Origin of the sequence: Sinorhizobium psoraleae, assembly GCF_013283645.1 — a bacterium.
GTDB classification, from domain to species: Bacteria; Pseudomonadota; Alphaproteobacteria; order Rhizobiales; family Rhizobiaceae; genus Sinorhizobium; species Sinorhizobium psoraleae.
On the sequence record NZ_JABEKV010000008.1, the window covers coordinates 112779 to 168354 of the forward strand.

Here is a 55576-nt window from a genome sequence, read left to right on the forward strand (position 1 = left end):
AGCAGAACAATCGCGCCGTGAACTCCAAGGGGATCCACCCGGCCGGCGGCAGCCATGGCAATACCGATCACCGCCAGGATCACCAACGTGGCCGCCGCCAGCTCCCGTTCTCTGGTCGTCAACTGCCCCATGAAGTCGCTCCGTCATCATCCACAGTGCAAGGGGAGCATCTATCTTCCTTAGATACATTTCAAGGCAATAACCGAGGCTTTGCGCTCTGAATAGGCAAACTCGCCTCCGATGATGCGGACAACCTGAAAGTTCTGCTGGATTCAGGAACGCCGGGGCAACGGCGTTCCAGTCGATACATTAGGCGATCTTTTGAGCAAGGAAGATACATTCTGTTTTCAAGTGTCACTCGAGGGCAAACGGAGGTATTGCGGCCACCGCCTCGCGCCTATAGGTTTTCGCCCATCGTCCATCGCTGAATTCTGGAGATCAAATCATGGCGAACGGCACAGTCAAATTCTTCAACAACGACAAGGGGTTCGGCTTCATCACGCCCGAAAATGGTGGAAGCGACGTATTCGTCCATATTTCCGCAGTGCAGGATGGCGCTCTGCGCGACGGCCAGCGCGTCAGCTACGACTTGGGTCAGGATCGCAAGACCGGCAAATCCAAGGCAGAAAACGTCCGCGTGCTTTAATACATTCTCCGAGCGCCTGGCACACCCTGGCGCTCGTACCTCCCTTATCACGCGGATCTAGCGTCCTAACTGACTTCAGCGCCGCGGTAGCTTTGGAAATCACGGTCTTGAAGGGTGTCGAACCGCGGACCCTGTTTGTCAGAGGCTGGCAGTCGTAAGCGAGATCGGCCAAATGCGTGCCGCGACGCCCGGCCGCGTCTGATTAAGCCGGCACCATCATCGTTCTCGACTAGAGCTCCACGGTAGATCGCACCGTGAAAAGCCCTGCGCGGACGGCGTGGACATCAAGGTCAGCAATCCGGCCGGCATCCCGGCCGACTTCGTCCCCTCCATCAAGGCATTGGTTTCGATACCAATTGCACAGTCACTTCATGCGACTGACGGAACCTTGAACGCCCCTTTTGCTGGACCGGACCCTGACACCTGTTAGCGCGATCAGGCGCCGCCGCCCGCGGGTCCTCTCATAGGCAAGCGCGTCCGCGGCTCCGCAATAGCCCGGTATAGGGGTCGGTGAAAAAAGTGTGGCCTGGCGGGACGGGTTGACGCATTGGTGTCCAAACAGCGCATCGCCCGATTTTTCGGCTGAAGTCCAACCGCCCACAATAAGACGTGTTTCCCGGACGACGAACCATGCTGAACTTCATCGCTTTCGCCCCTTTGCACTTCGAGCTGCGGGGAAACCGAAGGTCCGTAGGCTGCAGCTTCCCCTCGCGAATCTGAGGGGAACGAGGAACCCAGTCTAGAACGGCCGGTTTGCACTCAACTCTACTATTCACCGATAATGTGATGTCTTCGGCACGACCGCCATGTTACGAGGCCTCTGAACAACGCAATGAGATGCCCCAATGCTTCCCTGGATTCACCTTGATCGCGCGACCATTCCCGGTGATGTCGGCGAGCTGCGCCTGAAGCAGCGCGGCAGCGAATTTTCGATCATGCTCGGCTCGACGGAGCTCATGAACAGTAGGCTAAGCGGCTCGGAAGAGGCACTGGCAGCGCTTAGCTGCGAGCGGATTGCGGGCCGGAAAAACACCAGCATGCTCGTTGGCGGCCTCGGCATGGGGTTTACATTACGGGCCGCTCTGAGCGTTCTTCCTCAAGACGCCCATGTCGTTGTCGCCGAACTCGTTCCCGCTGTCGTCAAATGGGCGCGCGGACCTTTGGCAGATCTCCACGACGGCACACTCGACGATCCACGTGTCGATATCCATCTCGGTGACGTCGGCGTGCTCATCCGGTCGAAGAAGGCCGCATATGATGCGATTCTGCTTGATGTCGATAACGGCCCCGATGGGCTGACGCGCACCTCCAACGACAATTTATATAGCCATGACGGTCTTCGGGCCGCCAAAACTGCCCTCCGCTCGAACGGTGTGCTTGCCGTTTGGTCATCCGCGCCGGATCGCGCTTTCACGCGCCGATTGCGTGAGGTTGGCTTCGCCACCGACGAAGTGAGCATGCGCGCCAACAGTAAGAACGGTGGTGCCCGCCATGTATTGTGGATTGCGACCAGGCGCTAGCACCAGCTCCATAACATCATAGTCAGGACGACGACTTCAAGAACTCTAGAGACAACCAGCTTTCCGAAAGCCTACCATGCTTCACGGATATCCGACGAGCCAGCTCGAGCAGCACGTCAGGCGGAACGCGCATCGTGACGGCACATCGATAGAGTCGATAGTCGGACGTTATGGCGACGTCTGATACAGCCCCCTGTTCCGATGAGGGGGCGCTCGGTGGTTCGCTCATGATCTAGGCCCGGCACGGAGCCAGGTTTGGAAACGTGGCGACAAGTAGAACCAATGCACAATCGCGATAAGATGTTTCATCATTTCCGGTTCTTGAGATCCAATGTCTGAAGTCGATTGGCTAAGTCATCTCCTGCAAATCGTCACTGTAACCGGTCAGCTCGAGGTCCGCTGTGCGTATGGCGCGCCATGGCGCGTTGCCTGGGGCGAGGCCGCGGCGAACGAAATCCCCTATCACATCATAGTCAAGGGCCGCGCCATTATCGAGGATCCGGAGACGCGAACAGCGCGAGAGCTGGTGAGTGGAGATATCGTGCTCTTGCCTCACGGTGCTGCGCATGTGCTGCACGACGGTAGTGGGCAAACACCTATCCGTACCCGGCAACACCGGGGGTCTGGCGGATGGATGCTGAGCGAGAACGATAGCCAGGGCGAGCAACTCGATCTGTTGTGTGGTCGATTTTTCATCGCGCCGCCCCATGATCGACTGATCCGCAACTACATGCCCGAAAATCTGGTGACGCGGGCTCTGAACGGTGATGAAGAAGATGGATTGGGCTCCGCCTCCAACCAGTTGGCCAGCCTGGTGAGGCTGATGCGAATGGAGTCTTCCAGGGACAAAGCGGGAGGGCGTGCCATCCTCAACGCACTTTCTTCGGCCCTATTCACCCTGGTATTGCGCGCGGCAAGCGAAGCAGACAGCGCACCCGAAGGGTTGTTGGCCCTGGCCGGCCATCCGCGCCTGGCTCCGGCAATTGCGGCGATGTTCGCCGATCCAACGCGGTCTTGGAAACTTCCTGAATTGGCGGACCTGTGCAGCATGTCGCGCGCTACGTTTATGAGGCATTTTCAAGCCCGGCTAGGCTGCTCCGCCCTTGATCTGTTGACCGATCTGCGCATGAGTCTGGCCGCCAACGAATTGAAAAAGCCAGCGATCAGCACAGAGGCTGTGGCCGACATAGTTGGATATCAATCTGTTTCGGCATTCCGGCGTGTGTTTGCCGAAAGGATGGGGATGACGCCCGGGGAGTGGCGCCGACTGGCGCACAATCGCGCGTAGCGTCGGGCCCCTCCAGACTTATATGGTAATGCTTGATCCTTTCGAGCATCATATTGAGCTAATTCAGTCTCGAAATTTTCACCCTTGGTCGTAAATTCGGTTCCGTAATCACTTGATGAGGAGCCACCCAATGAACTGCATCAGCATCGCCCCTGCACCCCAGCCTTCCCATTCGCCCACGAGGCCGGTGGCGACGAACGCCGTCATCGACACAATCCTGAGCCGCAGCGCCGCCAAGTACTACGACCCAGCCGCCACCTTGAGCGACGATCAGATTCGCGACCTGGTGCAGATCGGCACGTCCGCGCCAACATCCTTCCACCTGCAGAACTGGCGGTTCATCGCAGTCCGCACAGCCGAGGCCAAGGCCCGGTTACGTCCGATCGCCTGGAATCAGCCCGCGATCACCGACGCCGCCGTTACCTTCATCATCATCGGCCAGTTGGCCGATGCGAGCACCGTCCCTGCGCGTCTGGCGCCGGTGGTGGAAGCCGGCATCATGCCGGCGCACCTGGTGCCGGAATGGGAAGCACCCGCTCGCGGCCTCTATGATGATCAGCCCCAGAGGCAGCACGACGAGGCCGTACGTTCTGCGACCTTTGGCGCCGCGGCGATTATCTATGCGGCCCGCTCACTCGGCTTGGGTTCGACGCCGATGATCGGGTTCGACGACGAAGCCGTGCACCGCGAGTTCGGCCTCGCCGACGACGAAATCCCGGTGATGCTGCTGACCGTAGGGCCAGAGCGCGCCGGCAACTGGCCGCAGAAGCCGCGCATGCCCGTGGCCGACGTGCTGGACTTCGCATAACTCTCAATCAATCCAGAAACTTATGGAGTTTAAGATGCCAAGAGCTGCTGCTCTGAGGCCGGAACAAGTGCCGGCTGCTTCTCAACCGACCCTCGATGCGTTCACCAGGAGCATCGGGTTCACCCCAAATATGATGGCGACCTTCGCGGCGAGCCCGATCGCGTTCAACGCATGGGCCGCACTGCTGGGCGCCCTGAGCAAGGCGCTCGACGTGAAAACGCGTGACAGCATCGGCCTCGCCGTTTCCGAAGTGAATGGCTGCGACTACTGCCTGACGGTTCACAGCTTCACGGCCGAGCATATGGCCAGGTTGCCGGCAGATGACATCATTCTCGCTCGCAAGGGCCATGCCCGCGATCCGAAGCGGGATGCCGCCGTCCAGTTTGCACGCAAAGTCATCGAGACCCGCGGCAAGGTCGCCGACGCCGATGTGAAAGCCGTCCGCGATGCGGGTTACACGGATGCGAACGTCATCGAGATTGTAGCGCTGGTCGCGATGTACTCCCTGACGAACTTTTTCAATAACGCGTTCGACCCGGAAAAGGACTTTCCCGCCGTAACGCCGGCCGGCTCGATCTGAGCTTTGTCCCGTCGCAACCTCTCGAAGTCATTGGGATCGATCATGAACATTCTCCATATTGATAGCAGTCCGCGTCGAGAATCGCATAGCCGAGAGCTTTCGGCTGCGATCGTCGAGAAGCTTCTCGAGGTTGCCGGGGCAAACATCAGCCGGCGTGATCTGGGGACCGAACCCTTGCCCACGCCGTGGCCGATTATGCGGTCGCGCTATCGACGCCGGCCACATTGGCGGCCCCTCCGAAGGTTTCTCTGGATGTTGCCGAAGCGCTTATCCGGGAAGTCGAAGCGGCCGATGTGATTGTCATCGGAACGCCCATGCACAATTTCACCATTCCCTCGGTCCTCGAGGCGTGGATCGACCAGACCCTGCGCGACGGTCGCACGATGAAGTCGACGCCGGCCGGGAAGGTGGGAATGCTCCGGGACCGCCCGGTTTTATCGGCGTCGCTTCCGGCGGCGTCTTTACCGGTGACCGAGCAAACTAACCCGATTTTCTTACGCCGTATCTGTAGCCGGCACTCAGCTCGGTCGGGCTGAAGACCCAGCCGCCATGCCCGCCTGCTGGGCGGAGTGTCGACTGGAACACTCTGAGGGCGCGCCGCAAGCTCTTGGCACGCCCGCATCTTAACCCTCCGACCTCCGCCGGACCGTGAACACGAGGCCTTCAGATGATTTTACCAACCATTACGCTTCCCCAAATCGGCGACAGGATCACCGACAAATCAGCGCCGCCCGATGACAGCGCCGTCCGCGAATGGATCAGAGCAGAGGCATTCGAGCATTGGGCCGAATTGCGGAGCTGGATCGACGAATTCTACCCTGGAGTATTCGCGCCGGACTGGCTCTACGGTGGCAAGAACCGCGGTTGGTCCTTGCGCTACAAGAAGACCAAGGCGTTCTGCACCCTGGTGCCGGGATACCGGCGCTTTTCGGCTGTCGTGGTCATGGGCAGAGCAGAACGAGAGAAGTTCGAGGAGCGGCGTTATGTCTGGCGTCCGCAATTGTTCAAGCTCTACGATGAAGCGAAAACCTACATTGACGGGAAATGGCTGACCGTTGCCATCTCATCGCCAGACGATCTGCATGATGTGACGGATCTTTTGACGATGAAGCGCCCGCCACCGTCGCGCGGTTGAATGTCACGGGGATCCTGGGTTCCGCAAAATCGGTGCGGTGGTCCCAGGAATCCGAGCAGATGTCTCGTCGGCATCACACAGCAATTCGACATCAAGGTCGTCGCGGAAAGGCGTCGAACCGATAGCTCGCTGCGCGAGAGATCGAAAAGGCTTTCCGCGCCTGCCATTTATCCTGAACCAACAAATGACTGAGGAGACATTTCCATGAAAGCGATAGTAGTAACGGACCAGGCTGCGGGAACTGCCGGAATGAAGCTGGTGGAGCGACCCGAGCCGCAGGCAGCAATAAATGACGTCGTAGTTCAGGTCCATGCGGCGGGGTTCGTCAACACCGAACTGGATTGGCCTTCGACCTGGACCGATCGGGCCTTCCGTGACCGGACGCCATCGATCCTCGGCCATGAGCTGGCCGGTGTGATCACTGCGCTGGGCTATGGCACCACGGGGCTGTCGATCGGTCAGCGGGTATTCGGCCTGTCGGATTGGTATCGCGACGGCACACTCGCTGAATACGTCGCCATGGAAGCCCGCAACCTCGCGCCATTGCCCGGCGACGTCGACTTCACTGTGGGCGCAAGCTTGCCAATATCCGGCCTGACCGCATGGCAGGGACTGTTTCAGCATGGCCGCCTTCAGGCGGGACAGAGCGTCCTCGCACACGGCGCGGCTGGCGCCGTCGGCTCGATCGTGACGCAGCTCGCGAGGGAAGCCGGCGCCTATGTCATCGGCACCGGACGCGCCGCTGACCGCCAGAAGGCTCTGGACTTCGGTGCAAATGAATTCGTCGATCTTGCAAACGACACCCTGGAAGACGTCGGCGGCGTCGATCTGGTATTCGACGTTATCGGCGGCGATGTCCAGAAGCGGTCCGCAGCGCTGATCCGGGCCGGAGGAACGCTTGTGACAGCCGTCGGACCGACGGATATTCGACCTGCTGATGACCTCACGGTCGACTTCGTCGTCGAGGCTGATCGTGCCCAGCTATCCGAGATCGTTCAGCGGGTCCGGGACGGAAGACTGCGGACGAACATCGGCAAGGTTTCAAGTCTGGACGATGCGGTCGCCACATTCAATTCGACGGAGCGGCGCGCGGGAAAGACGGTCATCCGCGTTCTCCCGTGAGGACTCGGCGAGAATGAGGACATTCGCGGGGCACTTGAAGCTGCCGCATCTTCCTGACGGATTGGCCTCCACGCGCACTCCTTGGAGGGGTTCCCCTAAGGAGTGTGCAGTGCACACAAGCTGCGCATTCCTAGCGCCTCACGTTCGCTTACCCGCTCGTAGGGCCTTAGTCGTTCAGCGTTTTGCAGAGGCTAGGGCATCTCTCACGCCCGATATTGCAAAGAGGCTACTGACCGTCCTCGGTGGCTTGGCCGACCTCGGCGACAGACACAGCGCAGTGCTGAAACAAACTGATGCTTGCAAGTGAGTGCAAGGCAGGGCTTAGCGTTGCGTCAACCACGACAAGATGGCCGACTGCTTTCCGCCGACGGCAACTCTCTCCAGTGAGCATGACCGCCATCAATAGAGGCGCCACCGACAGCCGGAACGCTAGGATGCCATCTGCGCGCGCAGGCGGGGGCCGATCCAGTCAAGGAAGCACCGCACCTTCAGCGGCATGGGATCGGCTGGTCCATGGATAACGTTCACCGGCAGCGGTTCCGGTGCGAATTCGGTCAGCAATTCCTGCAGCGCGCCGGAGCGCAACTGGTCGGAGATCTGGTAAGACAGCACGCGGATAATGCCGATACCGGCCAGTGCACCCTGAATGGCAGCCTCTGTCGTATTGACCGCGAGTTTGGAGGGCGGCTCGACGGCAAAGGCCGCACCGTCCCGGCGGTAGCGCCATTCCGGCGCGGTCGCGAAGCCCTGGAAACTTATGCCGTCGTGTTGGGCGAGGTCATCCGGACGACGCGGCACTCCTCGGCGGGCGAGATAGTCGGGGCTCGCGCAGATCACCCGGCGGACGGCGCCCACGCGCGTTGCGATAAGCGCGCTGTCCGCCAGATGCCCGATGCGCAGGGCCACATCGACGTGCTCATCCGCGAGACTTAACTGCCGATCGACCAGGGTCAGCCGCAGGTTGATATCGGGTTGCTCCTTCAGGAATTCCAGCGCAATTGGCAGCAGATGGCGCTCGCCGAAGACAATCGGTGCGGTCACGTGCAGCCCGCCACGCAACGCACCATGATCGCCGCTGGCCTGCCGCTCCGCCGCGTCCAGTTCCTCCAGAATGCGACGTGACGCGGCGACGAAGGCGCGCCCCTCCTCCGTCAGGACGAGGCCCCGGCGAGTGCGCAGGACCAAGCGCACACCGAGGTGCTTTTCGAGATCGGCGACCTTGCGGCTGACCGTGGCGAGCGGTGCATTCAGCAGCCGCGCCCCGGCAGAGAGGCTGCCGGCGTCGACCACCGCTAACAGCACCGACATTGCTTCAAACCGATCCATCGAATCCTTCCGGAAATTGAGAGGAAAGTTCCCGAATGGGCAGGATATCCCATTGGTTGTGGATATCATAGCTTTCGGGTCGTCCAGGGGCGCTGCCCGGCTCCCCGCATTGCCGATGATCAGGAGGAAGACCTCATGCCTCAACTTTCACGTCGTGCCTTTGCAGGCGCTCTTCCACTCGGCCTCCTCGGGGGAAGCCTGCTCGGGGGAGGACTGATCGGTGGCGCGCCCGCGCTTGCCGCGACGCAAGTTACCGCCAAGTCGCCTGTCAGCGTTACGCCGCTCGCGCAGATCCGCATCGGTCGCTTCACGGTGACGGCCTTGACCGATGGCTATGCCGATATGCCCTACGACTATTTTCCGGGACGCGCCGCGGCCGAGGTCGAGCAGGCGGCAATCGCGCAGTTCACCGCCCGGCCGAGTGGGGTGCGGTTCCTCTTCAACCAGTATCTCGTCGAGGATGGCGAGCGCCGCATCCTGATCGATGCCGGGCCAGCGGGCTCGATCGGGCAGACCGGCGAACTGCCGCAGGCGCTCGGCGCGCTCGGCCTGCAGCGCGACCAGATCGACGCGGTGATCGTGACGCATATGCATCAGGACCACATGGGCGGTCTGATCGTCGGAGGCAAGAACAACTACCCCAAGGCGGAGCTCTACATCGATCGTCGCGACGTCACCCATTGGACCGACCCGGCCAAGCGCAGCGGCGCGCCCGATTATCTGCAGACCAGCTTCAAGATGGCGGAAGACGTTGTTCGCCTTTATCCGAAACTGCAAGCAATTGACGGAGAGCGCGAAATTGTGCCGGGCGTCTCGATTGTCGACCTCACCGGCCATACGCCCGGCCATATCGGCGTCCGGGTCGAAGATGGCGGACAGAGCCTCATCATGGTTTCCGATATGATCTTTCCCGTCGTCCATCCGGGGGCGACCGATGTTTTCTTCCTGTTCGAGCAGGATCCTGCAGCGGCCAAAGCGATGCGCGACCGGTTTTTCCCTCGCGCCGCTTCGGAAGGCGCGCTCATCGCTGCCACGCACATGCCTTTCCCCGGGCTCGGCCGTGTCGTCGCCGATCGTGGGGAGGTGCGTTGGCAGGTCGCAGACTGGGCCTTGCAGGACTGATGTCCGCTCTCGGCGATCTTAAGGGGAGAAATTGCCAAGCAGTGATTTCGGCTAGCCAAAGACAGATCCGGACTCGCACCGTGAGACAAAGATGCGAGTCTGCCTGTTCCACGCACGGAGATTAGGCATGCCATATCATTTCCTGGAGGTTGCTGTGACGCGGAGCGTCAGAGCCGCTCAGGCGGACATGGGCGCGGACCAGATCTGGCTGGGCGCTGACAGCCGCCCTTCAGACACGTTCACAGAAGACGAGACCGCCTTCATCGCCTCACGTGACAGCTTCTATATGGCATCGGTCTCCGAGACAGGTTGGCCATACGTTCAACATCGTGGGGGAAAAGTCGGCTTCCTCAAGGTCGTCGATCAGCGAACACTGGCCTTCGCCGACTACCGAGGTAATCGTCAGTACATCAGCGCCGGCAATTTTGCGGCTAACGATCGGGCCTGCCTGTTCCTGATGGATTATGTGCGGCGGGCCCGGCTCAAAATCTATGCGCATGTGGAGCGACTGGCGTTTGATGCCGACCAGGAACTCACGGATCTGGTGTCCGACGTGAACTACAAAGGAAGGGCAGAACGGATCTTCAGGCTTCGGCTCGAGGCGTTCGATTGGAATTGCCCACAGCACATCATCCCGCGCTACACCGAGCAGCAGGTTGAACAAGCTGTCTCTCCCCTTCGTGAGCGACTGCAGCGATTAGAAACCGAGAACGCGACCTTGCGCGCGCGGTTGGAGAACGCTGAAAGATGACCGAAGCTCAACGACCACCCCTTCCCCCTTTTACGCTTGAAAGCGCAGTCGAGAAAGTCAGGCTTGCTGAGGACGGCTGGAACAGTCGCGACCCAGCGCGGGTCGCTTTGGCTTATACTGTAGATAGCCAGTGGCGTAACCGCGCTGAATTTATTACCGGGCGGGAAGCGATCATAGCGTTCCTTTCGACAAAATGGCGGCGAGAGCTGGATTACCGGTTGATCAAGGAACTCTGGGCCTTTGGCGGCAACCGGATTGCCGTTAGGTATGCATACGAGTGGCATGACGACAGTGGGAACTGGTTCAGATCGTTCGGGAACGAGAACTGGGAGTTCGACGACAGTGGCCTGATGCAAAAGCGCTATGCCTGCATCAACGACCTACCTGTCCGCGCCGAGGACCGCTGCTTCCACTGGCCGCTTGGTCGCAGGCCAGATGATCATCCCGGACTTAGTGAATTCGCATTTTAAGCGGTTCAGAGCCTCCAACCCATCCTAACTATCAAGGAGCCGAGGTGCGGTTTCTCGACACTGCCCAATTTGCGCTGGAAACGCATGTGCACGAAGTCTGCGTTGAGATCATTGCTCTTTTAAACGAGTAAGCGGTTTTATTATCCATTGGCCCTTGAAGGGGCGGCGGCTCAGGAGCCTCTCTTGAATTCTCACTTCTCACAACGCTCTTCCCCGACGAAGGAAGACGCCATTGAGGCCAAGGCCTTCGTGGATCTGCACAGGGTCTCACCCGAACATCTCCGGGTTGAGGAACAGTTCGAGTGCGTTTCCATCAACGGGGGATGCGCGATCTCGCTGCCAAGCGCACCTGCGATCGGGCTAAATCGGGTTCTGGGGCTAGGGTCCGTTGCGGATCTAGACAAAGCACACAACTGGATGGGTCGAAAGGCGGGGAACCGGTTCCTGCAATTGAATGTAGACACCGCCTCTGACGAGGTAAGAACCTGGATTCAATGTAAGGATCTGCTCGAACATGGTCCCGGCTGGGCAAAGCTCACCCGCAGCGCGCCCCTGGGCAGCCTCAAGCCGCCCGGCAATCTCCGTACCCGGAGGGTACAAATTGACGAAGCGCCGATCTTCGGATCGATGATGTGCAAAGGATTCGATTTTCCGCAAACCCTGGCCTCCCTTTGGTCATCCATTGTGGGCAAAGAGGGCTGGTCGTGCTTTTTCGCTTTGGATGGGGAAACCCCTATCGGAACTGGCGCCATGTACGCGTCCGGGACGTACGCGTGGTTAGGTGGTGGTACCACACTCCCCGAGTTCCGAAATCGTAGCGTTCAAAAAGCGCTCATCCAGACCCGCACCGAGCACGGGATCGCGCAAGGCGTCTCGACATTCGTTGTCGAAACAGAAGTGCCCTCGCATGGTAAACCCAATATTTCCTATGCAAACCTCAGGAAGATGGGTTTTCAGCACGCGTATGACCGCAGGAACTTCAAGCTGTGAAACATTGATGACTGTCTTTCCTTGGGCGATCTGGTGGGCGAGATGCGGACGACGATGGAGCCGGAATGGTCGAGGCAGTTTGATCTTGACCCGGCTCCGATCTTGCTGCCGCGCGGGGGCGCTGGCGAAGTCCTGCCAGCCTGGCTGACAACGTCGATGTCCCGACGCCGCGCTCAACGCGGTGCCACGCTCAGTCGTTCGAGGAATTCAATTGCGGCCTCGACACCCCGTTCCCTCGCTAAGGCCGTGCTCAGCTCCGCCGCGCGAGCCCGCATGGTAGCCGCGTCCATCGTTTTCAGCGCTTTTGCCAGCCCGGCAGCGCTGAGCGTCTTCCAGGCGAGTGGGGCGGGACCAGTGCCAAGCGTCGCTACCCGCCTGCCCCAGAAGGGCTGGTCGCCGAAGAAAGGGAAGATCTGCGTGGGCAGCCCTGCACGAAGGCACGCCGCGGTCGTTCCTGCTCCCCCGTTGGTGGATGGCCGCACTTGCCCGTGGCAACAACCCATCGTGTGGCGCGCTGGTCAGGAAGAACGCACGTGAGGTCGCATCCACTCTACCGATCGTGCCGCCCCCGCCGGCCAGCGGGGCCCGCTTGCCCGTGATTTCGAGGGCCTTCAGGATCATGTCCGTCATCGCCGAAGGGTCGATCCCCGGCATGCTCCCGAAACCGAAATAGACGGGTGGGGACCCAGCGCCTCGTCAGGTTGCCAATCGGGGCCGTCGAGGAACCAATATCCGGTGACCAGCACGTCCGGACCCCAGTCCGTCGGTTTCGGGAGTACTGCGGGGCTATAGGCGTAAAGTGTACCTGCCGCCGGCTTGCGAGTAGTCTTTCCAGATAGGCCGAGTGTGTTTGCGCGCCACGCCTGGACCTCATGTCCACGCGCCATCGGGCCCATAGCCAACGCAATGTGAGGCTGGACGTCACCGCGTGCCGAGGGTTTCAATTGCGATACGCATGGACCCTCAGTACACCATGCGTAGCGAATGTCCGGTCGTTGCGATGCTGACCCTATACCGGCCGGTCGGGTGTCGGCCCACCGCTGACAGCTTCGCGCCCCATACGGGTCATCGAGCCACCTGTCGCTGTTGCTGCAAAGGGACGCAGTGACAACGCGGGCCGTAGTTGCGCCCCCATTTCGGACGTTTGCACAATTGACCGCACGTCGCAAAAGCGGACGTCGCGTCGTTCCGACAAACTTGACGCGACGACGAGAATTCCTAGTCGACAAAAATGCATCCCGGTGCGATCGTTTGTTTGTAATCGCAGACCTATGGCGTGAAGCCTGGAATTGACCTCCCGCGACGACTTGGTATTCCTTACCTACACGTCGAAATTTGTCGGCAAGACAATCATGTCCCGGATCGTGACGTTTCGGGGGCGGGTCAGCATGAAGATAATGGCATCGGAGACCTCTGAGGGCTCGATCAGACTTCCATTAGCTTTTGCCTTCTCAAGGTTTTCCGCGGGCCAATCGGCAAGCAGAGCGGAAACGACCGGACCAGGCGAGACCTGGCTGACCCTGATGCCGTGGTTTTTCAATTGCCGGCGCATGATTTGGACGAAACTGGTAATCGCCCATTTGGAGCTGGAATAGACCGGCTCCCACTGAATCGGCGCGTGGCCCGCTACGGAGCAAGTGACCAAAATGTCCCCGGTTCCGCGCTCCATCATATGCGGAACGATGTCGCGGACGTTCTTCATGACGGCGTTTACGTTGAGATTCAGCATCCGATCCATCGTCGCGGTATCGGTATCGATAAGATTCCCGCCAATGTATGACCCTGCATTGCAGTGCAGTATGTCGACGTGATCGACCTTTGCCAGGATTTCCGGCACCATGGCCGCACAACTTGCGGCGTCCAGAAGATCGGTGACCTGTGTGACTACGGCGTCGCCGAACTCGGCAGCGTACGTTTCCAGCGCCTGTCTGTTGTAGTCCACCATCACGACCTTGGCGCCGGCATCGATCAGGGCGCGGGTCGTCGCCAGCCCGATACCGGAAGCTGCACCGGTGACCGCAGCGATCTTTCCTTCGAGTAGTTTAGTCATCATCTTGTCTCGCCTTTTTGACTTTCAGACAGCAAGGAAGCCGCCATCGACTGGCAGGACTGCGCCACTGATCATGGGCGCGTCCTCTGAAATAAGCAGTGCGATCGAGCGTGCGACATCGTCGACCTCTGCAAAGCGCGCCATGGGGTGGCGAACAATCATGGGGTCACGCTTGGAAGGCTCGGACCACGCCTTCGCGGCAAGCTCCGTCATGGTAACCGTAGGCGCCACGGCATTGACCCGGATTCCATAGGGGCCGAGTTCCTTGGCCATGACACGTGTCGCGCCTTCCAGTCCCGCCTTCGAAGCGGCGTAAGCCACGTGATCCACGAAACCACGATGTCCGGCGATCGAGGTCACATTCACGATCGTACCGCCGCCGCCGTTTGAAATGCGAGCCCGCGCGAACTCCTGCGCACAAATCAGCGCGGCCCGCAGGTTGATGCCGAGGACCTGCTCATAGCCCTCCTCCGTCATATCGATGACGCTCTCAAGCACGTTGGTTCCCGCGCAATTGATCAGCGCGTCTGCCAGTCCCGCTTTCTTCATGGCGGCGCGTGCTGCTGCATTGTCGGCGAGATTGACTGATATTACGGTCGCGCCGAACTTTGCCGCAAGATCATCAAGATCGGCCTGCGAACGCGACAAGCCTACGATTCGTGCGCCACGGTGGGTGAGCAGTTCAACGCAGGCGCGACCGATACCCTTGCCAGCACCCGTGATGATTACCGTTTTTCCTGTAAAGTCCGACATGGTTGATCCTTCCGATGCCTGTTGCTCAGAACGGGAGTCTTTGCTCGGTTTGCTTGTCGAACACATGAGCCGCGGCAGGATCGACGTCGAGCCGTATCCTGTCGCCCGGCTTCAGCGCGTGGCGCTCGCGAAAGGCGCACAAGACCCGCTTGCCCGCCAATCGGGCTGCCAGGAGAATTTCGGCTCCCGTCGGCTCGATCAACTCGACAGTTGCCGGTACGCCCGTATCGCCATTCGACAGTATCCACTGGTCAGGACGTACCCCGTATATCACCTCCTGGCCGTTACTCGCCCGCGTGCCTTGTGGAAGGGGAAGGGCCGACCCTTCAGCGAGCCGCGCTGAGTTCAAAGAGAGATCGATTGTGGCCGGTAGCATGTTCATCGCCGGCGATCCGATGAAGCCGGCGACGAAGGTATTTGCCGGCCTGTCGTAAAGCTCTAGTGGCGCACCGATCTGCTCCACCTTGCCGTCACGAAGCACTACAATGCGGTCCGCCATTGTCATGGCTTCAATCTGGTCATGCGTGACGTACACGGAAGTAGCGCCGAGGCGCTGGTGAAGAGCTTTGATCTCAGAACGCATATCTACGCGCAACGCGGCGTCCAAGTTTGACAGCGGCTCGTCGAAAAAGAAAGCCTTTGGGCGGCGAACCATCGCGCGCCCCATGGCAACACGCTGCCGCTGGCCTCCAGAGAGCGCCTTCGGATATCGGTCGAGATAGGGCGTAAGCCGCAACATCTCGGCAGCCTTGTCGACCTTCGCGTTGCGATCCGCAAGATTTTCGCCGCGCAACTTCAGTGCGAAGGCCATGTTCTCCCGAACGGTCATATGCGGATAGAGCGCGTAGTTCTGGAACACCATCGCCACGTCACGGTCCTTGGCGGCGATGTTGTCGACGCGATGTCCGCCAAGCTTGATCGTGCCGCCGGTGATCTCCTCAAGGCCGGCAAGCGATCGCAGCAGCGTGGATTTGCCGCAACCGGAGGGACCAACCAGTACGACGAACTCACCGTCGGCTATATCGAACGAGATCTCGCGCAGTGCGTGATAGGAGCCGTAATGCTTGTCGACCTGGTCGAGCTCGATCGTCGCCATGTATCAATCCTTAGTCAGTTGTGGCGGCATGGCCGCCGATCATTCGGGACGGGTCCACGGGCAGCTTCACCATGAGGTGTATCCTGCATCCGCAACGACGATGCTGCCGGTCATCAGGCTGGCGGCATCGGAGGCCAGGAACAGGACGACAGACGCAATTTCCTCGACTTCGCCCATGCGCTTCATCGGCGTCATGTACATCCAGTCCTTGTCCCACCCGGTCCTCTCGATGGCGGTCTTCGTCATGTCGGTCGCGATATAGGTCGGCGCGACGGCGTTGACGCGGACGCCCCGTTCGGCCCATTCGGCTGCAAGCGACTTCGTCAGCATGTGAACGGCACCCTTCGAGGCGTTGTAACCCGCTTGCGGCTGCGGCCGGTTGGCGATGATTCCGGACATCGAACCGATATTGACGATCGAGCCCTTGCCCGCCTTCAGCATCAGGTTTCCGAAGGCGCGATTGCTCCAGAACACGCCGTTGAGGTTCACGTTTGCGACTCTCAGCCAGTCCGCATCGGACATCTCCTCCGCCGGGCTGTGCGAAGCGATGCCGGCATTGGCGACCAGAATGTCCACGCGACCAAGCTTTGTCGCGATCGCCGCCGCGACACGGTCGGTTTCGCCGGAATCGGTCACGTCGAGACGAATGAATTCGGCCTTTCGCCCGATCGCGGCGAGCTTCGAGACGGCTGACTGACCGAGCTCTTCATCAAGGTCAGTCAGCACGACATGCGCGCCGGCTTCCGATAGGGCATCAGCGCAGGCATAGCCGATGTTGCGCCCCGCGCCGGTGACGACCGCCACTCTTCCACTGAGATCTAACTTCCGCAGGTACATGCTACTTCCCAAGCTCGATCTGGATCTTCACGGAGGACGGCTTCGGTCGCACGGCGTAATCGAACGCTTCGACAGAATCCTCGAAGGCGTAGGTATCGGTGACCAGCGCATCGACGTTGATCAGGTTCGATCCCAATAGCGCGACGATGCGCGGGTAGACATGGGCGTAGCGGAACACGTGTTCGATGCGCAGTTCTTTGGTCTGGGCGATGACGACATCGAGCGGGGCCGGCTTCAGGGGCATGCCGACAAAGACGATGGCGCCGCCGGGGCAACCATGGTGCACCGTGTCTGCGATCACTTCGGCCGCACCGGAACATTCGAAGACGACATCGACGCCCCAGCCGTCGGTTTCGCGGGCTATGACACTCTTCAGGTCCTGCGAGCGGACGTTGACGGTCATGATGGCAGGGCCGAGCCTGCGCGCCACGGCAAGCTTTTCGTCGACAACGTCGGTAACGATAACTCTGGCGCAGCCAGCCGACAGCGCCGCGATCGCTGTCACCATGCCGATCGGCCCGGCACCCGTGACCAGCGCCATCGCACCGGGCGTCAGCCTCGCCTTGGAGACTGCTTGAAAGCCTACAGCCAGCGGCTCGACCATGGCGCCAGCGGCGTAGGAAACATTGTCCGGAAGCTTAAAGGTGAAGGCCGCCGGGTGGACCACGCTCGGTCTCAGTACGCCATGCACCGGCGGCGTCGCCCAGAAGCGCACCGCGGGATCGAGATTGTAGAGACCCAGCCGCGACGCGCGACTTTGAGGGTCGGGAATGCCGGGCTCCATGCAAACGCGGTCGCCCACTTTCAGGTTCTGGACCGCGCTGCCGACCTCTTCGATGATGCCGGCGGCTTCGTGGCCGAGGATCATCGGCTCGCGCACAACAAAAGGGCCGATCGCGCCGTGGGTGTAATAGTGAACGTCCGATCCACAGACGCCAACGGTCTTGATGGCAATGCGCACGTCGGTGGGACCGAGCACCTCCTTCGGGTCCAGGTCGCGAATGCGCAGTTCGTCTTTGCGTTCGAGGACGAGCGATCTCATGTTTTCAGCCCTTTCGGATAATGAACACGGCCAGCGCCAGGCAGAGCACCGTCGCCACCCATAGGGGCAACACGCCCTCCAGGAAGCGCATCCATAGAAGATGCACCAGGATCAGGATCACGACCGAGATGAAGCCCCTGTCGAAGCCGTTGGCTCGGATCGGCAGGAATCCGTCGCGTTCGGTTTTCTGGGGTTGAATGCCAGCCATCATCTTACCCTTTCAATGCGCCGAACGTCAGGCCAGTCACGATGTGCTTCTGGACGAAGCCGAGCACGATTAAGGCCGGGAGCGTGGTCAGGAACGCCATCGCCGCCATCTCGCCCCAGTTCGTTCCGGTGACCGAGACATATTCAGCAAGCGCTGTCGTCACGGTCCTTGCGTCAGCCGACGACGTTAGGGTCGCTGCGAATAGGTACTCGTTCCAGGCGAAAATCCAGGTCAGGATGAAGGTGACGGCCAACCCCGGCCGCGCCAGCGGCAGGATGACGTTGGACAACACCTGGCCGGTTGTCGCACCATCGACCCGCGCCGCTTCGTCAAGCTCCAGCGGAATCCCGTCGAGCATGCCCTTCAAGAGCCAGATGGCGAAGGGCAGGTTGAAGACGCAATACAGCAGGATCAGGCCAATCTTCGTGTCGAACAGCATGAAATCGCCGAACACGAACCACTTGGTGAACAGCAGGAAGAGCGGCAGCAGGAACACGGCGGGCGGCGCCATGCGGTTGGTGATCAGCCAGAAAAACACGTTGTCACCGCCGCTGATTTTGTAACGCGACAGCCCGAACGCCGCGAGCAGGCCGAGCGCGCACACCAGCGCTGCGTTCGATGTCGCCACGATCAGCGAATTCCAGAGATACTGCAGGAAGGTCGAGCTATTCAGCACCGCCAAGAAATTGTCCCAGTAAAGATCGTCGATGAGGAACGACTTCGAATAAAGCTTCACGCGGGGGCGCATCGAAACTATCAGCATCCACCAGACCGGAAGCAGTGTCAGAATGGTCAGACATATCCAAAGGAGGAAGGAGGCTATACCGGAGCGTCTCATTGTGCGCCTCCCTTGCGGCCGGTCATGGCGACGAACAGCAGCCAGCTCAGAACGATCGTGACGTAAAGCGTCAGCAGCGACATGGCCGCGCCGTAGCCGTAATCGGTCTTCGGAAAGACGTTGATCCAGATATGAAGTCCGATGAACCGGGTCGCCTCAGCCGGACCACCCTTGGTCAGCATCCAGATTTCGTCGACCGAGCGCAACGCGTCCATCAGCCGGATGAAGACGGTTGTCAGCAGCACCGGCTTCAACATCGGAACGATCACGTACCAGAAAATCTGCAGCTTGTTGCCGCCGTCGATCTGCGCCTGTTCGAGCGGTTCTTTCGGCAAGGCGGTCAGTCCCGCCATAAGCGACAGCGTGACGAACGGCGTCCAGTGCCACAGGTCCATGATGATCGCCGTTGCGAAGGCGTGATAGGCATTGGTCGAGATGTTGTAGTCGATGCCGAACCACAGTTTAAGGTAATAGGGCACGATGCCGAAGCCCGGAACGCAAAGCAGCCGCCAGGTAGCGCCGACTGCAATGGGCGCGACAACGATCGGCAATGTGTGGATAGTGCGAAAGAACTGCCGGCCCCACAGGCGGTCTGCCATCAGCGCGCGGGCCAGGACATAGCCTAACAACAGTTCGCTCACAACGACGAAGAAGGCGAAAACCAGCGTGCGCGCAAGCGAGTTCAGGAATGTCGTGTCAAAAACGAGGCTGCGATAATTCTGGAGGCCAGCCCAGCGCAGGGTGGGATCGACTGCGTTGGTGTTCCAGTCGAAGAAGCCGACATAGAGAATGTAGATGAAGGGAACGAATCCGACAACGAACAGGATTAGCGTGGCTGGTGCTAGAAATAGCCATCCGATGTTGGATTGTCTCATCCTGCGCTCCGTCAGATCGTGCTTGAGTCTTATTCGCCCGACTACCAGCGTCGCGGTCAGGCCCGCAAACCGCAGTCAGGAAAGGGGCGGCCACCTTGCTGAAGGCGACCGCCAACCGCCGGGAGGTGCGGTCTTTTACTTGCGGTAGCCGAGCTTCACGAGTTCAGCTTCGGCTGCGGTGGCGGCCTGGTCCAGCGCATCGTCCGGCTTGATCTCACCGACGATCGCTTTGTAGATGAACGGCGCAACTACCTGCAGAACTTGCGAATGGAACGGGAACGGCGGAGCTCCGGCGAACAGCTTTCCATCCTCACGCATCTGCGTGTAGTAGCCGTTCATCTTCTTGTCCTGATCGGCGATCTTGGGATCGTCGTAGGTCGAGTTCATGACGATGCGGGAGCCGGCCAGCGCCCAGTCGCTCTGCACTGAAGCCTGCCCGATATACTGCAGGAATAGCAGCGACGCGTCCTTGTTCTTGGACGAGTGCGGGATGCCGAACGCGCCACCATCGTAGTAGCCGATATATCCTTTGCCGGATTCGGCGGCCTCCATGACACCCGCCTCAACCGGAGGCAATGACACTCCCACCTTGCCGACGACGGTCGATTTGCTTTCGTCGGTAGCGATCCACGCAGCGTTTTCACCGTAGACGAGGCCTTGGGCTGCGCGGCCGGCGGCAAATGTCCCGGCAACCTCGTCCCAAGTGGATGACGTCGATTCCGGCGGCGCATATTTCAGCAGGCCGACCCAGTAGTTAAGCGCCTTCTTCGCGGCGGCCGAGTTCATCTGGCCGCCGTTAGCTTCGGTAGCCGCGAAGGTCATGCCATCGATGCCCCAGTTGTACACGCCGAAGGTCGGCGCGACCGACTCGAAGAATTCGTAGAAGGCGGCGGGGTGGCTCGACGAGGCCTGTACGGTGGTTCCCCAGAGCTCCTTGTCTGCGCCGTATTCGGTGAAGAACTTGGCGATCTGGGTATACTCCTCATGCGTCGTCGCGGGCTTCAGATCCGCGCCGGTGGAATCCTTGTAGGCTTTCTGGATCGCCGGATCATCGAAAAGATCCTTGCGGTAGAGGTAAGGCTTGATGAATGCTTCCATGGGGACACCCATGACATTGCCCGACTTCGGATCCTTGAAATAGTTCACGAAAGTGGTGAAATTCTCCGGCTTGAAGTCCGGCGAAGCGATCTTTGCATTATCGGCGAGCGACTTGGTGATATCGACCAGGAAGTTGCGGGCTAAATACGTATATACGATGTCCTGCTCGATATAGACGAAGTCATAGATGCCGGTATTGGCCTCCATGTCCTTGATCGCCTTGTCGTACATCTGATCCCAAGATGTGGCCTCGAATTCCACCTTGATGCCGGTCTCTTCGGTGAATTTCGGACCGAGTACCTGCTCGACATATTTCGACGCTGGGGTCGATTCCGAGATGCCCCGGATGGTCGCGCCCTGATAGGGCTGGGCGGCAGTTTTCCACCAGGAATCCTGAGCAAGAGCGGTCGAGCTCCAAAGGCCAAGCGAGATAAAGCCGACGCCCACGGCTTTGACAAAACTGTTCATTGTTCTCCTCCATGTGGATCGCAAAATCGGTCCGGTTGTGCGTTCTAAACTCTCCTCCGACACGCTCAACGGACCTCAATAGTTGTAGAAAGAAAGGGTGGACACAAGCGCGGTCGTTGCGCGATACTGATACTCTCATGCGCGAAATGACGAATTCACGCATGAAATCTTGTGTGCGTTGCACAATCTAGTATTACTTGTCAGCGTAACGAGGATGCCGGGAAGCACGGGAGGACGTCCGCAATGTCAGTTGTTTCGCCGACGGTCGCGAGATTTGAATATGTCTTGACCGGCGCGGACGAGTCTTTCCTCTGGCGCCGCGACGACTATCCATGGGAACGCAACGTCTGGAATTTCCACCCGGAGGTGGAGATCCACTACATTCCCAACGCCAGCGGCGTCCTACTTGCAGGCGATCATGTCGGCGCGTTTTCGCCGGGCCATATTTCCGTCATCGGCAGCAACCTGCCGCACGACTGGGTGACGCCGCTCGGACCGGATGAGCGCATTCCAGGACGCGACATCGTCATCCAGTTTCTGCCGGCCAAGCTGGAGCAGGCTTCGGCCTTCCTGCCGGAACTGGCGGGGCTGCGTGATTTTCTCACCCGCGCGCAGCGGGGGCTCTCCTTCAAAGGCCGGGCGCGGGAACAGGCCGAGGCGCTGATACTCGACATGGAGTTCCAGACCGGCTCGGTGCGGCTTTCGACCTTCCTGTCATTGTTGTCGCTGCTGCGAGACACGGACGAGTTCGATACGCTGTCTTCAGAGGCCTATGTGCCGGACCTGAGCTATGGCTCGCTCGAAACCCTGCAACAGGTTTTCGCGTATATCTTTGCCAATCTATCGGAAGATATCCGGTTGCCGGACATGGCTCGCATGGTCGGGATGAGCGACAGCGCTTTCTCGCGATTCTTCAAGAAGAACAGCGGCCACAGCTTCACCGACCACGTCAACAAGCTTCGTATCTGGAAGGCGGGTCAGCTATTGACCGATACCTCTCTTCCGATAACCGACATCTGCTTCGAGGTGGGCTATCGCAATCTGTCAAATTTCAACCGGGTGTTTCTCCGCCACCACAACCTAACACCTACAAAATACCGGAAACTGTCCACCAACCGTAGAACCGTTCCGTTACCTCAGACAGCGACAGACCATATTCCTGTGCAGTGAGCCTAGCGATTAGTCGAGGATACTTCGCTCGGCGGGAAGGTGAATTTTCTCCTCGCAACTTCATTATGCCTAGACTCAGGCCTACTCCTTTCGGACGCGACGAGCCGTCAATGAGTTCGCATTTCGAAATCGGGAGGGCATATAAGTCCTCGGCAATAGGCCCCCTCGGCAATGAGTGCATATTCGCCGCGGGACGTCGATGGCAAGAGCACGGCGCCCACTCGCTGCGCAGGACAAAAGCGTCCATCATGAACAAGGTGACTGGCGATCTACATGCCATGTTGATTTTCCTCGGCACACCGAAATCGAGAAAACGTTTTGCTACCTTGGCGTCGACGTCGAGGACGCGCTGGCTCGCCGAGTCGACCGAGGTCTAGCCGAGCGGCCAAAGAACCGCCGAGCGCGCAATGGGTTCGGACGGGTAACTTAATGAGCTCTCTTCCGCTTTGCATTATCGCCACCTGGAAGCTGCCAGTCCGGTCTCGGCCCCAATTGAAACACTCGGATCATACTGGCCAAGTATCCGCTCCTGACGCTTCATGGGATCAAGGGCTATGACGCGAACTCTCCAGCCGACTGAGACGACCCGGAGGCCGGCAACATGCCGCCCGGTCCGGATGTCTCAATCCCTCGCCTTGAGGGGACTCGAACTACAGGCCATGTTTTCGATTGAGCGGCGTAAAGCTCTATTGTGGAACAAAAATCACGCCTGGACGGCTATTGTCGCCTGCATGTCCTGCTGCGGCCATCGCTGCAGTGCTTCCCGTCCAGCGTCTGTCAAGCCGTAGACGCCTCTGTCGAGCCGTTCAAACCAGCCATAGACATTCGCAAGCAAGATCTTCCCGGCATCCGGTATGTTGAATCTGATTTCACGCACGCGCAGCGGTCCTGATGCCAGCGCTACCGCACAGCCGAGCGCCTGCTGGCGGTACGCGGGTCATGACAGGCGCGCGTGTGCTCCCGCCTACTGCCGGATCGCCGCGTCGCCTCTGGTGTTCACGCATGAGTCTCGAACGCCGTTTCGGATTGGTTCGCGGCATCGGCGATACGGAGCCGACAATAACGCTGACGTCGCCGGTATCGGAAATGCCGAGCATGCCGATCCCGAGCCTGCGGCAGAGATCGCGGTAGCGTTTGTCGGCCTCGCGACCTTTGCCCTTGGCCGAGACTCGCGCCGCGATCCAGACCTCGTCGGCGACAGCTGCACGATCGACGGCCTGCAGTATGAGCTCCAGATTGAAGCTCAGTTTTAACTCGCAGATCACGACCACAGGCGGATCGCCGTCGCTCAAGCCGACGAGATCGCAGCCGCCAACTTCGCCCTTGACGACGTAACCTGCCTTTTCGAGAAAGCCTTTGACGGGCAGATAAAGCGAAGTTTCCATATGCCTGCAGGTTTAAGCGAAGAATCGTTCCATAAACTACATCGATCCGTCGGGACGGGACACCGCATCTATCGCCGCCAACGCGATTACACGGTTGGGCTGTGGAGACAGCCCCCCAATGCATCCCTAACGACGATCGGCCAGGACTTCGCCGCGGCATTGGAACGATGCTCTTGAAGGGAACCGAACCAAGGGCCGGCTCCAATCACCAATTTGAGATGCGCGGTCAAACCGGCTGCCATCCCCTTTACGAATGGTGTCGAGCGGGATCACTGCGCCGGGGAGCACGGACCTGTCAATCCGCTTTCCTTTTAGAAGGTCGCCTGGCCGATTGCGATATTGTATCGCGTGATGATACATTTTGGCTGACTTCCGTCCGTATCACCGTATGATACAAACATCAAAGAGCCAGTCGTGATCAGGTCATTCAAGAACGCCAAAACCGAGGCTGTAGCACGGGGCAAAGCGCCAAGGGCTTCCCTTCAGACATCGTGAGATCCGCCGTTCGAAAACTGACAATCCTGAACAGCGCTGCCGCTCTCGACGACCTTCGTTCCCCCCGGGAAATCGACTTGAAGCGCTTAAGGGCGATAGAAAAGGCCAACATTCGATCCGGATCAATGATCAGTGGCGCATATGCTTCGTCTGGACCGATGCTGGTATCGAAGACGTCGAAATTGTCGACTACCACTGAGGGCCAATAGTGGCACACAAGGAGCATGAGATGACCCATATCCTTCCCCCGGTCCATCCGGGCGAAATCCTTCGCGAAGAATACCTATTTCCTCTAGGGATGAGCGCCGGCGCACTGGCGAAGAAGCTCAATGTTCCCCGCACCCGCATCGAGCGTATCGCGGCGGAGCAAACACCGATAACGACGGATACTGCCCTTCGCCTCGCCAGGTATTTCCGCACGACGCCGGAGTTCTGGATGAACATGCAGACCAGCTTCGATCTCAAGACAGAGGAAGTTGCACTTCACGCCGAACTGGAACTGATTCCCGAAATCGAGACGGCGGCATAGCTGGACGGTGACCCCGCGCCGCCCACTTTTGCCTGGCTATGCGTGGGGGCGCGCCGGACGCAACCAGACCTTCAGGTCGCTACTTCGTTTTGTCAGATGGTCGGTGGTCGCAGGATTGGCGGACACTTCGTGATGGAACGGAGGGATGACCGCGCAACCCGCCCCGTCCAGCAAGGCCGCGTCCCACTCGATACATTATGCGATTTTCGAAGCACAGAACGAGGACATCACCTACAGCGCGCTTCTAGGCTCGTGGAGGTAGGGCTGCTCTCGACCCGGGCGTTCACGACGGCCGGTCGGAAGGTCCGGATGCCCAGAACAAGAACCGCGCCGTTCCAGCTTGAGTCTGTAATCCTCGCTGATCATCTGCGTGAATGGCCTGGTCTTGCCAACGACGTCCATTCGCGCCACTCTCGGTCGCGCCTAGCCGGTCATCTTCTGGATGTCGGATGAAGGTCTAAACTCACAACCTGAAACGAAGGCCAAGCGATGAGCATAAAGGACCGTCAGGAAGGCTTCGAAAAGAAGTTTGCGATGGACGAGGAGCTGAAGTTCAAGGCGATGGCGCGGCGTAACAAGCTGCTTGGCCTGTGGGCTGCTGAAAAGCTCGGTAAAACCGGAGCGGACGCCGACGCCTATGCGAAGGAGGTGGTCCGCGCGGACTTCGAAGAGGCAGGTGACAACGATGTCTTCCGCAAGGTGCGCGCCGATTTCGACGCGGCTGGCGTCGCCCAGTCCGATCAACAGATTCGCGTCATCATGGACGAACTGCTGGCGACCGCCGTCGACCAAATCAGGGACACCTGACTACCACTGAGTTCTGACAGAAAACCGCCGACTGCGATCTCGGACTGGGACGTCATTGGATCTTGCTCATTTCGTGTGGTGATCGGTGATCGACAACATGGACCGGCTCATCACACGGACCACATGCGACGCAAACGATCGGCATCCGCGATGATGAGCCCAGAGGCGCGCAAGGCTTCAGAACTCGCCGCGACAAGGGCCGCGTTGTCAGATGCAAGCGAACCATCCGGCAGCCAGAGATTGTTCTCGAAGCCGACCCGGACATGTCCGCCGAATAAAGCGCCGGCCGTCACGCAAGCGGCCTCCCGGGGGCCGAAGGCGCAAACGCTCCAGTGTGCAAAACGCGGCATGCCGGGCGCCAGAAACGCCAAAAGATCCGAGGGCATCGCGCGTTGCTCGACGGCATAGCGGCCGAGCACGAAGAGGACGGGTAGGTGCTCGAACGGGATCAGGCCGCGCGCCGTTAGCGCTGCGAGTAAAGCCGCTTCCTCCGGCGTGTAGAGGATGATCTGCGGTACAATCCTTTCGCTGCGAAGCCACTCCAAAAACTGGGCAAATCCAGTCTCATGGCTTTCATCCGGCAGTAGCTCTCTCAGCGCAATTGACACCGCCTCCGGCCTCACCTTGCGCACCACCTCCATCTGCTCTGCCGGCCGGTAGATGCCGAGCGCCTCGCTGGTGATTTGAATGACGAGCTCGTCGTCTACCGCCGCACGGATTGCGGCGATCGCCGCCCGGTAAACCCCAGCATCCAGCAGATGCCTGCCATCCCTGTCGCGCACGTGGATGTGGATCATGCAAGCGCCGGACTCGAGGCAGGCCGTAGCATCCGCCGCGAGTTCATCAGGTGTCAACGGCAGGGCCGGATGGTCTGCCTTGGAGCGGCGGCCTCCATTGGGCGCGACGGCGATAGCGATTGGCGTAGGACCGCTCTGGGTGGTCGGATCAGATGTGGTCATGCGCGCAATTCATTTGTTTCTATGATCGGCGATAGTGTAACATATGTTGCATGCCCGGCGCCACGGGGACGTTGTTGCCTCCTGCCAGGCGGAAGTTCGGCTTTGTAACACCATTGACCCGAGGGGCGTCATGACACGAATCCTGCACCGCCAGATCCATGCGAAACTGCCGACGGCGGACGGTGGGCACGGCGTCTATCTTGTCGACACGGCCGGGCGGTCCTATATCGACGCATCCGGCGGCGCGGCGGTGTCTTGCCTCGGGCACGGCCATCCGGACGTGATCGCCGCTCTGCACACGCAGGCCGATAGACTTGCCTATGCCCATACGAGTTTCTTCACCAACGCGCCCGCCGAGGCACTGGCCGACCAGCTGATCGAAAGCGCGCCGGCAGGCATCAGCCACGCCTATTTTGTATCGGGCGGTTCGGAGGCGATCGAGGCAGCACTGAAGATGGCGCGGCAATATTACCTTGAAACTGGCCAGCCAGGACGGCGCAACATCATCGCCCGGCGACAGAGCTATCATGGGAACACGCTTGGGGCGCTCGCGGCTGGGGGCAATGAAATGCGCCGAACGCAATTTCATCCGCTGCTCATCGAAACGCACCATATCGACCCTTGCTTCGCATACCGCTTCCAGGAGCCCGGCGAAACAGACGAAGCCTATGCGGTCCGCGCCGCGCAAGCGCTCGAAGACAAGGTCCTCGAACTTGGACCCGAAACGGTAATGGCATTCATCGCGGAGCCGGTGGTCGGCGCCACTGCCGGCGCCGTACCTTCGCTTGCGGATTATTTCCAGCGCATCCGCGCCATCTGCGACCGCTACGGCATCCTTCTGATTCTCGATGAGGTTATGTGCGGCATGGGTCGAACCGGCACGCTTCACGCGAGCGCGCAAGACGGCATCGTTCCCGATTTGATGACGATAGCCAAGGGGCTTGGCGGCGGCTATCAGCCGATCGGCGCGGTGCTGCTCAACCAGCGGATTTTCGACGCTTTCGCCAACGGCTCGGGCCAGTTCCAGCATGGCCACACCTACATCTGCCATCCGATGGCGTGTGCCGCGGCACTTGCCGTGCAGGAGGTGATTGCGCGCGACAATCTGCTGGCCAACGTCAGGACAATGGGTGCGTATCTCTCGCGGCGGCTGGACGAGCGATTCGGCAATCATCCGCACGTCGGCGACATTCGCGGACGCGGTCTGTTCATGGGCGTCGAACTGGTCGAGGGTCGTTCGACCAAGGCGCCGTTCGAACCTGACCTCAAACTTCACGCACGGGTGAAGCGTGAAGCAATGGCGCGCGATTTGCTGGTCTACCCGGGCGGCGGCACCATTGACGGCGTACGCGGCGATCACGTCCTGATCGCGCCGCCCTTCATCATCGATGCGGCGACGGTCAACACGGTTGTCGAGCGGCTGGGCGAAGCAATTGATGCGGCTATTGCCGATTAACGCGCGTCATTCCGGCAGATAGGCCCCCAGGCCCTGGAGCTCCAGTTCGGTAGCCCGAACCCGGGCCGCCGCGGCGGGGCCGCTGCGCGCAAGCATCGTCGCTGCCAATGCCTCGACGATCGCCAGTGCCGCGGCAACCGATGGGAAGAACGATGGACTGTCAGTCGAAAAGCGCAGAGTGACCTCGGCGTGCCGCGCGATCGGGGCGGCGATGCTGTCGGCTATCGCGATCATCGGGACGCCGTGCCGCTGCGCGGTCTCCACGACAGGCCCGAGTTCGCGAGAATATGGCGCGAAGCCGATAACGACGACCGCGTCCTTCCTGTCCAGCGCCGCGAGTTCCGCCTCCAATGAACCGCCGTCGCTGCCCAGCAGCGTGGCGTCGCGTCGGAACATCCGGCAGAGATAGACAAGTGCGTGAGCCGGAGCGCGGCAACTCCGGAAGCCGGCCACGCGGACATGCTGTGCCCGTTCCAGGATCGCGCAAGCTCTCGCAATCTCCTTGCCGTCGTTGGCGACTTCGGCTGCCGCGAAGTTAGCCGCGTTGGTCCGAAGCGATTCGACGAAGATTGCTTCCGGACCGCGCAAAACCAGCGCATCGGCCTTGGCTGCGAAAGGAGCGTTGCCGGAACGAAGCCGGTTCTCAAAGGGTTTGCGAAACGCCGCCCAGTCGGTGAAGCCGAGGCGCCGAGCCAGCCGGACAAAGGTCGTCGGCGTCACCTCCGAGCGCGACGCCAGCACGCGCATCGATACCAATGCGACCTCATCGGGATGGTCTACGAGAAACCGGGCCGCCTTGCGCAATTCCGAGCTCAAATCAGGAATCTCGGTCAAGATGCGCGCCTGCACCGCATCATAATTCATGTCCGGCCCGTCCATGTAACAAGTATTCCTCTTGCTTGATGAAGCGCAACGATCGTAGCATGCATCGACGTGCCTCAGACACAAAAACTCGGGACGGCTGCAATGGCACACACGGGATCAAGGGAGAAATAGATGAAACATGAACGGATTACCCTGCGCGGAGCGCAGATCGCCGCTCTTTCGGCTGCGCTGCTGTTTGCAGGCAGCGCCGTGGCGCAACAGAAGTTCGTGACCATCGGGACTGGCGGCGTCACCGGCGTTTACTACGCCGCCGGCGGCGCTATCTGCCGGCTCTTGAACAAAGACCGGAAAACGCACGGAATCCGCTGCTCAGTGGAATCGACCGGCGGATCGGCGTTCAACGTCAACACCATCAAGGAGGGCGAACTCGACTTCGGCATGGCGCAGTCCGATGTCCAGTACAACGCCTTCAAGGGTGAGGAATCCTTCAAGGAGGGCGGCGCGCACGCCGACCTCCGGGCGGTCTTCTCGATTCATCCGGAGCCGTTTACGGTGCTCGCTCATCCGAATGCCGGGGTGACAAAGTTCGAAGACTTCAAAGGCAAGCGCTTCAACGTCGGCAATCCGGGATCGGGCACGCGCGCTTCCATGGAGCGTCTCCTCGGCACGATGGGCTGGACGCTTGCCGATTTTTCGCTTGCATCGGAACTCAAGGCCGACGAGCACGGCCCGGCACTTTGCGACGGCAAGATCGACGGTTTTTTCTACGGTGTCGGCCATCCTTCCGCCAATATCCAGGATCCGACGACCACCTGTAGCGCAAAGCTGGTGTCGCTGACCGGCGAAGCGGTCGACAAGCTGGTCGCCGAAAATCCCTATTACGCACGGGCGACCATCCCGGGTGGCCTCTACAACAACAACCCGGAGGATACGGAAACCTTTGGTGTTCTGGCGACATTGGTCACGTCGGCCAATGTTCCGGAGGAAAGCGTCTACCAGCTCACCAAGTCGGTGTTCGAGAACTTTGATGAGTTCAAGTCGCTGCATCCGGCTTTTGCCAATCTCGACCCGGCCAAGATGATCAAGGACGGTCTCTCGGCGCCACTGCATCCTGGCGCGGAAAAGTATTACAAGGAGAGGGGCTGGCTGAAATAAGCACCGGTATATTCTCGCGGCGGCCGGCGGTTTCCACGGTGTCCCCGCCGGCGAATAAAAGTGGGAGGGTGTCACGAGCGACGTTCAAGAACGGCAGGTCGATGTGGACCTGGAGCAAATGGTCGCCGAGGCGGATACCGGTGGGCGCAACGCTAAAGGGGTGACGGGGCAGATATTGCTCTGGACCGCTGTCGCCTGGTCGCTGTTCCAGCTCTGGTACGCGTCTCCCCTGCCATTTGTCTTTGGCTTCGGTGTCCTCAACGATACCGAAGCGCGCGCCATCCACCTCGGGTTTGCGCTGTTCCTGGCCTTTCTCGCCTATCCCGCTCTGAAAAGGTCCCCTCGCGAACGGGTGCCATTCACTGATTGGGCGCTTGCGGTGCTGGGCGCCTTCGCCGGCGCATACCTGTTTCTCTTCTATGACGTGCTTTCCGGGCGGCCCGGCCAGCCGACCACACTCGACCTCGTCACCGGCACGGCCGGCATCCTGCTCCTGCTTGAGGCCACCCGCCGCGCGCTCGGCCTGCCGATGGTGTTCGTCGCGGGCACCTTCATCTTCTACACGTTCGCCGGCCAATACATGCCGGACGTCATCCAGCACCGCGGCGCATCGCTGGTGAAATTCATCAATCATCAGTGGCTGACGACGGAAGGCGTGTTCGGCATTGCGCTCGGGGTCTCGACGAGCTTCGTTTTTCTCTTCGTCCTGTTCGGAACGTTGCTTGAAAAGGCCGGCGCCGGCAATTGGATGATGCAGATTTCCATCGCGTTGCTCGGACACCTGCGCGGCGGCCCGGCCAAGGTGGCCGTGATTTCCTCGGCCTTGAATGGCGTCGTCTCCGGCTCGTCGGTATCGAACGTCGTCTCCGGCGGTATCTTCACCATTCCTCTGATGAAGCGCACCGGGCTTTCCGGCGTAAGGGCCGGCGCGATCGAAGCAACGGCCTCGATAAACGGTCAGATCATGCCGCCGGTAATGGGCGCCGCCGCATTTCTGATGGTCGAATATGTCGGCATTCCTTATGCGGAGATCGTCAAGCACGCGCTGCTGCCGGCTGTCTTTTCCTACATCGCCCTTCTTTACATGGTGCATCTGGAGGCGGTGAAGCTGAACATGCAGCCGATCCCGCGGCGCCCGACTCCGAGGCGCGAGCGATGGCTCCGCATCGGTCTCGGGCTTTCCGGGAGCGTACTCGCGGTCTGCCTCCTCTACTACGGGATCGTCGCCGTTAAGGCGGCATTCGGCGAGACTTCGCCCCTTGTGCTCGCGATCGCGGGCGTGGCGCTCTACGTCGGGACGATCTGGTATTCGGCCCGCTACCCGGATCTCGAGCTCGACGATCCAAACGCACCGATCCTCGAACTGCCGCGGGCATGGGATGTGACGCGAACCGGGCTCGATTTTCTCATTCCCATTGCCGTCCTGCTCTGGTGTCTGATGGTCGAGCAGCTGTCGCCCGGACTTTCGGCCTTCTGGGCCACGCTGACGATCATCGGCATCGTCGCCACTCGCAAGCCGTTGATGGCTATTTTCCGGAAGAAGCATTTTGCAAGTTCGGTGCGCGCGGCAGCGTGGGACCTGACCGACGGCCTGGCGCTCGGTGCGCGCAGTATGATCGGCATCGCAGTTGCCACTGCCACGGCCGGTATCGTCGTCGGAACGATCACGCTCACGGGTCTCGGCCTCATGATGACCGAACTCGTCGAGTTCATCTCGGGCGGCAACGTCATTTTGATGCTTATTCTCATCGCAGCGATCAGTCTGGTGCTCGGTATGGGCATACCGACGACCGCCAACTACATCCTGGTGGCTACCCTAATGGCGCCCGTGGTCGTCGAACTCGGCGCTCAGGCAGGGCTCGCCATTCCGCTAATCGCGGTGCACCTCTTCGTTTTCTATTTCGGGATCATGGCGGACATCACGCCGCCCGTCGGACTCGCCGCCTTCGCGGCGGCGGCGATATCCAAGGAAGATCCGATTGCCACGGGCTTCCAGGGCGCGTTCTATTCGCTGCGCACGGCCATCCTGCCCTTTGTTTTCGTATTCAATCCAGCGATCCTGCTGATCGGCGTCGAAACCTGGGCACATACGATCTGGGTCGCTGGCATCTCCCTTGCCGCCATCCTCATCTTCTCCGCCGCGACGATGAACTGGTTCGTGACAAAAAGCCGGCTTTGGGAAAGCGCAGTCCTGCTGCTTGCCTGCTTTACGCTATTCCGCCCGGACTGGTGGCTGAACCAGATCTCGCCGCCCTACGAGGAGTTGCCGGCCTCAGAATTCCTGAGAGCCGTCGAAGAGGCTCCGGCGAAGGGCCGGATCAACTTCGTGGTCCAAGGGTTTGACCTGATGGGGGACGAGGTTCACAAAACTGTAAACGTTCCACTCGGCGAACCGGGCGAGTCGCAGCAGCGGTTGCGGTCGATCGGGCTCACCGTCACACCTGCGGGCGACAACTTGATGATCAGCAATGTCGCCTTCGGCTCCTATGCCAAGCGCATCGGTCTCGAGGTCGGATACGACGTGGTCGCAGTGCTGAAAAGAGCCCAGCAGCCATCAAGCGTTATCCCGGTAAGCATTGCGCTGGTCCTGACCGCCGGCATTGCCGGCCTGCAGTTCGCTCGAAGAAGGCCAGTCCAGGTGACAACGGCCGAGCGACCGTGACGGAAGGCAAGCATGTCGGACAGTGACAGCGATCTCGTCCGCGAGCGTCAAGCCCTCGGGAGGTGCCGGCAGGAGGTCCGAGCCGCCGCCGGATACGAGCGCGATGACCAGGTCGTCCGCAGTCAGACCCGAGACCGCCTCCAGCAGCCGCCTCGAGGCAACGAGACCCGCCTCGTCCGGTAACGGGTGCGACGCCTCGATGATCTCGATCCTCTCGCAGGCGACGCCGAAGCCGTATCGCGTGACGACGACGTCAACGGACCGTCCCAATGGCTCTCCAGCGCCTTTGCCATCTGCGCCGACCCCTTGCCAGCACCAATCACGACGGTGCGGCCCCTTAGGGCGCGGCGGCAGATTGGCGGCGATCACCTTTGCCGGATCGCCAGCGGCGACGGCGGCATCAAAAAGCGAGGTCAGAAACCGGCGGCGCTCGTCAGGGGCAACGTGTCTCACTCCTCCGCCGGCCCGTAGAGACCGAGCTGCTCCAACAGCACCCGCTGCCGGTCGACACTCTCGACGAGGAGGCCGGTATAGCGATCGATCATACGGCCGCGGTGGTTCGGATCGGAAACGCCACAGAGCGCGCCCAGAATCGCCGCGACCTTTTCCGACGTCTGCCGCAGTTCCTCCAGAAGCTCCGCCCTGCCGCCGACCTCGGTAACGACTTGCTTCGTCACCCGGCCGATGCCGGCTGGCGTACGGCTGCCGGCCGACACGTAACCTTCCGGCAGATCGCCCTTGAGATTGGTGACCGACTTGAAGCGGATGACGTCGAAGATCTGGTCGACCGCCTGCTTCGCACCGGTTACCCGCGAAGGATGGTCGGTGTCGGCAGCCGCATGCGGCAGCAGTTCGAGCTTGCCCTTGTGCTTCTCTTCGAGCGGCAGGTAAGGCAGCATCGGTCCGCTGAGCTTGCCGGTGGCGGCGTCCTTGAAGAGGTCGGCGTCGATCGCCGCGTGCGCGATCTTGCCGGACGAGAGCGCCTCGTCGAGGGCCGCGGCATCGACGACCTCGCCACGGTCGTAGTTGACCAGCACCGCGCGGTCGTTCATAGCGCCGAGCACCTTCGCATCGACTATTCCGGCGTTGGAATAGACGCCGGTCGCCGCGTCAAGGCGGCCAAGGCCGATATGGACGGAGAGCACGTCGGCACCGGTCGCCGCCGCGACCGGGCTTGCAGCGTATTCGAAGCCTTCCGCCTCGATCCAGCGCTTGTGACGCTCGCGGGCGTAGATCGCCACCTTCATGCCGAAGGCCTTGGCGAGCTTGGCGACTTCGCGACCGATATTGCCGTAGCCGAGAACGGCGATCTTGCGGCCCTCGAGCTTGGCCGTCGGAAAATCCTTGAGCTGGCGGCCTGTGTCGAAGTCACCCTCGGCGACCATGCGGTGCAGCCTGTCGACCGGCAGGTCGGGAACGACCTTCAGGATCGCCTTCATCGCCATTTGGGCGGTCGCCCGGCTGTTGATGCCCGGCGTGTTCATCAGCGGCGCGTCCCCGCCCTCGCCGTTGCCGCCGCCCCAGGAGGCCGAGCCCATGTTGCCGGTGCCGGCGCCGATGCGCACGCCGCCGAGCGGAAAGATGGAGGTCTCCGGAATGAAGGTCGCCGCCGCTATCAGCGCGTCGTACTGGCCCTTATCGGTCTGCGGCAGGATCTCCGCCTCGGTGCTGAGGTTCGGTTGGTAGAAGAAGTGGATGCGGCCCTTTTCGAGCGCGGAGCGGTCGCCGAGCGGTCCGACATGAAAGACGCCGCCATTTTCCTCGATATAGGCTTTAATCTCGCTATGATCCGGCTGGCCGTCGGCGCCGAAACGCAGGCCGACCAGATCGGCGATCAGCACGGTGTAGGCGCGCGCCGGATCGTCCTTGCGGACAGCGCCGTCGGCCCTGGCCGCGGCCTCGAAAGTGACGCCGTTCTTCGCCAGTTCCTCTTCGAGAACAACGATCTTGGCGCGCAGATAGGCGTATTGGAGATTCTCCAGCAGCGCGACGACATCTTCCGCTTCGCGGATGCCGCCGACCCAGGCGCGATAGTCGCCGGGCGTGCCTGGAAAGGCATTGACGTACCGGGCCGCGTCGAGGCCGGGCTCGTACTCGCCGTTCGGATGGGTAATGCCCTCATACCCGAGCAGTTGCTTCGAACGGGTGATGATGCGGGCATGGATGTCGGGGTCGGTGATGCCGTCGTCTTCGACCTTAAGCAGCGTCACCGCCGCGCCGCGCCGCTCAGAATCGTTGACAGTCAGCGACAGAAGCGGATGCAACGCGACCCATTCGTCAATCACCTTGCGGTTGGCAGCGGAGCGGCGGTTGAGGTCAACGACGGAGCCTACGCGCGCCTCCGACTGCAACAGGCCAAAGGTGGTCTCGGCAAAGGCGAGCGCGCTGTACGTGTTGATAACGCCGCCAAGCATGCGGTCTTCGGCGGCATCGTAGAACGGCCCGGCATCGACGGAGCGTTTGGCCGAAAACGGCTGCCTGGGATCGATCGGCGGCGCGATCTTCAGCTGGCGCGGGATCGCCCAGGCAGGATCTTGCTGGTTCTTCTCGATCAATGTCAGGGCATGCGGCGTGAAGGAGGCGACAAAATAGCCCGAAACCCCGCCGATCGCCTTCTGGAACGGCATGAAAAGGCAGCACTTCGCCATGACGGCGGCGACCAGTTCGGGCTCCCACGGCATGGCGCCGAGCATCGAGGTGGCATCGAACACCGCGTGGCGGTTTGCCGGATCACCATCTATCCAGCTCAAGAGTTCGCGGATCTCGCGGCTGGTATAGGCATTGGCTCCGGTCGTCTCGTGGCCGACACCGACGAAGATCGAGACGCCGAGGGCGGAGAGCTCTTCTGCCGACGGGATCACGCCTTCCGAGGCGGCGAAATGGATGCGGCTCTCGCAACCCTTTTCGGCGAAGCGCTGCATCTCGATCAGCTGGGTGGCCCAGGACTGGCGGAAGAATCCCGCGGCCTTCGACGGATCGCTCTCCGGCCGCGGCGTATCGACATAGATGCGCTGGGAGGCGTCGTTGGCGTTCATCAGGTGCTGGACGCAGACGGTGAAGCCGCTGTGGCCACCGCCGAGCCCCACGGCCATGCGGTTCGTCTTCGGAAAACCGAAATAGCGATGGATCGCCCGCATCATGTCAGTCAGAATCTTGTCCGCCGGATAGCCGCGGTGCATGCTGCGCGAAATCTCGGCGGTGGTGAAACCGCCGATGTCGTTGCCCCTGTCGTCAAACTTGCGATAGGTCTTCTCGATCCACGCATCGAAGGCGAGGCGCCGTAGGCGGCTGTCCACTTCGTCGGTGGTCGCATCGGTGATCGGGCCGACGCCGAAGAACGGATTGGAAGGCAGCCTCGGCGCGCCCGATCTGGTCAGTTGGAGTGCCTTCAGTCGCTGTTCCTGCATCTGCGCGATATTCATCATGATCTGCCCATCTGTTTTCGAGGCGTGAGGATGCGCGGATAGTGGATCGAACACTTCAGAAAGAAGACCTCATATGCGCCGAACAGCACGCGGAATGCGTCATGGGTTCGCCTGCTGTCAGGGATTGCTGCCGCCGGCGCTGGCAGCGCATCGACGGCCTCGACGGAACTAATGCGGAAAGGGACGCCGCGAGGGGCCCAAAGTTCGGCGACTGCGGTAAGCGACCTATCGTGGGCCGCGCAAAATCATACGCAAAACCGACGCGTCAATCGGGAGTCTTTCGACCTTCTGACCGCCCTAAAGACTCCAAGGACGCGCGGAAATAATGCGGTGTGCTAGCGAACCGCCTCCGGAACATCCGGCTGAGGTGCGAGGAATCGCAGAAACCGCTTTCCGCTGCGATCATAGCAATCGACTTGTCGGTACTCTCGAGCATGTACGCGCCACCGAAAGCCGCATGTCGATGAACGCGGACAGAGGCGAGATTCCAAGTGCCTCCCTGAAATGCCGTTCGAGAGATCGTTTCTCAACGTCCAGATGTCTTGCCATCTCGGCGACGGAGAGTGGCGCGTCCAGACTTTGCTGCATCAGGAGAAGCGCTTTCCTGACAAGTGGATCCTTGGCCCTGAAGTCGAGCGTCAGACCTGGCTGCGGTGTTCCCCCCTCCTCCGCCCCGCTGATCATCATGATGTTTAATCTCTTCGTGGATTGGGCTTTGCCGATGTGCCTGTCGACGAGTAAGCCCGCAAGGTGGGCCGTGCTGGTGCCGCCGGAACATGTCAGACGGTCGCGGTCGACCACGAAGATCTGGTCGGATACCGGCTTGAGGCCATCGAATTGGGAGAGAAAATCCTGATGCTGGAACCAGCTCACACAGCCGCGGTAGCTTCCATCAAACCGGCGGGAGGATGAAGGTTCCGGTACAAAGGCCTACGAGTGGGACCCCGGCTTCGGCTGCTTTCTGCAAGAAAGCCTGTACCCTCTCGTCACACCGGTCCATCCCATCGATGAGCCCGCCGACCACGACGATATAATCGAAGAGTTTGGGGCTGCCGAACACCTCCTGAGGCTGAACGGAAACGCCGCAGCTGGCCGTAATCGGCCTCAAATCGGGGGCAATAACTTTCCATCGGCATTGAATTGGCCGGCTACGGTCGCCTTCGTCCGCAGCGAGGCGCAACACGTCCACGAAGTTGGCGAAGGTACAGAGCGTAAATCGGTGCACCAGAACGAACCCCCACCGTCAGACGCGCATTCTGGTCGCGCGGCACGCTCCTCGGGAAAACCTCGTTTGCAGCCATCGCTTGATGTCTCATTTCTACTCCCGATATGACGCAATCAGTCTTTTCAGAAGTCTAATACGCGTCAATATTCTATGCAGCTGGGAGAGATTGCCATGCGACGCTGCCGGAACGCGAGGTTGCTCAGCCGTCGAGGGAGGATTGTGCATGAAAATGGTGAGCGCAGAACAGCGTCTCTTCGCATTCTACCTTGAGCCGGATTTCACAATGCTGGCGTTCTCATCGGCGCTCGATGCCTTGCGTTTGGCAAACGCCGTCGTCGGTTACGAACCCTATTCGTGGCGCGTGGTCTCTTCCGACGGCGCCAAGGTCCGTGCAAGCTGCGGCCTCACCCTTGAAGCTGATAGTTCTGTGGCGGAAAGCTTCGCATTTCTCCAAGTGCTATCGCGAGATGTTTGGGCGCTCGCAGCGTGAACGCGCCGGCGGCGCGCGCGGGCGCATGTGCGACGGCCGCATGAAGTGCCTCCACGGCGCCTCTCGCATGACTGCACAATTCCTACGGCCGTCAAAAACGAACACGCCGTTGTAGTAACTCGCATTGCCCGAGCTGGGTTTGAGCCGTCTGAAAGACGTCGCTTCGGTTGCTGCACGACCGTAGGTGCAGTCCCACTCAGATCACGCCGCAGCGAGTAGGCCAACAGGCCCGACATAAACTCCCCTGGCGACGACAGGCGCTGTCACGGGCGGTCCCTTGATGCTTTAGTTAGAGACCACTTCTGCATGGCCGGCCCCGTAGAGCCGGCCATGCACCGAACGATCTCAGATCACGACACTGCTTCAGGTACGAACCCGGAAGCTTCGACATTTCCCGTTTCCGGCGTAGCGGATGCTGTCACCGGCCGACGCCCGCTTCCTTCTTCGAGCTCATCGAGAAGGGCATGCCATAGCGAAATGCAAAGCCCGACCATCACCAGCAGGAACGGTGCGGCCGCGATGATCGAGGCGGTCTGGAGGCCCTGAAGCCCGCCCATGACCAGAAGCACTGCGGCCGAGGCACCGGCAAGCACGCCCCAAAGGACGACTACACCGGGCTTTGGCTCCAGGGCCCCCCGGGATGAAAGCATTCCCATCACGACCGCCCCTGCATCCGCGCCCGAGATAAAGAAGATCGCGACCAGAAAGATGGCGATCAACGATGTCAGCCAGGCGAATGGATACTGCGCCAGAAGGGCAAAGAGCGAGACGGCCGCACCCTCGTTGTTTACAGCATCAACGATGCCGCCGGCGCCGAACAGTTCCGAATGGAGCGCCGTACCGCCCATGATCGTGAACCAGATGAAGGTCACGCCGCTCGGGATCAGCAGCACGCCGATGATGAATTCGCGGATTGTGCGTCCGCGCGAGATGCGGGCGATGAACACGCCGACGAATGGCGCCCAGGAGACCCACCAGGCCCAGTAGAAGATAGTCCAGCTCCCCAGCCACTTGCCGTCACTGAAGGCAGCCGTGCGGAACGACATGGTCACCAGGTCGCTCAGATAGAAGCCCAGCGATTCCGTGAAGGTGTTGAAGATGAAAATCGTCGGTCCGATGCACACCAGGAAGATCAGCAGCACCATCGCGATGATCATGTTCATGTTGGAGAGGAATTGGATCCCCTTGCCCACGCCAGACACCGCAGAGAGAATGAACAGCACCGTCATGATGCCGATGATGGTCAGCGCGATGATGTTGGAAACGCCCGTGCCCCAGAGGAAGTTCATGCCGCTGTTGATCTGCTGCGCGCCGAGGCCGAGTGACGTAGCTGTTCCGAACAGTGTCGCGATGAGCGCAAGCACGTCGATCGCCTTGCCGATTGGTCCGCTTGCGGCCTCACCGAGGATCGGCGTGAAGGCAGCGGAGATCAAGTTCGACGTTCCCTTACGGAAGGTAAAATAGGCGATGGCAAGGCCAACTACCGCGTAAATGGCCCAGGGGTGAAGCGCCCAGTGGAAGTAGGAATACTTCATCGCGACGAGGGCCGCTTCGAGGCTTCTCGGGGCGGCCTGCCCATGAGGCGGGCTGTCGAAATGATAGATGGGTTCGGCAACACCCCAGAACATCAGTCCGATGCCCATGCCGACGCTGAACATCATGCAGATCCACGAGGCGGTACGGAATTCCGGTCGCTCATCGTCCTGTCCGAGCCGGATCTTGCCGAAGCGGCTGACGGCCAGGAAGAGTGCAAAGATCAGAAAGCCGGCCGAAGAAACGACGAAACCCCAACCGAAGCCGTCGATGATGCTTTTGAGAACCAGCTTGGAAATCGAGGACAGGCTTTCAGGAAACACCGTGCCCCAGCCGACGAATCCCAGGATGATGAACATGGCTGGCCAGAATACGGCCGGATCGATCTGACTAGGTCGTGATTGCTGCATTTTTTGTCCTCCCAGTTAAACTCTTGGCCACCGTCTACCGAGCAGCCAAGCCAGCCATACGGTCCTCCGAAGGTCGTGATATTCTCGGCCACCTTGATCCCCATCGCTGTCCGCGTCCTGCTTTGTCGCGCTGGCGACGGGGTTTTCCCATTCAGGCGGCCTTGCCCATGGCGGACAGCACTTCCGCCACGATCTCGCCAAAGGACGACGGGGTCGGAACGATCGCGACACCCGCACTCTTCAGTATCTCGACTTTTTCCTGCGCCGATTCCCCGAAGGCGGAGATGATCGCGCCGGCATGACCCATACGGCGTCCCTTCGGGGCCGAAAGGCCTGCGATATAGGCGATCAGCGGCTTCTTCATATGGTCGCGCGCCCAGAGCGCGGCTTCCGCCTCCTGCGGCCCGCCGATCTCGCCGATCATTAAGACCGCATCGGTGTTCGGATCCTTTTCGAACAGTTCCAGCATGTCCTTGAAGGACGAGCCGTTGACCGGGTCGCCGCCGATACCAACCGAGGTCGACACGCCGATGCCGAGCGCTTTCATCTGGCTCGCGGCCTCATAGCCGAGCGTACCGGAGCGGCCAACGATGCCGATGCGGCCGGGCAGATAGATGGAACCAGGCATGATGCCCATCATCGTCTCTCCAGGCGTGATCATCCCCGCGCAGTTCGGCCCGATCAGGGTCATGCGATCCTCGAAGCGATAGCGCCTCATGTATCGCTTGACCCTGATCATGTCCTGGGAGGGAATGCCGTCGGTGATGCAAACGCAGAGCCGGATGCCGGCATCCGCCGCCTCCATGATGGAGTCGGCAGCAAAGGGCGGCGGCACGAAGACGATCGAGGCATCCGCACCGGTTTCCTGCACGGCGCCCTTGACCGTGTTGAAGACCGGCATGCCGAGATGGGTCTGGCCGCCCTTGCCGGGGGTGACGCCACCGACGACATTGGTGCCGTAGCGCTTCATGTCCTCGGCATGGAAGCTGCCGATCTTGCCGGTGAAGCCCTGGACAATGACGCGGGTGTTCTTGTCAAGCAAAATGGACATATCTTGGACCTCCTCAGGCAGCCTTGCCGGCAGTGAACGAACGCCAGGCGGCGACCGCCTTCTCGGCCGCTTCGGCCAGTGTTTCCGCGACGATGATGTTCTCGCCTGAATTGGCGAGGATGCGCCGGCCCTCTTCCATATTGGTGCCGGACAGACGGACGACGAGCGGAACCGGCACGCCGACTTCACGCAATGCCTTGATCACGCCTTCCGCCACCCAGTCACAGCGGTTGATGCCGGCGAAGATGTTGACGAGGATGGTCTCGACGTTTTTGTCCGTGAGGACGGCCCGGAAGGATTTCGCCACCCGCTCGGGCGAGGCGCCACCGCCGATATCGAGGAAGTTCGCGGGCTCGCCGCCGGCGATCTTGATCATGTCCATGGTGGCCATGGCCAAGCCCGCACCGTTGATGATGCAGCCGATATTGCCGTCGAGGCCGACATAGGAGAGGCCGCGATCCGATGCGTATGTCTCGCGCGGATCTTCCTGGCTCTTGTCGCGCATCTCCGAGATATGCGGTCGGCGGAAGAGCGCGTTTTCATCGAAACTCATCTTGGCGTCGAGAGCCACGAGGTCACCTCCGCGGGTGACCACAAGCGGGTTGATCTCCAGCATTGAAGCGTCATAGTCGACGAAGGCGCGATAGCAGCCGATGAGCGTCTGCGTGGCGCGGCCGATCAGGGCATTGTCGATGCCGAGCCCGAAGGCGATCTCGCGGGCTTGGAAGTCCTGCATTCCAACGCCGGGATCGACGGTCGCGCGGATGATCGAGTCCGGCTCGGCCTCGGCGATTTCCTCGATCTCTATGCCGCCCGAAGACGAGGCAACGATCATGATGCGCTCTGATTTTCGGTCGAGCACGAAGCCGATGTAAATCTCGCGCGCAATATCCATCGCCTCCTCGACATAGAGGCGGCTGACCAGTTTTCCCTGCGGCCCGGTCTGGTGCGTCACAAGCGTGCGGCCGAGCATGGAATCGGCGGCCTCGACGATCTCGTGGTCGGACGAGCAGAGCTTGATACCGCCCGCCTTGCCGCGCGCACCGGAGTGGACCTGCGCCTTCACCACCCACCGGTCGCCGCCGATCTCCCTGGCGCGATAAGCCGCCTGCTCCGGACTATAGGCAAGGCCGCCGCGCGGGATATGGATGTGGTAGCGGGAGAGTAGTTCCTTAGCCTGATATTCGTGAATGTCCATAGGTCCCCTCCTGTCACCGGCGGCCGGCGGTGATTGCGTCATGGGTAGCGAGCACGTTGCGCGCCATGCGTTCCGAGGCGGCATCGATCATCTTGCCGTCGAGCGATGCCGCGCCCTTGCCCTGGCTCTCGGCAAGCTTCAGCGCATCGATGATGCGGCGAGCGCGGTCGACCTCCTTCTCCGGCGGAGAGAAGATATCGTTGGCCAACGCGATTTGGCTCGGATGGATCGCCCACTTGCCTTCGATGCCGAGGGCCGCGGCACGGCGGGCAGCGGCCTTGTAGCCGTCGGGATCGGAGAAATCTCCGAAGGGGCCGTCGATGGCACGCAGACCGTAAGCGCGGCAGGCAACCGTCATCCGCGACAGGCCGAAGTGCCACTGATCACCGGGATAATCAGGGTTGAGACCGCCAATATTGACGGTGCGGGCCTTCAGGCTCGCGGCATAGTCGGCAACGCCGAAATGCAGCGCTTCGAGCCGGCCGCCGAAGGATGCAATGGCCTCGACATTGGCCATGCCGAGCGCGGTCTCGATCAGCGCCTCGAGGCCGACGCGGGTCTTGTAGCCCTTGGCGATCTCGATCTGGTTGACCATGGCCTCGACCATGTAGAGATCGGCCGGCACGCCGACCTTCGGCACCAGCAGCGTGTCGATCCGGTCGCCCGCCTGTTCCATAAGATCGACGACGTCACGATACATGTAGTGGGTGTCGAGCCCGTTGATGCGGACCGAGATCGTCTTGCCGCGGCCGCGCCAGTCGATCTGATTGAGGGCAGCGACGATGTTGGCACGAGCGCGCTCCTTGTCCGCCGGCGCCACCGCATCCTCGATGTCGAGGAAGATGTAGTCGGCCTCGGAATTGGCGGCCTTCTCGATCATCTCGGGGTTAGAGCCCGGGACGGCGAGTTCGCTTCGCTGCAGGCGCAGCCGGCTGAGATGATGTATCGTGTGGCTCACGGAGTTTTCCCCTTCCGGTCTCTTCAGGCTGCCTTGGCGGTCGACGCCGTGGCGGCAGAGCGAAACTGCTTGATCGCTGCGCCCACGCCCGAGCCCGGCTCGATCTTCAAGCCGCAATCGAGCAGCGTGAGTTCAGCGGCCGAAAGCGCACCCAGAACCATGACTTCGTTCAGCGAGCCGAGGTGGCCGATGCGGAAGACCTTGCCTGCCACCTTGGAGAGGCCGCTGCCGAGCGAAGTCTTGTAAGTGCTGTAGGCATGCTTGATGACCTGGACGCCATCGATGCCGGCGGGCAGGCGGATCGCCGAGACGGTGTCGGAATGCCACTTCGGCTCGGTCGCGCAGAGTTTCAGGCTCCAGGCAGAGACCGCGGCACGGACGCCGTTCGCGAGGTGATGATGGCGGGCGAAGATGGTTTCGAGGCCTTCCTCGAAGATCAGGTCGAGCGAGGCACGCAGACCGCGCAGGAGCTGCGTCGGCGGTGTATAGGGGAAGTAACCCGTGTCATTGGTCTTGACCATGTCCTCGAAGGAGAAATAGCAGCGCATGTGGCGCGCGGTCTTGGACGCGTCGAGCGCCTTCTGGCTGACCGAGAGAAAGCCGAGGCCGGCTGGCAGCATGAAGCCTTTCTGCGAACCGGAAACGGCGCAGTCCACGCCCCATTCGTCCTGGCGGAAATCGATCGAGCCGATTGAGGAGACCCCATCGACGAAAAGCAATGCCGGATGACCGACGGCGTCGAGCGCCGCGCGCACGGCCGCGACATCAGAGGTCACGCCCGTCGCGGTCTCGTTATGCGTGACGAAGACGGCCTTGATCTGGTGCGCCTTATCGGCGGCAAGACGTTCGGCATAGAGGTCGACCGGCACGCCGGTGCCCCATTCCATGTCGAGGCAATCGACCTCGAAGCCCAGCCGCTCTGCCATGTCGACCCAGAGATGCGAGAACTGGCCGAAACGGCTCATGAGAACCTTGTCGCCGGGGGAAAGTACGTTGGTCATCGCCGCTTCCCAGGCGCCGGTGCCCGAGGACGGATAGATGAAAACGCGGCCGTTCTGGTTCTTGAAGACCTTCTTGACGTCGGCGAAGAGCGGCAATGTCAACTCGGGAAATCGAGGGGAGCGCATGTCTTCCATCGGCAGGTTCATCGCCTGGCGAACCTGTTCGGGAATGTTGGTGGGGCCGGGAATGAAGAGATGATTGTAGCCTGACATCGTTCCTCCAATGGCTGCGTCCGCGGACGGCGTTTCGTCGGCGCCAAAGCTGCCTTCCGGACCATGTCCGCACAACACTCGCTCAGGCAGAAAAGAATGCCCGACGAGCAGCGCAGGAGCGGCCCTAACGGGTGGTCACTTGCAAGGGATGGGTAGGGAAAAGACTACCCGCAGGTAGTCACTCCAGATTGCGCCGGCGTTCCTTGGCGTAAAGGGCGACCGCCATGGCGCGGTTGCGCACCTCGAGCTTGTCGTAAAGATTTTTGAGGTGGTATTTCACGGTATTCTCGGAAATGCCTGTTCGAGCGGCGATTTGGATATTGGTCCAACCGTTGGCCAGCATGCCGAGCAGTTCTGTCTCGCGAGAGGTGAGCTGTTGGAACGGCGTGTTCGAAATTTTCGATAGCACCGTGTAGGGAATGCAGATCCGACCCTGCATTACGGCGGTGAGCGTCGCGAACAGGATTTCAGGATCTTCGAATTGGTAGCAGAGACCGTTGACACCAAGCCGGATGGTCTCGTTGAGGATCGAAGGATTGCTAGTATCGGCGAAGAGAACAATCCGTGGGTCGAACCCCAGCCGGCTGAGTTCCGCTAGCACCTCGGGCGCCTCTGCATCGTCGAGCTGCCAACTGAGCAGTACGCAATCCGTCTTGATGGAGGCAAGCTTCTCGCAAAGTTCGGCCGATGTTCGCGCCGTATCGATGATGGAAAACCTGGCATTTTCGGAAAAAAGTCCGCGAAGAGCGGCAATCACCAGTGGGTTGCGCTCCGCAATCAAAACCCGGCCTCCGACCTCCTGCGACATGTGCCTCCCTGCGTCCTATGCGGTGACACGCACCATCCAGCGACGATCCGAACAGTAACATCACAAATTCCGTACATTTCACCGTCGAGCGACGAAACGTGTCTTAAAACGTCTTTTTATGAGAGTAATGTCCGAAGGGTTCCGCGCATATTTAGGGCCGACGAGCGCGCTCAGACGGCGACGCGGTCCAGGCCGGGGCGATGGACGTTTCCCTTGCCAAGTCCATAGCCGACTCGTTGAAGGTGCAGGAGATTGAGGCGTTAATGACCGAACGGATCTCATAGGCAGGAGCATGAAGAAAAGCCTCCCAAAGCGTTCAAGCTGCGTTCATGCAGAGCACGCTATAAACCATTGAAAGACAAGACGATGGTAGCCGCCTAATAAGAGCTGGCAGGCGCTCCAACTATGCCCGGGAACCGGAGAAAGACCGAGCAAAGTCAAATGCCGGATGTCGCATGACGGCTGCCTCCCGAGGGAGTTGAAAACGTGAAACGCACCCTTTTGAAAATTGCCGCAACCGGTATGCTTTTGCTTGCTCCGGCGATCGCTCAGGCGACAGAAGGCTTCGCGACGGCGAACGTCAATTTGCGCGCCGGCCCAAGCACGGCATATCCGGCGGTCACCGTAATTCCGGCCGGCGAATCCATCGAAATCTACGGCTGTCTTGCCGACGTGCCCTGGTGCGACGTGGAGTTCTACGGCGACCGTGGCTGGGTGCACGGCCGATATATACAGGTACTTTATCAACAGCGCCGTGTTTATGTCGGCCCTCGATATTATCGCCCGCTCGGTATTCCCGCCGTTGTCTTCAGCTTCAGCAGCTATTGGGATCGTCACTATCGCGACTATGACTTTTACCGCGATCGCGATCGCTGGCGCCGCGGACCGGACTTCTATCGCGGCCCGGATCGCCGTGCGGCGCCTAGCCGCAGACCTGAATTCGAGCCGAGGCCAGCTCCGCCCCCGGAATTCGACGGGAGGTTGGAGCGGAGGCCCGATTTTCGCCGTCCCCCTGAAAGACGCCGGGACCTTGACGATCGTCCGGATCGCCTTCCGGATTTCGATCGCGCGCCCAACCGCAGGCCTAATGTCGGTAGTCGGCCGGACTTTGACCGTGATCTGCGCGGCGGCGGCGATCGCAACCGCCGGAACTTCGAACGTGGGGGCGATGATGGCGATCGCGTCATCCGTCGCGGCGACGACAATCGTGACCGCAGGGGTGGTGACAATGGCCGCCGCAGGCCGCAGCGACGTGTCTGCGAACTCGGCGAACCGGATTGCCCGAACTAATGTGGCCGGGGGCGGCAGAGCAGCCGCTCCAAAATGCTTCACTTCGGTGCATAGTAACCGCTGAGGGGCGGAAACCAAGAAAAAGGGCAAGGTCGGTGACTGATGCAATCAGCTTAATGAGCGCACGAGGTTTGGTTGAAATAACCGATTTGACAGGCCGGTCTTCCGGCAGTCGGGTTTCGACGGCATCCTTACCGCAAAGGAGATGGATGAAAAGATCTCGGCCTGCTCAAGAAAACGCGCGAGGCCAAAGGCATCTCCCGCGCCGAGTTAGCGCATTTTGCTAGGCCTGTCGGTATCTGTTTACGGGAGGTACGAGCGAGGCTCAGAAGCTCGAATGTCGATCCCGCGCCTGATTCATCTCTTTGAGATCATGGGCTTTATGCCTCGATATGATCTTTGACACAGCGCCGCACTTCGAACTGCCTCTTTGCTCAGCCTCGCAGCCGCAACCGCATGCGGCATCAGGAATGTATCAATCTGCGGAACAATCTCCGTCAGATTCCCCGGATTGTGTGCAACGCCTTCAACGAAAGCACGCCATTGTCGCTGCTTTTGCTCGTCCCGTGCAAAGGCGTCCGTCAACGCATCCGGTAGGTCGTTGGGAATCGGCGTCTCGCGCCGCTCAAGGTAGCGGCGATTGCGCGCGCCAGCCGATCACCGCTGAAATCAAAGGACCTGCTGAGAACCCAAAGGTCGTAGAAATCCTTCATCCAGCTATTTGCACGCCCCAGCATGACCATCGCCTGGAACTTCTCCGCAATGACCGTCTCTCGCGCATAGGCTCGGAGGCGAGGCGCCGGGAAATCCAGCATGGAAGGATAGTCCAACATCTCCGCCCCGGGCTCGAGCGCATCGCCAAAGCCGAAGTCGATCGTCAGGTTGATCCGAGCGCCGCTGATCGAGGAAAGCTGTCCCGCCGGAACTTTTTGAAGGTTTCAGGGACTGGGGCTGCAGTTGCCGGAGCCGTCGGACTCACCTCTTGCATGACAAGTCCGCGCATGGCGCCCGTGGCGCGTGGCGCGGGAACTACCCCGAAGCGTGAGGCGGCTTACCAGAATTCTCCCAACCGGGGCCGCCGCTGTGCGGGATGCACCCATTTCCTCGAGCCGAACGCTTGCGAGATCGTTGCCGGCGAGATCAGCCCCAATGGCTGGTGCCGCTTTCACGAACCGCGGCGGACCTGAAGGAACGGCAACCGAGTAAGGCGCCGGAGGAGCAAGGCTACGGCTGAAAAGATTGGGTTAACAAGCGGCGGTTGTCGAAGCTCTTGCAAGGAGTGGCGACCATCGGCGATTCAACTATGCGTGAGCCCCGTGACGGTCACCCGGTCGCAAACAAGGAGGTGCCAAGCGCACGAGGTTGGGGCTCGCAAGAAAGCCCGCCCGAGACCTTTCAAAGATCCGTGATCCTCACCGATAGGCTACTTGACCTGCAACACGCATGAACCTGTGGGAGGAGACATGCGCGCAGTAATTCTTCTCACCCTGGCTGGCACTGTTTTGGCATCCGTGTGTCATGCCGGCGAACACCGCATAGGCATGGCGGGCATGGCTTACGCGCCCGCGATGATCGAGGCGAAGGTGGGCGACACCCTCGTTTTCGTGAATGGCGATACTCAGGCGCACAACGTGCTGATAGCGACGGTCGGCTTTTCGACCGACCTTGGCAAGCAGGATCCGGGCAGCCAGACAACGCTTACGGTCCGCAAGTCAGGAACGTTTGATGTCGAATGCGCCATCCACGAGGGCATGCACGCCCGCGTCGTCGTCAGGCCGTAAGGAAGGGGAAACATGCGCAAGATCGTCGCCATCAGCCTGGCCGCCGTCTTCGCCACGGGCCTGGTGGGTTATAGCCTTGCTGGGCCGGACAGGGTCGCCTTCCCGAGTGGCTATGCGGAACGCTTCGTGCTTTACAACACCGTGGACCGTCCGGATCGCAAGACCATTCGTTTCATGTACGTAAGCCCCGAGACCCATCCCAAAGCGAAGGCCGGCGAGCCGGCCCCTGACGGAACCATCCTCATCATGGAGGATCATCGGGCGAAGCTGGACGCCTCGGGCAGTGTTGAATTTGGGCCGGACGGTCGCCTCGTGCCTACCAACCAGATAACCAACATCTTCGTCATGGAGAAGCGCACGGGCTGGGGCGATGCCTATCCGCCAGAGGTGCGCAATGGCGACTGGGACTATGCGCACTACCTGCCCGGTGGCGCGCCCAAGGCGGATGCAAAATTCGACGGATGCTTCTCCTGCCCTCGGAACCGGGCCGGCCGCGACTTCAACTTCACCTACGCGAAGTATCTTCTGGATCGCGAGGGCAAGTAGCTTTCCGCAGAACGTGGATCTGATCGAGCGAGCCCGTTCGCCGATTCACCGCCGAGGGGCAAGTTGCGGCACCATCTCTTCCGGAGGACTGGCGTGGAGCTGCCGCATCTCGGCAATCGCACCAGGCAGCCAAAGGCGCACCTGGCGCATGGCATGCTCCGTGAGATCCTCCGGCAACGGCATCCGATAAACGTGCTTGCGGATCGCAAGGAACATGAGGGAACCGTGCAGCGTCATGGCGATTTCGCGCTCCTCGTGCTGCATCGGGCGGGTCGGAAGGTCCGGCAGGCCTGCCTCGCGTCTCAGCGCGCCGATGACCGGCTCGAGGATCGAGGCGGTCAGCACGGCGCCGCGCCGACCGGGCTGGCCATAGCCGTCCAGACCAGCGCGAACGAACAGGCGCATCGACTGGCCGGTGATTGCACCCACGTAGCCGGCGTATAGGTGACCGAGCCGCTCGGCAAGCGGCGCTTCGTTCGAGTTTAGCGCCGCACGCCAGTCCTCGTTGCGCCAACGCATGGCACGCTCCTGGAACAGCGCGGCGACGATCTCATCCTTGCTCCTGAAATGCTTGTAGAGTGCGGCTTGCGTGATACCGAGGCGCGAGGCCAACCTCCGCGTCGAGGCTCCGAAGCCCTCTTCCGCGAACAATGCCGCCGCCTCAGCAAGGATGGCGACGCGACGTTCGTCGGACGGCAATCGCCGGCGCTTCGGCTGCTCTCCCGCAGCGGCTGCACTATCCGGTTCTATCGCGACGATCTTCCGACGTGGCTTAGCGCTCAATACCAGCTCCCATAGATGCCCAAACCGATCCTCTTTGCCGTTCAGAAGGGGCGTACCTAGAATAATAGTCCCCGTGCCGAAGCGTGGTGACGAGGACGATCTGTAGAAAGAAGCTTTGCCTGGCCATTTTATACGTCCAGGCTCGAAGCGATGGAAATGAGAACAATCAAATTGGACTTTCGGCGCGAAAGTGATCTTCCCCGCTAACAAGGCCAGTGGTCTGGGCAATACCAAGCTTCCGGGCCTGTGTGTCCGGTCGAGTTCGCTAGTGAATGGCAGCTAAGTCCCGCAAAGCTGCTGTCCGGCTCTTCGCATTGGACTTCCGCTCGCCACCCGACTGCGACGGATAGGAACCGAAACAATCGACCCGTTGCAGGCATCGGCCAATAGTGATCGGAATGTCCTGTGCTGGCGTTGAAAACGGACGCTAAAAGCAGTTACACGGATTTTATCGAGGAACAGGTAACCTGCAACGCTTGTGAGAAAGCAGGCGCAGGTGGGCTTCAAGGTGCTCGGTAGGTGCAGCCCATCACATACGTTCCGCCGCGGCAGTCAGGCCTGCAGCATCGCGTGTTCCTGACTGATAGGCACCGATCAGCCTCGCCGCGAGTATTTCAGCCTCCTCGGACTTCAGTGGCAATGCCCGCAATTGCAGTTCGCGACGGAAAATGCTCTCAATCATCTCGAGCTCGTCAGGCCCTAGTGGGTCAAGGGTGCATACTCGTTGGGGTCTCATTAGCTCTTCCTCCTGGCCCGGCGATCGCCTCGGTCGCCGGGGGAAAGTCTACGCGTCTTGATCGACATAGCGAGTCAATACTGCGCCCCAAGGACAAAGGGTCTGGAACCGTACGGACACCGCGAGATTGGAGAAGACTGGACTTCAGAATGATACTGGCTTGCACATAGCCGATGGGCAGCCGGCATGCTAATGTGATACCGATCCGCGTTTCTTGGCAGAAAGCGGTCGACAGAGCCGCGGTGCGCCGGCTCCCCATTGAGGGGAAGGCAATGGCAATTCCTCCTCAAGCTTCGGTTAACAACCGGTTGCTGGCCCTGCTTCCGGAGCCTGACTATAACCAGATTGCGCCTGAACTCGACTATGTCAAAGTGACTAGAGGCGCTCTGATTGCTACGGCCGGCGCCCCCATAGACCATGTTTATTATCTCACGTCCGGGATTGGCTCCCTGGTCGCCTCGACGCCTGAGGGTAACAAAGCGGAGGCGGGTATCTTCGGGAGTGAAGGTTACATCCCGACTTCTGCCGCTATGGGTGTAGAGCTCAGTGTGCACGACATCATCATGCAGATCGAAGGAGACGCCTACCGGATGGAGTTCAGCGCATTCCGGACGTGGATGGATCATAACCGGAACTTCGCCAGGGTGATGATCCGATGCATCGAGGCCTTCTCGATTCAGCTTACCTACACTGCGATTTCGAACGCGTTGCACGGGGTGGACGAGAGATTGGCCAGATGGCTGCTGATGTGTCACGACCGTGTATCAGGCGACGAGATTCCTCTCACGCACGAGTTCATTTCGCTGATGCTCGCGGTTCGCCGACCAAGCGTCACAACGTCGCTCCACGTCCTTGAAGGCAACGGTTTCATTCGCTCGAACAGGGGCAACATCATTATCCGGAACAGGCAAGCCCTCGAAGAGTTCGCCCGGGATGCCTATGGTAAGCCGGAGGCAGAATACCGTCGACTTATGACTGCGCTCTTCTGAGCCCGCGAAAATACGCCCTGCTGCAAATGATGCTGCCGTCGCGAGCCGCAGGGAGTCGAAAAAGGCCCTCCGAGCGTTTGCCCGAGGGCCAGTTGCAAATGCAAGCCATTGGAGTGCGGGGTTGAAGAATAGGCCGCGAACGCCAATAGCTCCACCCATTGGATCCGCTCTGTACGGAACCGGACGGATCGCCGCAAAACTCATGAATAGCTCAGGGCCGGCATTCGTCGCGCCACCGCCAAAAAGCCCACACGCTTGGGCTATTTTGAATGGCCCTCTCTTATATACGTCATCCAGATACCGCCATGAAGGGAGGTCTACAGCCCCAGAGCTAAGTACGCCTTTGTCGTGCACGGCAGCCGTTCGTGCCAGCCGCAGCGGGCGACCGCTCTCCCACCCATCCGTGACGCTGATGAAGTATCTGACCGCCGAATAGCGGAGATCTGAGCATGTCCGTCATTCGTGCTGGTCGCAGCGGGCTTAGTCTTTCCACCCGATTGCGACCTTGCCGGTGCCCGCCAATTGGCCAAGCGTTCACGCTTTGATCCCCCTGCCGCATATCTGTGCCCCTATAATGCTCAGGGGCCATTGTTGCCGCAAAGTACGTCAACAATCAAACGAAGATCCCAACGAGCAGGGTGAGAACCGCCAACCGCCCGCCTGAGGACATTTCCTTACAACTTCCTGAATAAGGCATGCAGTATTTTTGCATTCGCACTGAAAAGGCTTTGAAAATCCCTTCCCCACCTACCACACAAATGGCTGTACGCCTTGCCTCCTCAATGGCGGTGGATCGCTAACAAGTCAGCATAGGCCGTCGGATTGCTGGCTAACACTGGGTGGCCCTTAAACAAGGCTTCGCCCTCTGTTGGAAAGGACAGATAGTCGCCACCGGCTTCCTTGACGAGGCAGTAACCGGCCATGCAGTCCCATGCGTGCATGTGCGGCTCGTAGTAGCCGACCAGACGGCCGGCCGCGACATAGGCGAGCATCAGCGCTCCAGAGCCATTGCGGATGAAGTTGCCGCCTATAGCGAGCAGAGCGGCGATGATCTGGCCCACCCGCTCCGGCTCGACATAGGTATTGCAACCAATGCCGGTGATGGCGTTCTGGATGGTACGCGACGGATCGAGGCTCAATTTTATCCCGTTGAGGGTCGCACCCTTGCCAGCGGCCGCAGCATAGAGTTCACCGTCGCAGGGCACATGGATCACGCCGATCACCGGCAGGCCGCCATGTAGCACGGCGATCGACACGCACCACGTCGGCATGCCGTTGACGAACGGCGCGGTACCGTCGATGGGGTCCACAACCCAGGTATAGCCGGAGGCGCCCTCCACGTAGCTGAACTCCTCGCCGAGGAACCCGTCCTCTGGAAGCTCTGCGGCGACGCGCTCCCGGATCAGCGTCTCGACATTCTGGTCTGCGATCGAGACAACGTCCTGCATGTCGCGCTTGGTCTCGATCACTAGGGTGCAGCGCTTGTTGAAGTAGTCGAGCGCGAGCGCCCCCGCCGCCTCGGCAATTGACTTTGCTAACGCAAAGCGCCGATCGAGACCCTCCTCCTGCATGCTCATGGTTTTTCCTCTTCATAAAGAGAGAAGACAACGCGGACCCCACAACGGCAGTGATGGATTGCAGCGCTCGGTGCAATATTTCCGAACGGCAACTCACTTAGCTTCAATCGCAATACGGGCGTAAGCTTCAGGCGGAGCATCATTGGCACGCATGAGATCCCGCATGATTCGGATCATTGCCTCCTCGATCTCCGGGGAAGCGAGGGGCGTATTTTGACCTGGATCACTGGCAAGATCGTAGAGTCGGGCTTCACTCTCAAGAAGCGCGCCGGGACCGTAATTGTCGAACATCGGCGACCGCTCGATCACCGGTACCTTGAGGACGGGCGCTCCCTTCGTGAACGGCAACGGCTGTTGAAGCGACGCTCCGGCGAGTTCTTCCGGGGTGAACGGCTCCCAGATGTGCGTCGGCATCAGTGTGTATTGGTAGAGCTCCTGGGAGCGAGGGTCGGGCGGAAAGCGGTGGTAGGTGTAGCGTCCGTCCGTCACATTGATTGCGCCGCCGAAATAGCCGAACAGCGCCCCGCCCCGCAGCGAGCAATCGGCGTCGAACAACTGCAGCAGAGAATACCCCTCCATCTCGGCAACGGCCGGAACGCCGAACAGATCGAGGAATGTCGGCGCGAGATCGATGGTCTGGGTCAGAGCCGAACGTCGAATGCCGGCGCTTCCCAGTCGGCGCGGATCGTGGACGAAGAGCGGGATATGCACGATCTCCTCGTACATGTTCATCCGGTTCTTGGCCCAGAAATCGTGCTCTCCGAGCAGAAAGCCGTGATCGGTCGTGACGACAAGTGCGGTATCGCGCCAAAGGTCGTGCTGATCAAAATAATCGAGTAGCTGTCCGATGAGGAAATCGCAAAGCGCTACGAGGGCGTAATAGTTGGCGCGCAGTTCCTCGCACTCTTCCGGCAGTTCGTCGACACGGCCGTAGCGCGGCCAGTCGCGAATCGGGCCGTTCCAGCCCGTCGTGAATGCCTCGCGAAACCGCTCCGGCGCAGTGAAAGGTTCATGCGGGTCGAACGTCTCGATCTGCAGGAGCCAGTTGTCCGCTGTCCTGTTTCGCTCGAGAAACTCCAGTCCGGCGGCGAAGCAGCGCACCGACGGGAACTCGCTCTCGTCCTGGATGAACTCGCGGTTCACGATGTTGCGGCGAAACTTGTCGCGTGCCGACTGGCTGAATTGCCGCTCATGATACTTCTGGCGCAGGCGCTCCCATGGTGGCTGCACCATCGCCTTCCATGGATCGCCCTCCTGCCCGCGGATGAAGTCGTAGCTGTCATACCGGGTGTGATAGGTGGCGCCACCGTCCTCGAAATAGTGGAAGTGGTCGGTGACGAGATGGCTGTAACAGTGGGCCTGGCGCAACAGCTCCGGAAAGGAATTGTCGAACGGCTCGAGCGGCCCCCAGCTCCGGTGAAGGAAGCTGAGCCGCCCAGTCTGCAGGTCGCGGCGCGCCGGCATGCAGGGCAGGCTGCCGACGTAGTGGCGCTCGAATGTTGCGGCACGCTCGGCCAGTCTCGAAAAATTGGGCGTCGGGAGCCGCTTCCCCCCGTACGGGGCGAGCACGTGGCGGTTGAGCGAGTCAAAGAGTACGAAGACGGCCTTCATCGTGTCTCGGCTGTCCCTCATTCAGAGCTGCCGAATGCAGCATGTCGTCCGAACGTCGCGGCCTCCTATTCTCGCCGAAAAGAGCTCAGCCGCAACTGGATTGTAGATGGTCCCGGGCACCGGCGCGCCATCTGCAGAATCAGCGAGGGTTATCGGCTGTGGTTGGCTCGCTTCGAAAAAGCCTCAGCCAGCGCGGCCGGCGCGCTTGACGAGCATGGCGATGAACGGCACGTCGTCGCCTGAGATCGTGTCGATGAGGCCGTCGGCGATCCATTGCACGAGGTCCGGCAGGGGATCGCGTCCGCCCCGCCAGTACTCGGCGAGCACGTCAGGGCGAGGCACGTGGACGCGGTTGCTGAAGCCCGCTTCATGCAATGCCTTCGCATCGTTAGGGTGGAACATGTCGAGCTCGATCGAAACCGAACTCGCCCTGCACGCCTTCAAAACACCAACGAGGTCGGCGTGTCGAGCGTGGGTGATCGCTTCGGTCCTGAGATCCGGATGGCGCTCGACCGCACGCTTCAGCATCACATGGTCGAAGCCGATGACAATGACCCGGTCGAGAGTACCCGTCGATCGCAGCAAGGCTGTCACCTGATCAACGGCCATGTCCGGGCGCTCCGCCTCCTTGATCTCAAGCACAACACCCATGTTATCCGCCTTCGCCCAATCGAGCGCCTCCGCCACGGTCGGTATCTTCGTTCCGGCGAATGCGGAAGGGAACAAGGTCCCCGCATCCAGTCCGCGGATCTGCTCGAGGCTGAGGTCGGCCGCAAAGCCGTGTCCGTTGGTCGTCCTGTCGACAGTCAGGTCGTGCAGGATGATCGGCTCACCGTCGGCGGTCAGTACCACGTCGATCTCGACCGTGGTCGCCCCTGCGGCTTTTGCCGCTTCGAACGCCGGCAACGTGTTCTCCGGGTAATGGAGGCTGTAGCCGCGGTGGCCACAGACATGGACACGTCCCGCTTCGCGGACAAGGAAGCTGAAAGCCATATTCGATCTGATCCTCTACCGTGATAGCGCTACGTCTCGACCGCGCGTTCTGACTGTTTCGCGAACAATGAGCTCTACCGGCACGTAGACCGACATCGGCGGCGAGTCGGGATCGGCAAGGCGCCGGTCGAGTATCGATACGACATCCCGGGCGATCCGTCGGGGATCCTGCCGCAAAGTGGTGAGACGGTAGGAAGACCATGCGGCGATGGGCACATCGTCAAAGCCGATGACTGAAACATCGTCGGGCACGCGCAAGCCCGCGCCACGAAAGTGGTCGAGTGTTCCGAACGCCATGAGATCGTTCACACAGAAGACCGCGTCGGGCGCCGGCCCGCTCGCCAGCAGCTGTCGTGCCGCCTCCTGTCCGCCATCATAGTCGGCAAGACCCGCCCGAACGATCTTCGCCTCGAACCCGGACGCCGTGGCAATATGAGTGAAGGCGTGCTCGCGGGCGGAAAGGCATGGACTCGGGTTCTCCCTGTTGATCAC

Annotated in this window: 55 protein-coding genes and 4 pseudogenes (2 of these 59 only partly in view); 26 read left to right on the forward strand and 33 right to left on the reverse strand. The window is 60.6% G+C overall.

Features of this window, described 5'->3' with window-relative positions:
• Positions 1-131, reverse strand: partial view of a cytochrome-c oxidase, cbb3-type subunit I gene (ccoN, locus tag ILFOPFJJ_RS29310; RefSeq protein ID WP_173514036.1) — the 5' portion only. 1525 nt of this gene lie to the left of the window's left edge; only the first 131 of its 1656 coding nucleotides appear in the window; the start codon lies at positions 129-131; its stop codon lies off the left edge, out of view.
• 314 nt (positions 132-445) lie between these two features.
• Between ccoN and ILFOPFJJ_RS29315 the strand changes: the two genes are divergently transcribed.
• The 8 genes from ILFOPFJJ_RS29315 to ILFOPFJJ_RS29350 all read left to right on the forward strand — a co-directional run bounded on the left by ILFOPFJJ_RS29315 (position 446) and on the right by ILFOPFJJ_RS29350 (position 7099).
• On the forward strand, positions 446-646 hold the full coding sequence (locus tag ILFOPFJJ_RS29315; RefSeq protein WP_173514037.1) for a cold-shock protein: 201 nt from the start codon (positions 446-448) through the stop codon (positions 644-646).
• A gap of 845 nt (positions 647-1491) precedes the next feature.
• The gene (locus ILFOPFJJ_RS29320) at positions 1492-2166 is read left to right on the forward strand and encodes a spermine/spermidine synthase domain-containing protein (RefSeq protein WP_173514038.1); all 675 of its coding nucleotides are present in this window, start codon (positions 1492-1494) and stop codon (positions 2164-2166) included.
• A gap of 331 nt (positions 2167-2497) precedes the next feature.
• Complete coding sequence (locus ILFOPFJJ_RS29325; protein WP_173514039.1) at positions 2498-3454, forward strand: AraC family transcriptional regulator; 957 nt, start codon at positions 2498-2500, stop codon at positions 3452-3454.
• Positions 3455-3584: 130 nt separating this feature from the next.
• On the forward strand, positions 3585-4262 hold the full coding sequence (locus ILFOPFJJ_RS29330; protein ID WP_246299890.1) for a nitroreductase family protein: 678 nt from the start codon (positions 3585-3587) through the stop codon (positions 4260-4262).
• A gap of 34 nt (positions 4263-4296) precedes the next feature.
• A complete protein-coding gene (locus ILFOPFJJ_RS29335) occupies positions 4297-4842 on the forward strand; it encodes a carboxymuconolactone decarboxylase family protein (protein WP_173514040.1) in 546 nt (181 codons plus the stop codon).
• A 185-nt stretch (positions 4843-5027) separates the two neighbouring features.
• The gene (locus ILFOPFJJ_RS36070) at positions 5028-5378 is read left to right on the forward strand and encodes an NAD(P)H-dependent oxidoreductase (RefSeq protein ID WP_312032749.1); all 351 of its coding nucleotides are present in this window, start codon (positions 5028-5030) and stop codon (positions 5376-5378) included.
• A 131-nt stretch (positions 5379-5509) separates the two neighbouring features.
• Positions 5510-5977, forward strand: a complete 468-nt coding sequence (locus tag ILFOPFJJ_RS29345; RefSeq protein ID WP_173514041.1) for a DUF3788 domain-containing protein — start codon at positions 5510-5512, stop codon at positions 5975-5977.
• A gap of 204 nt (positions 5978-6181) precedes the next feature.
• On the forward strand, positions 6182-7099 hold the full coding sequence (locus ILFOPFJJ_RS29350; protein ID WP_173514042.1) for an NADP-dependent oxidoreductase: 918 nt from the start codon (positions 6182-6184) through the stop codon (positions 7097-7099).
• Positions 7100-7528: 429 nt separating this feature from the next.
• Here the strand turns inward: ILFOPFJJ_RS29350 and ILFOPFJJ_RS29355 are convergent, their stop codons facing one another.
• Positions 7529-8425: a LysR family transcriptional regulator gene (locus ILFOPFJJ_RS29355; protein WP_173514043.1), complete on the reverse strand. Its 897-nt coding sequence runs from the start codon at positions 8423-8425 to the stop codon at positions 7529-7531.
• A gap of 135 nt (positions 8426-8560) precedes the next feature.
• Here ILFOPFJJ_RS29355 and ILFOPFJJ_RS29360 point away from each other — a divergent pair, with 135 nt between their 5' ends.
• The 4 genes from ILFOPFJJ_RS29360 to ILFOPFJJ_RS29375 all read left to right on the forward strand — a co-directional run bounded on the left by ILFOPFJJ_RS29360 (position 8561) and on the right by ILFOPFJJ_RS29375 (position 11758).
• Complete coding sequence (locus ILFOPFJJ_RS29360) at positions 8561-9547, forward strand: MBL fold metallo-hydrolase (protein WP_173514044.1); 987 nt, start codon at positions 8561-8563, stop codon at positions 9545-9547.
• 127 nt (positions 9548-9674) lie between these two features.
• On the forward strand, positions 9675-10298 hold the full coding sequence (locus tag ILFOPFJJ_RS29365) for a pyridoxamine 5'-phosphate oxidase family protein (protein ID WP_173514045.1): 624 nt from the start codon (positions 9675-9677) through the stop codon (positions 10296-10298).
• The gene (locus ILFOPFJJ_RS29370; RefSeq protein ID WP_173514046.1) at positions 10295-10768 is read left to right on the forward strand and encodes a nuclear transport factor 2 family protein; all 474 of its coding nucleotides are present in this window, start codon (positions 10295-10297) and stop codon (positions 10766-10768) included. The genes ILFOPFJJ_RS29365 and ILFOPFJJ_RS29370 overlap by 4 nt, the downstream gene beginning before the upstream one ends.
• A gap of 183 nt (positions 10769-10951) precedes the next feature.
• The gene (locus tag ILFOPFJJ_RS29375) at positions 10952-11758 is read left to right on the forward strand and encodes a GNAT family N-acetyltransferase (RefSeq protein ID WP_246299891.1); all 807 of its coding nucleotides are present in this window, start codon (positions 10952-10954) and stop codon (positions 11756-11758) included.
• A 173-nt stretch (positions 11759-11931) separates the two neighbouring features.
• Here ILFOPFJJ_RS29375 and ILFOPFJJ_RS36580 read toward each other — a convergent pair whose 3' ends face one another.
• From ILFOPFJJ_RS36580 to ILFOPFJJ_RS29425, 10 genes are all read right to left on the reverse strand, one after another.
• Positions 11932-12261, reverse strand: coding sequence for a nucleotide disphospho-sugar-binding domain-containing protein (locus ILFOPFJJ_RS36580; protein ID WP_376741465.1), 330 nt, complete (start codon positions 12259-12261; stop codon positions 11932-11934).
• An 818-nt stretch (positions 12262-13079) separates the two neighbouring features.
• On the reverse strand, positions 13080-13808 hold the full coding sequence (locus ILFOPFJJ_RS29385; protein WP_173514094.1) for an SDR family oxidoreductase: 729 nt from the start codon (positions 13806-13808) through the stop codon (positions 13080-13082).
• A gap of 24 nt (positions 13809-13832) precedes the next feature.
• Positions 13833-14561: an SDR family oxidoreductase gene (locus ILFOPFJJ_RS29390; protein WP_173514048.1), complete on the reverse strand. Its 729-nt coding sequence runs from the start codon at positions 14559-14561 to the stop codon at positions 13833-13835.
• Positions 14562-14586: 25 nt separating this feature from the next.
• Complete coding sequence (locus ILFOPFJJ_RS29395; protein ID WP_173514049.1) at positions 14587-15657, reverse strand: ABC transporter ATP-binding protein; 1071 nt, start codon at positions 15655-15657, stop codon at positions 14587-14589.
• Positions 15658-15723: 66 nt separating this feature from the next.
• On the reverse strand, positions 15724-16494 hold the full coding sequence (locus ILFOPFJJ_RS29400) for an SDR family NAD(P)-dependent oxidoreductase (RefSeq protein ID WP_173514050.1): 771 nt from the start codon (positions 16492-16494) through the stop codon (positions 15724-15726).
• Position 16495: 1 nt separating this feature from the next.
• Complete coding sequence (locus ILFOPFJJ_RS29405) at positions 16496-17536, reverse strand: NAD(P)-dependent alcohol dehydrogenase (RefSeq protein WP_173514051.1); 1041 nt, start codon at positions 17534-17536, stop codon at positions 16496-16498.
• A 4-nt stretch (positions 17537-17540) separates the two neighbouring features.
• Positions 17541-17744, reverse strand: a complete 204-nt coding sequence (locus ILFOPFJJ_RS29410) for a DUF2160 family membrane protein (RefSeq protein WP_376741466.1) — start codon at positions 17742-17744, stop codon at positions 17541-17543.
• Between the two features lie 4 nt (positions 17745-17748).
• Complete coding sequence (locus ILFOPFJJ_RS29415; RefSeq protein ID WP_173514053.1) at positions 17749-18582, reverse strand: carbohydrate ABC transporter permease; 834 nt, start codon at positions 18580-18582, stop codon at positions 17749-17751.
• Positions 18579-19457 (reverse strand): carbohydrate ABC transporter permease, encoded by an 879-nt coding sequence (locus tag ILFOPFJJ_RS29420; protein ID WP_173514054.1) that lies wholly within the window; start codon positions 19455-19457, stop codon positions 18579-18581. Before ILFOPFJJ_RS29420 ends, ILFOPFJJ_RS29415 begins: the two co-directional genes overlap by 4 nt.
• 135 nt (positions 19458-19592) lie before the next feature.
• Positions 19593-21023, reverse strand: a complete 1431-nt coding sequence (locus ILFOPFJJ_RS29425; protein ID WP_173514055.1) for an extracellular solute-binding protein — start codon at positions 21021-21023, stop codon at positions 19593-19595.
• Between the two features lie 243 nt (positions 21024-21266).
• Here ILFOPFJJ_RS29425 and ILFOPFJJ_RS29430 point away from each other — a divergent pair, with 243 nt between their 5' ends.
• Positions 21267-22193 carry an AraC family transcriptional regulator gene (locus ILFOPFJJ_RS29430; RefSeq protein ID WP_173514056.1) on the forward strand — a complete coding sequence of 309 codons (927 nt, stop codon included), beginning with the start codon at positions 21267-21269 and terminating at the stop codon, positions 22191-22193.
• Between the two features lie 703 nt (positions 22194-22896).
• On the opposite strand, the pseudogene ILFOPFJJ_RS29435 reads toward ILFOPFJJ_RS29430, so the two are convergent.
• Positions 22897-23578 (reverse strand): annotated as a pseudogene (locus ILFOPFJJ_RS29435) (DUF2161 domain-containing phosphodiesterase).
• A 414-nt stretch (positions 23579-23992) separates the two neighbouring features.
• On the opposite strand from ILFOPFJJ_RS29435, the pseudogene ILFOPFJJ_RS29440 reads away from it, so the two are divergent.
• The 3 genes and pseudogenes from ILFOPFJJ_RS29440 to ILFOPFJJ_RS29450 all read left to right on the forward strand — a co-directional run bounded on the left by ILFOPFJJ_RS29440 (position 23993) and on the right by ILFOPFJJ_RS29450 (position 25409).
• Positions 23993-24272: pseudogene (locus ILFOPFJJ_RS29440) on the forward strand (type II toxin-antitoxin system RelE/ParE family toxin).
• A 30-nt stretch (positions 24273-24302) separates the two neighbouring features.
• A complete protein-coding gene (locus tag ILFOPFJJ_RS29445) occupies positions 24303-24602 on the forward strand; it encodes a HigA family addiction module antitoxin (protein WP_173514057.1) in 300 nt (99 codons plus the stop codon).
• A 489-nt stretch (positions 24603-25091) separates the two neighbouring features.
• On the forward strand, positions 25092-25409 hold the full coding sequence (locus ILFOPFJJ_RS29450; protein WP_173514058.1) for a DUF1476 domain-containing protein: 318 nt from the start codon (positions 25092-25094) through the stop codon (positions 25407-25409).
• A 110-nt stretch (positions 25410-25519) separates the two neighbouring features.
• Here ILFOPFJJ_RS29450 and ILFOPFJJ_RS29455 read toward each other — a convergent pair whose 3' ends face one another.
• Positions 25520-26368, reverse strand: a complete 849-nt coding sequence (locus tag ILFOPFJJ_RS29455; protein ID WP_173514059.1) for a beta-keto acid cleavage family enzyme — start codon at positions 26366-26368, stop codon at positions 25520-25522.
• A gap of 130 nt (positions 26369-26498) precedes the next feature.
• On the opposite strand from ILFOPFJJ_RS29455, the gene ILFOPFJJ_RS29460 reads away from it, so the two are divergent.
• Positions 26499-27824, forward strand: coding sequence for an aspartate aminotransferase family protein (locus tag ILFOPFJJ_RS29460; protein WP_173514060.1), 1326 nt, complete (start codon positions 26499-26501; stop codon positions 27822-27824).
• 6 nt (positions 27825-27830) lie between these two features.
• Here ILFOPFJJ_RS29460 and ILFOPFJJ_RS29465 read toward each other — a convergent pair whose 3' ends face one another.
• The gene (locus ILFOPFJJ_RS29465) at positions 27831-28703 is read right to left on the reverse strand and encodes a MurR/RpiR family transcriptional regulator (protein WP_173514061.1); all 873 of its coding nucleotides are present in this window, start codon (positions 28701-28703) and stop codon (positions 27831-27833) included.
• 117 nt (positions 28704-28820) lie between these two features.
• Between ILFOPFJJ_RS29465 and ILFOPFJJ_RS29470 the strand changes: the two genes are divergently transcribed.
• Complete coding sequence (locus tag ILFOPFJJ_RS29470) at positions 28821-29804, forward strand: TAXI family TRAP transporter solute-binding subunit (RefSeq protein WP_173514062.1); 984 nt, start codon at positions 28821-28823, stop codon at positions 29802-29804.
• Positions 29805-29964: 160 nt separating this feature from the next.
• Complete coding sequence (locus tag ILFOPFJJ_RS29475; protein WP_173514095.1) at positions 29965-32466, forward strand: TRAP transporter permease; 2502 nt, start codon at positions 29965-29967, stop codon at positions 32464-32466.
• Here the strand turns inward: ILFOPFJJ_RS29475 and ILFOPFJJ_RS29480 are convergent.
• From ILFOPFJJ_RS29480 to ILFOPFJJ_RS36310, 5 genes are all read right to left on the reverse strand, one after another.
• Positions 32359-32919 carry a DUF4147 domain-containing protein gene (locus ILFOPFJJ_RS29480; RefSeq protein WP_173514063.1) on the reverse strand — a complete coding sequence of 187 codons (561 nt, stop codon included), beginning with the start codon at positions 32917-32919 and terminating at the stop codon, positions 32359-32361. The two genes, ILFOPFJJ_RS29475 and ILFOPFJJ_RS29480, sit on opposite strands and share 108 nt — an antisense overlap.
• On the reverse strand, positions 32916-35891 hold the full coding sequence (locus ILFOPFJJ_RS29485; protein ID WP_173514064.1) for an NAD(P)-dependent oxidoreductase: 2976 nt from the start codon (positions 35889-35891) through the stop codon (positions 32916-32918). The genes ILFOPFJJ_RS29480 and ILFOPFJJ_RS29485 overlap by 4 nt, the downstream gene beginning before the upstream one ends.
• 265 nt (positions 35892-36156) lie before the next feature.
• Positions 36157-36327 carry a helix-turn-helix domain-containing protein gene (locus ILFOPFJJ_RS35390; protein ID WP_312032750.1) on the reverse strand — a complete coding sequence of 57 codons (171 nt, stop codon included), beginning with the start codon at positions 36325-36327 and terminating at the stop codon, positions 36157-36159.
• Complete coding sequence (locus tag ILFOPFJJ_RS35395; protein WP_246299901.1) at positions 36294-36764, reverse strand: helix-turn-helix domain-containing protein; 471 nt, start codon at positions 36762-36764, stop codon at positions 36294-36296. The genes ILFOPFJJ_RS35390 and ILFOPFJJ_RS35395 overlap by 34 nt, the downstream gene beginning before the upstream one ends.
• A 19-nt stretch (positions 36765-36783) precedes the next feature.
• Complete coding sequence (locus ILFOPFJJ_RS36310) at positions 36784-37116, reverse strand: DJ-1/PfpI family protein (protein WP_312032751.1); 333 nt, start codon at positions 37114-37116, stop codon at positions 36784-36786.
• A 223-nt stretch (positions 37117-37339) separates the two neighbouring features.
• On the opposite strand from ILFOPFJJ_RS36310, the gene ILFOPFJJ_RS29495 reads away from it, so the two are divergent.
• Positions 37340-37606, forward strand: a complete 267-nt coding sequence (locus tag ILFOPFJJ_RS29495) for a type 1 glutamine amidotransferase family protein (RefSeq protein WP_246299892.1) — start codon at positions 37340-37342, stop codon at positions 37604-37606.
• 350 nt (positions 37607-37956) lie between these two features.
• Here ILFOPFJJ_RS29495 and ILFOPFJJ_RS29500 read toward each other — a convergent pair whose 3' ends face one another.
• The 6 genes from ILFOPFJJ_RS29500 to ILFOPFJJ_RS29525 form a co-directional block, all read right to left on the reverse strand.
• Positions 37957-39549, reverse strand: coding sequence for a BCCT family transporter (locus ILFOPFJJ_RS29500; RefSeq protein ID WP_173514065.1), 1593 nt, complete (start codon positions 39547-39549; stop codon positions 37957-37959).
• A 151-nt stretch (positions 39550-39700) separates the two neighbouring features.
• A complete protein-coding gene (sucD, locus tag ILFOPFJJ_RS29505) occupies positions 39701-40600 on the reverse strand; it encodes a succinate--CoA ligase subunit alpha (RefSeq protein ID WP_173514066.1) in 900 nt (299 codons plus the stop codon).
• Between the two features lie 13 nt (positions 40601-40613).
• Positions 40614-41798 carry a malate--CoA ligase subunit beta gene (locus tag ILFOPFJJ_RS29510; protein ID WP_173514067.1) on the reverse strand — a complete coding sequence of 395 codons (1185 nt, stop codon included), beginning with the start codon at positions 41796-41798 and terminating at the stop codon, positions 40614-40616.
• A gap of 13 nt (positions 41799-41811) precedes the next feature.
• Entirely contained in the window at positions 41812-42756 is a 945-nt protein-coding gene (locus tag ILFOPFJJ_RS29515) for an aldolase/citrate lyase family protein (protein WP_173514068.1), read from the reverse strand.
• 23 nt (positions 42757-42779) lie between these two features.
• Complete coding sequence (locus ILFOPFJJ_RS29520) at positions 42780-43970, reverse strand: aminotransferase class V-fold PLP-dependent enzyme (protein ID WP_173514069.1); 1191 nt, start codon at positions 43968-43970, stop codon at positions 42780-42782.
• A 178-nt stretch (positions 43971-44148) separates the two neighbouring features.
• The gene (locus tag ILFOPFJJ_RS29525) at positions 44149-44778 is read right to left on the reverse strand and encodes a response regulator transcription factor (RefSeq protein WP_173514070.1); all 630 of its coding nucleotides are present in this window, start codon (positions 44776-44778) and stop codon (positions 44149-44151) included.
• A gap of 486 nt (positions 44779-45264) precedes the next feature.
• Between ILFOPFJJ_RS29525 and ILFOPFJJ_RS29530 the strand changes: the two genes are divergently transcribed.
• On the forward strand, positions 45265-46068 hold the full coding sequence (locus tag ILFOPFJJ_RS29530) for an SH3 domain-containing protein (RefSeq protein WP_173514071.1): 804 nt from the start codon (positions 45265-45267) through the stop codon (positions 46066-46068).
• A gap of 107 nt (positions 46069-46175) precedes the next feature.
• A pseudogene (locus tag ILFOPFJJ_RS35405) lies at positions 46176-46484 on the forward strand (helix-turn-helix transcriptional regulator); the annotation flags it as partial.
• A gap of 13 nt (positions 46485-46497) precedes the next feature.
• Here the strand turns inward: ILFOPFJJ_RS35405 and ILFOPFJJ_RS35410 are convergent.
• Positions 46498-46979, reverse strand: a pseudogene (locus tag ILFOPFJJ_RS35410) (nucleotidyl transferase AbiEii/AbiGii toxin family protein); the annotation flags it as partial.
• Between ILFOPFJJ_RS35410 and ILFOPFJJ_RS36585 the strand changes: the two are divergent.
• The 3 genes from ILFOPFJJ_RS36585 (at position 46980) to ILFOPFJJ_RS29550 (ending at position 48395) form a co-directional block, all read left to right on the forward strand.
• Complete coding sequence (locus ILFOPFJJ_RS36585) at positions 46980-47255, forward strand: twin-arginine translocation signal domain-containing protein (RefSeq protein ID WP_376741469.1); 276 nt, start codon at positions 46980-46982, stop codon at positions 47253-47255.
• 276 nt (positions 47256-47531) lie between these two features.
• Positions 47532-47849 (forward strand): cupredoxin domain-containing protein, encoded by a 318-nt coding sequence (locus ILFOPFJJ_RS29545; protein WP_173514074.1) that lies wholly within the window; start codon positions 47532-47534, stop codon positions 47847-47849.
• Between the two features lie 12 nt (positions 47850-47861).
• Positions 47862-48395 (forward strand): cytochrome P460 family protein, encoded by a 534-nt coding sequence (locus ILFOPFJJ_RS29550; protein WP_173514075.1) that lies wholly within the window; start codon positions 47862-47864, stop codon positions 48393-48395.
• 45 nt (positions 48396-48440) lie between these two features.
• Here ILFOPFJJ_RS29550 and ILFOPFJJ_RS29555 read toward each other — a convergent pair whose 3' ends face one another.
• On the reverse strand, positions 48441-49178 hold the full coding sequence (locus ILFOPFJJ_RS29555; RefSeq protein WP_173514076.1) for a TetR/AcrR family transcriptional regulator: 738 nt from the start codon (positions 49176-49178) through the stop codon (positions 48441-48443).
• A gap of 529 nt (positions 49179-49707) precedes the next feature.
• Entirely contained in the window at positions 49708-49914 is a 207-nt protein-coding gene (locus ILFOPFJJ_RS29560) for a hypothetical protein (protein ID WP_173514077.1), read from the reverse strand.
• Positions 49915-50186: 272 nt separating this feature from the next.
• Between ILFOPFJJ_RS29560 and ILFOPFJJ_RS29565 the strand changes: the two genes are divergently transcribed.
• Positions 50187-50903, forward strand: a complete 717-nt coding sequence (locus ILFOPFJJ_RS29565) for a Crp/Fnr family transcriptional regulator (protein WP_173514078.1) — start codon at positions 50187-50189, stop codon at positions 50901-50903.
• 779 nt (positions 50904-51682) lie between these two features.
• Here the strand turns inward: ILFOPFJJ_RS29565 and ILFOPFJJ_RS29570 are convergent.
• The 4 genes from ILFOPFJJ_RS29570 to ILFOPFJJ_RS29585 form a co-directional block, all read right to left on the reverse strand.
• Positions 51683-52480 carry an inositol monophosphatase family protein gene (locus ILFOPFJJ_RS29570; protein ID WP_173514079.1) on the reverse strand — a complete coding sequence of 266 codons (798 nt, stop codon included), beginning with the start codon at positions 52478-52480 and terminating at the stop codon, positions 51683-51685.
• Between the two features lie 93 nt (positions 52481-52573).
• Positions 52574-54091, reverse strand: coding sequence for a sulfatase (locus tag ILFOPFJJ_RS29575; RefSeq protein WP_173514096.1), 1518 nt, complete (start codon positions 54089-54091; stop codon positions 52574-52576).
• A gap of 183 nt (positions 54092-54274) precedes the next feature.
• Positions 54275-55084, reverse strand: coding sequence for a glycerophosphodiester phosphodiesterase (locus ILFOPFJJ_RS29580; protein ID WP_173514080.1), 810 nt, complete (start codon positions 55082-55084; stop codon positions 54275-54277).
• Between the two features lie 15 nt (positions 55085-55099).
• Positions 55100-55576, reverse strand: partial view of a substrate-binding domain-containing protein gene (locus ILFOPFJJ_RS29585; RefSeq protein WP_312032752.1) — the 3' portion only. Its footprint extends 429 nt past the window's final position; the window shows 477 of its 906 coding nt (coding positions 430-906); its start codon lies beyond the right edge, outside the window; it ends in the stop codon at positions 55100-55102.

What these genes read in the sequence shown, in the direction of transcription:
- ILFOPFJJ_RS29315 (WP_173514037.1), top strand. Translation starts at nt 446, where the DNA reads ATGGCGAACGGCACAGTCAAATTCTTCAACAACGACAAGGGGTTCGGC.
- ILFOPFJJ_RS29320 (WP_173514038.1), top strand. Translation starts at nt 1,492, where the DNA reads ATGCTTCCCTGGATTCACCTTGATCGCGCGACCATTCCCGGTGATGTC.
- ILFOPFJJ_RS29325 (WP_173514039.1), top strand. Translation starts at nt 2,498, where the DNA reads ATGTCTGAAGTCGATTGGCTAAGTCATCTCCTGCAAATCGTCACTGTA.
- ILFOPFJJ_RS29330 (WP_246299890.1), top strand. Translation starts at nt 3,585, where the DNA reads ATGAACTGCATCAGCATCGCCCCTGCACCCCAGCCTTCCCATTCGCCC.
- ILFOPFJJ_RS29335 (WP_173514040.1), top strand. Translation starts at nt 4,297, where the DNA reads ATGCCAAGAGCTGCTGCTCTGAGGCCGGAACAAGTGCCGGCTGCTTCT.
- ILFOPFJJ_RS29345 (WP_173514041.1), top strand. Translation starts at nt 5,510, where the DNA reads ATGATTTTACCAACCATTACGCTTCCCCAAATCGGCGACAGGATCACC.
- ILFOPFJJ_RS29350 (WP_173514042.1), top strand. Translation starts at nt 6,182, where the DNA reads ATGAAAGCGATAGTAGTAACGGACCAGGCTGCGGGAACTGCCGGAATG.
- ILFOPFJJ_RS29355 (WP_173514043.1), bottom strand. Translation starts at nt 8,425, where the DNA reads ATGGATCGGTTTGAAGCAATGTCGGTGCTGTTAGCGGTGGTCGACGCC.
- ILFOPFJJ_RS29360 (WP_173514044.1), top strand. Translation starts at nt 8,561, where the DNA reads ATGCCTCAACTTTCACGTCGTGCCTTTGCAGGCGCTCTTCCACTCGGC.
- ILFOPFJJ_RS29365 (WP_173514045.1), top strand. Translation starts at nt 9,675, where the DNA reads ATGCCATATCATTTCCTGGAGGTTGCTGTGACGCGGAGCGTCAGAGCC.
- ILFOPFJJ_RS29370 (WP_173514046.1), top strand. Translation starts at nt 10,295, where the DNA reads ATGACCGAAGCTCAACGACCACCCCTTCCCCCTTTTACGCTTGAAAGC.
- ILFOPFJJ_RS36580 (WP_376741465.1), bottom strand. Translation starts at nt 12,261, where the DNA reads ATGGGTTGTTGCCACGGGCAAGTGCGGCCATCCACCAACGGGGGAGCA.
- ILFOPFJJ_RS29385 (WP_173514094.1), bottom strand. Translation starts at nt 13,808, where the DNA reads ATGACTAAACTACTCGAAGGAAAGATCGCTGCGGTCACCGGTGCAGCT.
- ILFOPFJJ_RS29390 (WP_173514048.1), bottom strand. Translation starts at nt 14,561, where the DNA reads ATGTCGGACTTTACAGGAAAAACGGTAATCATCACGGGTGCTGGCAAG.
- ILFOPFJJ_RS29395 (WP_173514049.1), bottom strand. Translation starts at nt 15,657, where the DNA reads ATGGCGACGATCGAGCTCGACCAGGTCGACAAGCATTACGGCTCCTAT.
- ILFOPFJJ_RS29400 (WP_173514050.1), bottom strand. Translation starts at nt 16,494, where the DNA reads ATGTACCTGCGGAAGTTAGATCTCAGTGGAAGAGTGGCGGTCGTCACC.
- ILFOPFJJ_RS29405 (WP_173514051.1), bottom strand. Translation starts at nt 17,536, where the DNA reads ATGAGATCGCTCGTCCTCGAACGCAAAGACGAACTGCGCATTCGCGAC.
- ILFOPFJJ_RS29410 (WP_376741466.1), bottom strand. Translation starts at nt 17,744, where the DNA reads ATGGCTGGCATTCAACCCCAGAAAACCGAACGCGACGGATTCCTGCCG.
- ILFOPFJJ_RS29415 (WP_173514053.1), bottom strand. Translation starts at nt 18,582, where the DNA reads ATGAGACGCTCCGGTATAGCCTCCTTCCTCCTTTGGATATGTCTGACC.
- ILFOPFJJ_RS29420 (WP_173514054.1), bottom strand. Translation starts at nt 19,457, where the DNA reads ATGAGACAATCCAACATCGGATGGCTATTTCTAGCACCAGCCACGCTA.
- ILFOPFJJ_RS29425 (WP_173514055.1), bottom strand. Translation starts at nt 21,023, where the DNA reads ATGAACAGTTTTGTCAAAGCCGTGGGCGTCGGCTTTATCTCGCTTGGC.
- ILFOPFJJ_RS29430 (WP_173514056.1), top strand. Translation starts at nt 21,267, where the DNA reads ATGTCAGTTGTTTCGCCGACGGTCGCGAGATTTGAATATGTCTTGACC.
- ILFOPFJJ_RS29445 (WP_173514057.1), top strand. Translation starts at nt 24,303, where the DNA reads ATGACCCATATCCTTCCCCCGGTCCATCCGGGCGAAATCCTTCGCGAA.
- ILFOPFJJ_RS29450 (WP_173514058.1), top strand. Translation starts at nt 25,092, where the DNA reads ATGAGCATAAAGGACCGTCAGGAAGGCTTCGAAAAGAAGTTTGCGATG.
- ILFOPFJJ_RS29455 (WP_173514059.1), bottom strand. Translation starts at nt 26,368, where the DNA reads ATGACCACATCTGATCCGACCACCCAGAGCGGTCCTACGCCAATCGCT.
- ILFOPFJJ_RS29460 (WP_173514060.1), top strand. Translation starts at nt 26,499, where the DNA reads ATGACACGAATCCTGCACCGCCAGATCCATGCGAAACTGCCGACGGCG.
- ILFOPFJJ_RS29465 (WP_173514061.1), bottom strand. Translation starts at nt 28,703, where the DNA reads ATGGACGGGCCGGACATGAATTATGATGCGGTGCAGGCGCGCATCTTG.
- ILFOPFJJ_RS29470 (WP_173514062.1), top strand. Translation starts at nt 28,821, where the DNA reads ATGAAACATGAACGGATTACCCTGCGCGGAGCGCAGATCGCCGCTCTT.
- ILFOPFJJ_RS29485 (WP_173514064.1), bottom strand. Translation starts at nt 35,891, where the DNA reads ATGATGAATATCGCGCAGATGCAGGAACAGCGACTGAAGGCACTCCAA.
- ILFOPFJJ_RS35390 (WP_312032750.1), bottom strand. Translation starts at nt 36,327, where the DNA reads ATGCTCGAGAGTACCGACAAGTCGATTGCTATGATCGCAGCGGAAAGC.
- ILFOPFJJ_RS29495 (WP_246299892.1), top strand. Translation starts at nt 37,340, where the DNA reads ATGAAAATGGTGAGCGCAGAACAGCGTCTCTTCGCATTCTACCTTGAG.
- ILFOPFJJ_RS29500 (WP_173514065.1), bottom strand. Translation starts at nt 39,549, where the DNA reads ATGCAGCAATCACGACCTAGTCAGATCGATCCGGCCGTATTCTGGCCA.
- sucD (WP_173514066.1), bottom strand. Translation starts at nt 40,600, where the DNA reads ATGTCCATTTTGCTTGACAAGAACACCCGCGTCATTGTCCAGGGCTTC.
- ILFOPFJJ_RS29510 (WP_173514067.1), bottom strand. Translation starts at nt 41,798, where the DNA reads ATGGACATTCACGAATATCAGGCTAAGGAACTACTCTCCCGCTACCAC.
- ILFOPFJJ_RS29520 (WP_173514069.1), bottom strand. Translation starts at nt 43,970, where the DNA reads ATGTCAGGCTACAATCATCTCTTCATTCCCGGCCCCACCAACATTCCC.
- ILFOPFJJ_RS29525 (WP_173514070.1), bottom strand. Translation starts at nt 44,778, where the DNA reads ATGTCGCAGGAGGTCGGAGGCCGGGTTTTGATTGCGGAGCGCAACCCA.
- ILFOPFJJ_RS29545 (WP_173514074.1), top strand. Translation starts at nt 47,532, where the DNA reads ATGCGCGCAGTAATTCTTCTCACCCTGGCTGGCACTGTTTTGGCATCC.
- ILFOPFJJ_RS29550 (WP_173514075.1), top strand. Translation starts at nt 47,862, where the DNA reads ATGCGCAAGATCGTCGCCATCAGCCTGGCCGCCGTCTTCGCCACGGGC.
- ILFOPFJJ_RS29560 (WP_173514077.1), bottom strand. Translation starts at nt 49,914, where the DNA reads ATGAGACCCCAACGAGTATGCACCCTTGACCCACTAGGGCCTGACGAG.
- ILFOPFJJ_RS29565 (WP_173514078.1), top strand. Translation starts at nt 50,187, where the DNA reads ATGGCAATTCCTCCTCAAGCTTCGGTTAACAACCGGTTGCTGGCCCTG.
- ILFOPFJJ_RS29570 (WP_173514079.1), bottom strand. Translation starts at nt 52,480, where the DNA reads ATGAGCATGCAGGAGGAGGGTCTCGATCGGCGCTTTGCGTTAGCAAAG.
- ILFOPFJJ_RS29575 (WP_173514096.1), bottom strand. Translation starts at nt 54,091, where the DNA reads ATGAAGGCCGTCTTCGTACTCTTTGACTCGCTCAACCGCCACGTGCTC.
- ILFOPFJJ_RS29580 (WP_173514080.1), bottom strand. Translation starts at nt 55,084, where the DNA reads ATGGCTTTCAGCTTCCTTGTCCGCGAAGCGGGACGTGTCCATGTCTGT.